Origin of the sequence: Nocardia sp. NPDC057668 (assembly GCF_042799795.1) — a bacterium.
In the GTDB taxonomy this organism is placed as follows: domain Bacteria; phylum Actinomycetota; class Actinomycetes; order Mycobacteriales; family Mycobacteriaceae; genus Nocardia.
The window spans coordinates 1-55,624 of the sequence record NZ_JBHVIC010000001.1 but is presented as its reverse complement, the minus strand read 5'-3'; the positions used below and the strand labels follow the sequence as shown (position 1 = coordinate 55,624).

Genomic DNA, 55,624 nt, shown 5'->3' with positions numbered 1-55,624 from the left:
TTCTGGCCGGAGGCGAAGTCGCCGGTCCAGTCCAGATCACCGGATTTGAACAGCGGCGGCGAGCCTTCGGGCGCGGTCAGCGGCTGTTCGGGTTGCGGCAGGTGCCGCGTCGCCTGCCACACCTGCCCGGGCGGCTGATCGCCCGCCGCCACGTACATGACCGTCGCCCGGGCGCGCACCTGATCCTGCTGAATGATGGCGGCGTCGATGACGCGCACCCGGCGGCCGTCGCGCACCACCTCGCTGTACATGCGGATCGGCTCGTTCAGCACCGGGCGGAACAGGTCGACGGTGAAGCGTGCGGGAATGAAATCGTCTCCGGGACAATGCCATTCCAGTTCGCGGGCGAGCAGACCACACACCGCTGTGCCGCCGAGCTGGTTCGGCGACCACGGACTGATAGACATCTCGGTCGCCACATAGTGATCATCGACCAAAGTGAAAAATGCGACCACGCGTCCCGAACCCTTCTCGCCATCAAGATCTCTTGCATTAGAGCATGTTTCACAATTCACCGAACACCGGGCCGGGCTATACCGGAGGTATGGACTCCGTTCACGCGCCGCGGAACGCCTTGTCCCCGACCCGCTCGGGATCGGTGATGTGCGCCAGGAACAGCCGCGCGGCGGGGGTCGGGGTCCTGGTGGTCACCGCGTGCCAGGGCCGGGTGAGCGGGGTGCCCTCGATGTCCAGCACCTCGAGCCTGCCCTCACTCAGGTCCGACTCGATGGCGTCGGTGTGGATGAGCGTGATACCGAGCCCTTCTCGGGCCGCGGCCAGCGCGGCGCCGTGCGTGCCCAGGGTCAGGGTGGGCGGGCGGATCTGGAGCCGGTCGAACAGCGCGAGCGTGGTGTCGCGGGTGCCCGAGCCCGCGCCGCGCAGTAGCCAGGTGGCCTCGGTGACGTCGGGCCAGCGGCCGGGCGCGCCGACCACCACCAGCTGGCAGGGGCGGCGGGCGCGGGTGACGAGCGTGCCGTCGCGGGGCGGGCGACCGGCGACCACGAGATCGGTTTCGTGGTGGTTCAATTCGAGAAACAATACATCGCGCGGCTGGATCGAGAGGCCGAGTTCGATATCGGGATAGCGATTGCGAAACGACGCCAGCAGGCGCAGCAGCACGTACTCGCCGGCCGTGGCGACCACCCCGATTCGGAGCCGGCCGGTTTCGGCCTCGCGCACCGCGGCATGCGCCTCCTTCATCAGGCCCAGAATGCTGCGGCAATAATCCGCGTACACCCGCCCGGCCTCGGTCAACGCGATTCCGCGGCCGGATTTCGCGATCAGTTTCGCGTCCAGTTGTTTCTCGATGTGCGCCACCGCGGCCGACGCGGCCGCCTCGGTGATGTGCAGCTGCGCGGCGGCCCGGCGGATGCTGCTGTGCCGGGCGACGGCGAGAAAGGTTTCCATGCGGACCGCACTCACCGTACCCATCTTCAGACGGTAGCAAACTTGACGAAATGGTTGAGCGAGACGAGGAACAATCGCATTGTCCGTCCGGAAATCGGCCGTCATCCTTGGAATCGGAAGCGCCCCAGCACCGTTCGCAGGAGGAAACGATGGCCGGAACTGACGATCAGAACGGTGAACGCGGTCGCTGGGATCCGGGTGTGAACACCTATGCGTCCATGGGTTATTACGCACCGGACTATCAGCCCAAGGATACCGACATCCTCGCGGTCTTCCGGGTCACCCCGCAGCCCGGGGTGGATCCGATCGAGGCGTGCGCGGCCGTCGCGGGCGAATCCTCCACGGCCACCTGGACCGTGGTGTGGACCGACCGGCTCACCGCGCACGACCGCTACCAGGCCAAGTGCTACCGGGTGGAGGACGTGCCGGGCCGGCCGGGGGAGTACTTCGGCTACGTCGCCTACGATCTGGATCTCTTCGAAGAGGGGTCGATCACCAATCTCACCTCGTCGGTCATCGGCAATGTCTTCGGATTCAAACCGCTGCAGGCCCTGCGGCTCGAAGATATGCGTATTCCGGTGGCGTATGTCAAGACCTTTCAGGGCGCTCCGCACGGAATCGTTATGGAGCGCGAGTATCTGAATAAGTACGGCCGGCCGCTGCTCGGCGCGACGGTGAAACCGAAATTGGGTCTTTCCGCGCGAAACTACGGTCGCGTGGTGTACGAAGCCTGCAAGGGCGGGCTCGATTTCACCAAGGACGACGAGAACATCAACTCGCAGCCGTTCATGCGCTGGCGCGATCGCTTCCTGTTCGCCATGGAGGGCGTCAATCGCGCGACCGCCGAAACGGGCGAGCTCAAAGGCCATTACATGAATGTCACCGCGGCCGACATGGAGGACATGTACGAACGCGCGGAGTTTGCCAAGTCCATCGGCAGCATGATCATCATGATGGATCTGACGGTCGGCTACACCGCCATGCAGTCCATGTCCAAGTGGGCGCGGCGCAACGGCATGCTGCTGCATCTGCACCGGGCCGGGCACTCCACCTTCACCCGGCAGAAGACGCACGGCGTCAGCTTCCGGGTGCTGGCCAAGTGGTGCCGGCTCATCGGGGTCGATCACGTGCACGCCGGCACCGTCATCGGCAAGCTCGAGGGCGACCCGTACACGGTCAAGGGCTTCTACGACACGTTGCGCGACAACCACGTTCCCGCGAATCCGCGCAACGGCATCTTCTTCGACCAGGACTGGGCCAGCCTGCCGGGCGTCATGCCGGTGGCCTCGGGCGGCATCCACGCCGGGCAGATGCATCAGCTGCTGGACCTGTTCGGTGACGACGTGGTGCTGCAGTTCGGCGGCGGCACCATCGGCCACCCGATGGGCATCGCGGCGGGCGCGGAAGCCAATCGTGTTGCGCTGGAAGCGGTCGTGAAGCTCCGCAACGAGGGCCGCGATCTGCTGAAGGAGGGCCCCGAAGCGCTGCGCCGGGCCGCCGAGACCTGCAAGCCGCTCGAGGCGGCGCTGCAGGTCTGGGGTGACGTGACCTTCGAGTACACCTCCACCGATGCCCCCGACGCCGTACCCACCAGCTCACGCTGACGCCGAAAGACGAGGAACCGCAATGCAACTGCGTCACGGCACGTTTTCTCACCTGCCCGACTTCACCGACGCCGAGATCGCCGCGCAGGTGCGCTACGCCCTGCTCAACAATTGGCCGGTCTCCATCGAATACACCGACGATCCGCACCCGCGCAATGTGTACTGGGAGATGTGGGGTCTGCCGCTGTTCGATCTCGACGAGCCCGACGGCGTACTCGCCGAGATCAATACCTGCCGAGCCACGTTCCCGCGGCACTACATTCGCGTCACCGCCTATGACGCCACGTACGGCCGCCAGACCACCGCACTGAGCTTTTTGGTGCAGCGCCCGGCCCACGAACCCGGCTTCCGGCTCGATCGCACCGACGCCAGCGACCGGCGCCAGCGGTACAGCTACCACGCGTACGCGCTGGACGACAGGCCCGGCGAACGCTACAGCGGCTGAACCGTTTTCCGAGCGAGAGGTTCGAAGTGAGCAAGGAGTATCCCGTGGCGCCGAGCGCCCGGCAACCTGCGGCCGGGCCCGCGGCGAACGGGTTTCAGATGCATCGGCCCGGGGCCACGAGCCCCGCGCCGGTGCGCGGTGCGGCCGCCGACGGCCCCCGACCCGAGGACACGGCGGCCGACCACCCGCTCGCCGAGGACGCCCTGCTCGATCTGTCCGCCGATATGGCGGGCAAGGACGTCGAGGACACCCTGACCAGGCTCGACGCCGAACTGATCGGCCTGGCCAACGTCAAGCGCCGGGTGCGGGAGATCGCGGCGCTGCTGCTGATCGACCGCGCCCGTCAGCGCTTCGGCCTGCAGGCCACCCGCCCGACCATGCACATGAGCTTCACCGGCGGGCCGGGCACGGGCAAGACCACGGTGGCGCTGCGCATGGCGCAGATGCTGCACGCCCTGGGCTACATCCGTAAACCCAAGGTGCACACCGTGACCCGCGACGATCTGGTCGGCCAGTTCATCGGTCACACCGCGCCCAAGACCAAGGAGGCCCTGGCCAAGGCCGCCGGGGGCGTGCTGTTCATCGACGAGGCGTACTACCTGTTCCGGCCGGAGAACGAACGCGATTACGGGCAGGAGGTCATCGAAATCCTGCTGCAGGAGATGGAGAACGAGCGCACCAGCCTCGTGGTGATCTTCGCCGGCTACCCGGATCGCATGGAGGTCTTCTTCTCCGCCAACCCCGGCCTGTCCTCGCGGGTGGCCCACCACATCGAGTTCCCCGACTACACCCACGACGAGCTCCTGCGCATCGCCCAGCTCATGGTGACGCAGGAGAATTTCAGCCTCGACGACGCCGGGGTGGAGGCGTTCTCGCGCTATCTCGAACTGCGCATGACCCGCCCGCGCTTCGCCAACGCCCGCAGCGTGCGCAATGCCATCGACCGCTGCCGGCTGCGCCAGGCCAAACGCCTGGTGGAGCTGCACCGGCCGCTGAGCCGCACCGACCTGATCACGCTGACCGACAACGACGTCTACGGCAGCAGCGTGTTCACGGAAACCTCCGTATCGGAGGGCGCCCCCCAGTGAGGAAATGAGCAGGCGTATGCCCGAAGGATTGAAGACTCTCACCCGGTACACCATCGAGTCCGAGCATCGCCATCCCGGATCGTCCGGGGAATTCTCGGCGCTGGTGAACGTGCTGGCCACCGCGACCAAGATGATCGCCAACCAGGTGACCAGGGGCGCCATCGTGGGGTCGCTGGGCGGCACGGGCGCGGACAAGGCGCCGCGCGCGGTGCATCGCCAGCTCGACGCGATCGCGCACGACATCATGGTGGGAGAGAGTCAGTGGACCGGGCCGCTGTCGGCGCTGGTCTCCGAGCAGATGAGCGGGTTCCACGCGGTGCCGACCGAGTATCGGCGGGGGAAGTATCTGCTGGCCTTCGATCCGCTCGATGGATCGAGCAACATCGACGTGAACCTGCCCGTCGGAACGATTTTCAGCGTGCTGCGCGCGCCGGAGGACGGACGTGCGGCCACCGGCGAGGACTTCCTGCAACCGGGGGTGCAGCAGGTCTGCGCGGGATTCACGCTCTACGGGCCGGCGACGATGCTGGTGCTCACCACCGGGAACGGGGTGGACGGATTCACCCTCGATCGTGAGGTCGGGGCGTTCGTGCTCACCCATCCGGGCATGCGAATACCCGAGGACACTTCGGGTTTCGCGATCAACGCGGCCAACGAGCGGTTCTGGCAGCGACCGGTGCGGCGGTACGTGCACGAATGCCTACAGGGGCAGGACGGACCGCGCGGACGCGATTTCAACATGCGGTGGGTGGCCTCGCTGGTCGCGGACACCTTCCACATTCTGACCCGCGGGGGCATGTATCTGTACCCGCGCGACACCCGCCATCCGGATCGTCCGGGGCGGGTGTCGCTGTTGTACGGGGCCAATCCGATCGCGTTCATCGTCGAACAGGCGGGCGGGGCGGCGACCACCGGGCACGAACGGGTGCTGGACGTGAAGCCGGGGGAGCTGCACGAACGAGTGCCGTTCATCTTCGGCTCGCGCAACGAGGTCGAGCGGATCGTGCGCTATCACGCCGAACCCGATGGCGGGCCGAGCTTCGACGCCTCGCTGTTCGGGTCGCGGTCGCTGTTCCGGTCGGCCGGGCGCTGAGGCGTCGCGAAATCAGTTGTCCGGCAATCGAGGAGGTGCCATGTCGGTCAAACATCCGGTGGTCGCGATCACCGGGTCGTCCGGTGCGGGAACGACCAGCGTCACGCGGACCTTCCAGGAGATATTCCGGCGCGAGGGAATCAACGCGGCCATCGTGGAGGGAGATTCGTTCCACCGCTTCAACCGCAACGAGATGCAGCTGGCCATGGCCGAGGCCGAAGCCAGCCGCAATCTGACGTTCTCGCATTTCGGGCCGGAGGCGAATCTGCTGGGGGAGCTCGAGATGCTGTTCCGCGACTACGGCGAGACCGGGGTCGGGAATGTGCGGCGGTATCTGCACAACGACCGCGAGGCAAAGCCGTTCGGGCAGCCGGCGGGCACGTTCACGCCCTGGGAGGAGCTCTCGCCGGGCAGTGATCTGCTGTTCTACGAGGGTTTGCACGGGGCGGCGGTGACCGACGGCATCGACGTGGGCAACTACACGGATCTGCTGGTCGGGGTGGTGCCGATCGTGAATCTGGAGTGGATTCAGAAGGTGCACCGCGACAAGAACGAACGCGGGTATTCGAGCGAGGCCATCATCGATACGATCCTGCGGCGCATGCCCGACTACGTGAAGCACATCTGCCCGCAGTTCTCGCGGACGTATGTGAATTTTCAGCGGGTGCCGACGGTGGATACCTCGAATCCTTTTACCGCGCGCACGATTCCGACCGCGGACGAGAGTTTCGTGGTGATCCGCTTCGCCGATCCGAAGGTGATCGACTTCCCGTATCTGCTGTCGATGCTGCACGATTCGTTCATGTCCCGGCCCAACAGCATCGTGGTGCCGGGCGGGAAGATGGACCTGGCCATGCAGTTGATCTTCACGCCGCTGATCCTGCGGCTGATGGACAAGCGGCCCAAGCGAATGCGGTGAAACGAATCCGGCGGCCGTCCCTGTTCGGGACGGCCGCCGGACCGTGTCGCGCTGGGATCAGACCGCGGCCGGAACATCCTTGGCCGCCTTGCGGACCTGGAACGAGCTGATGATCTCCATGATGCCGATGAAGATCAGCCACCAGCCCACCACCAGGGTCAGGGTCAGCAGCGAGGTGAACGGCGCCGCGATCAGCCAGCCGCCACCGATGACCAGCACGATGCCGAAGAAGATCGTCCAGCCGCGGCCCGGCATGCCGTCACCGGAGATGCCGGTGATCAGCGAGCTGACGCCGCGGAAGATCCAGCTGATGCCGATCCAGATGGCCAGCAGCAGGACCGCGGTGGCCTCGCCGCGTTCGGTCCAGTCGTGGAAGCACAGGAAGCCCAGGATCAGCGACAGGATCGCGCTGATGAAGGACAGGATTCTCATACCGGCGCTGAGGTGCAGACCGAAGGCCGCGATCAGCTGGAAAACGCCGGACAGGATCAGGTAGATGCCGAACAGCACGCCCGCGATGAGCAGCGTCTTGCCCGGCCAGGCAAGGATCAGAATTCCCAGCGCCACCGAGAGGATGCCGGTGACCAGGATCGACTGCCAGGCGCCCCGGGCCAGCGCGTGGACCGGCCCTTCAATAACTTCCTCTTTGCTGGTTGTCATATTCGGGACAATATGCCCAGTTCATCCTATTTGCGGTGAATTAGCGCGGTGTGGTGCACGGTTGTGACTTGGGTCAATCCACTTCCGCGTGCCGTTTGAGTTCGCGCTTGACCCAGCGGATATCGGCGCGCCAGGTATAGGCGGCCACCAATGCCGAACCGGCAACGGCGGTATCGAGCATGTATTCGCCCTGCACGGGCACGCTGATCAGGCCGCCGATGAGCGCGCCGAGCGCGAACGAGCCGTATTGCACGGCGTAGCCGAGCCACTCGCGCGGGCCGCCGTCCCCGGCCAGGTGTCGTTCCACGCCCTGCGCCAGCTTCACCAGCGTGCCGGTCACGTAACTGACCGGAATGGAGACCTCGCCGTTCTTCACGAACGAGGTGTTCAGCGCACCCATCGCGAAGGCCACGATCAGAATCGGAGTCAGGCCGATGCTGCGTTCGCCGATGAAATGCTCACTGACCGCGGCCACCAATAGCGCGGCGGTAGCCAGCACGGTCGCGCCGTGCGGGTGGTTCTCCCAGACGTGCCGACGGAACAGCGAGGCCACGAACACGCCGGTGACGAAGCAGGCGATGAGCAGTGCGGCGCCGACGGCCAGGGTGGCGTCACCGGAAAAGAAGCCGAGAATGGCGCGTTCGGTGTTACCGGTCATGAACGTGACGAAATATCCGGCCGAGTGCATGTACGCCGCCGCGCCGATGAAACCGGCCAGCGCGGACAGCACGGCGGACAGGCGCATCTCCAGATTCCAGAAGGGTGCGAGAGCTTCGCCGCGGCTCGAAGTCATGGCAAAAGGCTAGCAACCTTTTCCTGAGAACTTCCGGCGTGCGAAAGACGGCTGTGACCGCGCGCCGCACGTGGGGTACAGTGCTTATGTTAACCACAATTCACATCTGGTTGAGCAGTAGAGCGCTAGGAGTAGCCATGACTTCCGCCGTCATCGTCGACGTGGTCCGGACCCCGACCGGAAAGGGGAAAGCCGGTGGTGGACTGTCGGAAGTGCACCCGGCGACACTGCTGTCCGGGGTGCTGGAAGCGCTCGTCGCGCGTACCGGGATCGATCCGGCGGTTATCGATGATGTGATCGGCGGTTGCGTCACCCAGAGTGGCGAGCAGGCGTTCAACATCTCGCGCACGGCGGCATTGGCGGCCGGATTCCCGGAATCTGTGCCGGCCACCACAGTCGACCGGCAGTGTGGCTCGAGCCAGCAGGCCGCGCACTTCGCCGCCCAGGGCGTGCTCGCCGGGGCGTACGACGTGGCCGTCGCCTGCGGCGTGGAATCCATGTCGCGGGTGCCCATGTTCTCCAATGCCCAGGGGGCGGACGCGAATCGCGGTCCGCTGGCGCAGCGGTACCCGAACGGTCTGATCCAGCAGGGGATCGCGGCCGAGGTGATCGCCGCGCGCTGGAAGTTCGACCGGGGCGTGCTCGACGAATTCGCCGCGCGCTCACACCGGCTCGCGGCGGCCACCGCGGCGGCGGGCGGGTTCGACCACGAGATCGTCTCCGCCGGAACCATTTCCGCCGACGAGACGATCCGCCCGAGCACCTCGGCGGAGGGGCTGGCCGGATTGAAGCCGGCGTTCGCGGACGCGGAGTTCAAGGCCCGGTTCCCCGAGATCGAATGGTCGATCACCCCGGGCAACTCGTCCCCGCTCAGCGACGGCGCGTCCGCCGCGCTGATCATGAGCGAGCAGAAGGCGACCGAGCTCCGCCTGCGCCCGCGCGCCCGGTTCCATTCCTTCTCCGTGGTGGGCGATGATCCGCTGCTCATGCTGACGGCGGTCATTCCCGCCACCCGCAAGGTGCTGGCCCGCGCGGGGCTCACGATCGACGATATCGACGTGTACGAGGTGAACGAGGCGTTCGCGCCCGTGCCGCTGGTCTGGGCGCACGAGCTCGGCGCGGATCCGGCCAAGCTCAATCCGCGCGGCGGGGCCATCGCGCTGGGGCATCCGCTGGGAGCATCGGGCACCCGGATCCTCGCGACCATGCTGAATCACCTGGAGCAGACCGGTGGGCGCTACGGGCTCATGACGATGTGCGAGGCGGGCGGGCTGGCCAACGCCACCATCATCGAAAGGCTCTGAGCGCGACTCGCCCTGGGCCGCGAGCCCGGCCGACGCAGGCGGGCGCTGTGTAGGCGCGCTCTCGCAGCGTCCGGCCGGGCTGATCAACCGGCTCTTATCATCCGGCTCGGAAACCACTGCACGACAGTGGTTTCCGAGCTTTTCCAATTCGGCCGCGTAGCTGGATTCCGGTCGGGTCGGGTGTGGTGGGTGCCGAAGCGGGCACCCACCATCGACGCGAACGACGGTGGAGGATGCGGTTCGAACCGGGTGTCCGGCGCGGGAAGTCGGTGATTGCTCGTAGCGTGGTGCGGGTCATGAGTCGGGTGGAAGGTGGTTGAGCGTGGTCGCGGTGACCCGGGGACAGGTATTCGCGTGGCGGATGCGGCGGCAGTTCATCGGTGCGGACGCAGCGGTCGATGCCGTCGCGGTCGCCGAGCGGCTCGGTGGCGTGCAGGCGCAGGTGGCGTCCGCGGCGGAAATGGCCGTGGCGCTGCGCGGTAGCGCGGGGGAGCCGGGCGGGGTCGGGGCCGGACTGCGGGCGGGGTCGCTGGTCAAGACCTGGGCGATGCGGGGGACATTGCATGCGCTGACACCGGATTTCGCGGCGGGGGCGCTGTCGCTGATGGCGTCGGCTCGCACCTGGGAGAAGGGGTCCTGGGTCAAGACCTTCGGTGCGACACCGGACGACGTGGCCGCCTTGGTGGTCGCGGTCGGGGAGATCCTTGGGGATGCGGTGCTCACGCGGGAGGAGTTGGTGTCGGTCATTGTCGCCGAACGCCGATTCCAGCCGCTCGAGGAGCACTTGCGTTCGGGGTGGGGCGCCCTGCTCAAACCACTCGCCTGGCAGGGGGCACTGTGCCATGGGCCCGCGGACGGCACCACCGTGACCTTCACCCATCCGGCGCGGCTGATTTCGGGGTGGAAGGGCATCCCCGATCCGGATTCGGCCGCGCCCGACGTCATCCGGACCTACCTGGGCGCGTACGGTCCCGCGACGCCCGAAGCGTTCGATGCCTGGCTGAGCCGGGGCAGCATCCGCAAGCCGGTGCTTCGGCGCTGGTTCGCCGAGCTGGGTGACGAGCTCACCGAAGTCGAGGTGGAGGGGCGGCGCGGGTATCTGCGCACCGAGCATGTCGACGAGTTGGTCGCGATCGAGCCGGAGGCATCGGTCCGGTTGCTCGGGTCATTCGACCAATACGTGCTGGGTCCGGGGACCAACGACACCGCGCTGCTTCCGGCCGAACATCGCGCGAAGGTCAGCCGGGCCGCGGGCTGGATTTCGCCGCTGGTGCTGGTGGATGGGCGCATCGCCGGTACATGGGCCGTCGCCGAGGGGGATGTGGTCGTGAGCATGTTCGACGGCGCCGCGCCGTCCGCGCGCGAGTTGAAGCGCGAAGCGGCGCGGGTCGCCCGCGCCACGGGTGTTGCGGCGCTGACCGTGCGCGCCGAATGACCGACCGGGCGTGCCGAAGACTCGGCGCGTTCCGATCGCGACGAATGCAAGTCGCGGGGTGTTAACCCTGCTCGGGTAGCGTCGCGCCCGAGGGGGGCATGGTGGGTGGAATCGTTGTCATCGGGGGCGGTATCGCGGGGCTCGCGACCGCGCTCTTCCTGGCGCGGCGCGGGCACCCGGTGACGGTGCTGGAACGGGAAAGCCGAAGCGCCGGCGCCGATCTGGAAGCGGACTTTCTGGAGTGGCATCGGCCCGGCGTGCCGCAGGCCGTACAACCGCACAACCTGCACGCGCCCGTGCGCGCCCTGCTGCGGTCCGAAGCGCCCGACGTGTACGCGACCATGCTCGCCCTGGGAGCCGAGGAATGGAACGACTTCGAGCAGCTCGCCGCGGTGCCACCGCAGCCGGGCGATTCCGAACTGGTCACCCTGCGGGCGCGGCGCATCGTGGTGGAGCGCGCGCTGGCGGGCGCGGTCCGGGATCAGCCGGAAATCACAATGGCACAGGGTGATCCGGCGACCGGTCTCACGCTCGATCGTTCCGGACCGGTGCCGCGGGTCACCGGTGTGCGCCGCGGTTCCGGCGTACTCCCCGCCGATCTCGTCATCGACGCGGCGGGCCGGCGTTCCCCGGTTCCCCGCTGGCTGACCGCCGCGGGCACCCGCCCCGCGGTCATCGACAGCCACCCCACCCGCATCGCCTACTTCTGCCGCTGGCACCGGCTCCGTCCCGGCGCGCCGCGCAGACCATCCTCCACAGCCACCGGCGGAGCCACACCCTTCGCCCTGGGCGGCGTATTCCCCAGCGACAACGGGGTTTTCGCAACCCACCTGGTGGTCTCGACCACGGATCCGACCCGGGCGGCGCTGCGTGACCCGGCGGTCTTCGAGTCCCTGTCGCGCACTTTCCCCGGCAGTGCGGACTGGCTCGCCCTCCCGCACGATCCGATCAGTCCCGTACTGGCGATGGCGGGCCTGGACAACCGGCGCACCGCCCTGGTCGACGACCACGGCCCGATCGTTACCGGCCTGCTCCCCGTCGGCGACAGCGCGATCCACACCAATCCCACTCTCGGCCTGGGCATTCCCTTCGCGCTTCGAGCCGCGGTCTGGATCGCCACCCACGCCGGCCACGCCGCCGACGGCACACTCACCCTCGATCACCACCGCTGGATGACCGAGACCCTCGGCCCCTGGTTCGACCATCAGGTGCGCGGCGACAAGACCACCGAAAACAACCTGGCCCTCCCGCCCGGCCCGGCCGGATCCCCCCGCGCCGAGTTCTCCCCACTCGCCGCGCTGCCGTGGTGCGCGCTCGACGATCCCCACGTCCTGCGCGCCCGGCTGCGGGTCCGCCACCTGCTCGACCGCCCCGACAGTCTCCTGACCAATCTGGATGTCGCACACCGGGTTGCGCTCTGGCTCCTGGACCACCCGGATTTCGTGCCGCCGTCCCAAGGCCCGGGTCGCGCCCGGTGGGAGGAACTGACCGCCACGGCCACGTTCGGCCGCCAACCGAACCGCCGTTGACGACCTCGAACCACCGACCCGCCGCTGCGTCCGACTAGCGGTCCGGCCCGACGCTTCCGTCACGAACGGACTGACGCCACCGCCGGACTCCTGGTGACCAGCCGGCGTCACCACACCGATCGAACTCTTCCGGAGTTCAACCTCCGACCGGACATACGCCCGCGGCCAATTCCGCTTGCACGAGGCTTCCCTGATCGGTACTGATAGCGAGATGATCGGCTGGAGTTGCTGTCCCGGTTGCGGTTTGGCGATGCCGGCGGAACGCGACGACGTCGCGCGCGGCCTGGACGCGTCGCCCGCGTGCGCTGCCGTCTTCGCCGAAGGTTCCGCGCCTGATCCCGGGCGGGAGCCGGGCTAGCGGGCGGGGTTCGGGAGGAGGTCCGGGGTGCGGGCGCCGGGGCCGAGGGTTGGGCGGATGTCCCGGGGGGTCAGGGGGGCCGCGCAGTGGGAGCAGGTGGGGGTGACCGTCATCTTGTGGCCGCAGGTCTTGTGGATCGCCTCGACGGGGGGACCGTCGGGGGCCGACCAGGTGTCGCCCCATTCGCGCATCGCGTTGACGACCGTCCAGAGGGTGCGGCCCTTTTCCGTCAGTTTGTAGTCGTGGCGGGGCGGGTTCTCCTGGTAGGGCTCGCGGGTCAGGACGCCCTGGTCGACCAGGTGTTCCAGGCGCTGAGTCAGGACGTTGCGGGCTATGCCCAGGCGGGAGCGGAAGTCGTCGAAGCGGGTCACGCCGAAGAGCGCGTCTCGGACTATGAGCAGGGTCCACCAGTCGCCCACGACCTCCAGGCATTGGGCGATGGAGCAGTTCATGTCCTCGAAGCTCGTTCGGCGCATGGGGACAGCATAGTCGGTTGCTTCAAAGAACTCACTGGCCTATGGTTCGTTGCATGATGCAACTCACTGGCCCGCCGGGCCGTCTGCTCGATGGGGAGAGATCGTGAACAACGCTGTGGAACAACAGGATCGGCAGGCGAAGCAGGGCAGGACCGTGCTCGGCATCGTGGCCATCGGCGTGCTGCTGTCGAGCCTGGACCTGTTCATCGTCAACGTGGCATTGCCGGAAATCGCGGTGGACTTCGCCGGGGCGGAGATCTCCGGGCTGTCCTGGGTACTGAACGCCTACGCCATCGTCTTCGCCGCGCTGCTGGTGCCCGCGGGCAGGCTGGGGGGACCGGAACGGGAACAAGAACGTCTTCCTGCTCGGGCTCGGCATCTTCGTGCTCGGCTCGGCGCTGTGCGCGGTGGCCTGGAATACCGGTGCGCTCGTGGGCTTTCGAGTACTCCAGGCGGTGGGCGGCGCCCTGCTGACCCCCGCCTCACTCGGACTCGTCCTGGCCGCGACCCCGCCCGAACGCCGGGCCGCGGCGGTCCGGCTGTGGGTGGCCTTCGGCGGCCTCGGCGCCGCGCTCGGGCCCGTGCTGGGTGGATTGCTGGTCGAAGTGCAGTGGCGCTGGGTGTTCCTGGTGAACGTGCCCATCGGCATCGCCGCGCTGATCGTCGGATGGCGACTGCTGCCCAACCCCGCGGGTACGGGCGGCCGGCTCCCCGACGGGTTCGGCGCCCTCGCGCTGGTCGGATCGGTCGCCGCGCTGATTCTCGCGCTGGTCAAGGGCGAGGACTGGGGCTGGGCGTCGCCAACGACGATCGGCGGGTTCGTGGCGGCGGTCGTGCTGGCGATCGCATTCGCGATCTCCTCGCGCAGGCATCACAGCCCGGTGCTCGATCCCGCGCTCCTGCGCCTGCCGAACTTCGGTCTCATGATCGGCAATTCACTGCTGTTCAACGTCGCCTTCGCGGGCATGCTGCTCTCGGCGGTGCTGTGGGCCCAGAACGTCTGGGGCTGGTCGGCGTTGCAGTCCGGCCTTGCCATCGCGCCCGGCCCCCTGGTGGTGCCCCCGGTGGCGATACTGGCCGGGCGACTCATCGCACGCTGGGGCGCGGGCCCGGTCATCGCCGCCGGCGGCGTGACGTTCGCGGCCGGAATCCTGTGGTGGACAGCGGCGGTCACGCTGGAACCGAACTTCGCGGGCGGGCTGCTCGGCGGCATGGTGCTGACCGGTGTCGGGGTCGGACTCACACTCCCGACCAGCTTCGCCGCGGGCACCGCGGGGCTCCCGCCGCAGCGCTTCGCCACCGGTTCCGCCGTCCTGAGCATGGCCCGCCAGATCGGATTGGCCATCGGCGTCGCGGTTTTCGTCGCGGTGGTGGGCGCGCCCGAGGGCACGGACGCGACACTGCAGGCCTTCCAGCACGGCTGGTACGTCGTCGCGGGCGCGGCGGTGGCGGCGGGGCTGATCGGTCTCGCGGCCCGGCTGCCGCGACCCACCGATGCTCTGGCACAACCGGTTTCGACGGTCGCCGCGAAGGGCTGACACGACACCGAGCAGTAGTGCGCCGTCATCCCCGCGGGGGTGGCGGCGCACCCGCGCATCCGCCCGGGGAGGGGTAAATCCAGCGGCTCTCTCAGGGCAGGGATCAGGGGTTCTCCGGATTCCGCCGAGGCCGCCGGTTTCCTACCGTCGAAGCATGCGATCTCTCTGGGCGATTCCGGTGCTGGCGTTGGTGGCGGGATGCTCGACCGTGGCCACCGACAGTCCGCCCACCGCCCTGACCACCACCCCGTCGGTGGTCGCGGCGAGCCGCGTCGAGCAGATCCGCGCCGACATCGACGCCCTCGTGCGCACCGGGCTCGCCGGCGCCATCGCCACCCTCACCGAGAACGGCCAGACCCTCACCCTCACCGCCGGGGTCGCCGATCGCGCCACCGGCGAGCCGATTCCGCTGTCGCCGCACCAGGAGGTCCGGGTCGGCAGCATCTCGAAAACCTTCGTGGCCGCGATCGTCCTGCAACTGGCCGCGGAGGGCCGTGTGCGACTGGACGAGCCGATCGACACCTACCTGCCCGGTCTGCTGACCGGCAACGGCATCGACGCCCGCGCCATCACCGTGCGGCAGATACTCCAGCATCGCAGCGGCCTCCCGGAATTCGCGGACGCGCCGGAGATCGACGAATACCGCGCCGGCGTCGAGGGACGCGTCTTCACCCCGGCGGAGGAGATCCGGATCGCGCTCCGCAATCCCGCGCGGTTCGCCCCGGGCGCGCGGTTCGAGTACACGAACACCAACTACACCGTGGCCGCCATGCTGATCGAGAAGGTCACCGGCCGCGCCTACACCGACGAGCTGACCGGACGCATCACCGTGCCGACCCAGTTGACCGGCACCTACCTGCCGAACCCGGGCGAGCTGGACATCCGCGGCCCGCACCCGCACGGCTACGCGACCATCGACGGGGTGCGCACCGACGTGACCCGGTCCGAGCCGTCCGTACCGTGGGCGGCCGGCGCGCTCGTATCGACCGGGGCCGATCTCAATCGCTTCTATCTCGATCTGCTGGCGGGGAAGGTCGTGGCTCCCGCGCAGCTGGAGCAGATGCTCGCGGGCGAGCCGCAGGAACCGGGCGGCTCGATGTGGTACGGCCTCGGCATAGGCGGCACCGAACTCGACTGCGGCGCGCAGTATTTCGGCCACACCGGCGGCATCGCCGGCTATGTCACCGTCGCCGGCGCCTCCCGCGACGGCCGGGCGGTGACCATCACCCTGACCGAATCCCCGGAGCGGGAACCGGATGTGCAGGCTCTGGTCAGTCACGCCCTGTGCCCGTAAGGTACTACTAGATGTAGTAGACAACGCGAGTTCGACGACAACTGCGCGAAACAGGGGGCGGGGCAATGACATACGAACAGGTCTGCGTGGTCGGCGGCGGTCCGGCGGGAATGATGGCGGGCCTGCTGCTCGCCCGGGCGGGGGTGCGGGTCACCGTCGTGGAGAAGCACGCGGACTTCCTGCGCGACTTCCGCGGCGACACCGTGCACCCCTCGACCCTGCGACTGCTGGACGAGCTCGGACTGGGGGAGCGCTTCGCCCGGCTCCCGCATCGCAAACTCGAGCAGATGCGCATGCGCATCGCGGGCGACACCCTCGTGGTCGCGGATTTCCGCCGCCTGCCCGGCCGTCACCGCTACATAGCCATGGTGCCGCAGTGGGATTTCCTGGACCTGCTCGCCGAGGCGGCATCGGCCGAACCCACCTTCACCCTGCGCATGGCCACCGAATTCACCGGCCTGCGCGTCGAATCCGGCCGCATCACCGGCGCACACCTGCGAAACCCCGACGGCAGCACCGAAACCCTGGACACCGCGCTGGTGCTGGCCTGCGACGGGCGCGATTCCGCCGCCCGCGCCGCCGCCGGACTCCGGCAGGACATGTTCGAGGTCCCCATGGACGTGTGGTGGCTGCGCGTGCCCACCGCCGCCGACACCGCCGGAGCAGCACAGGTTTTCGCGCGCTTCGACGCCGGGCGCGCGGCGGTGACCCTGGATCGCGGCGACTACTACCAGACCTCCTACCTCATCCCGAAGGGCTCCGACGCCGAGCTGCGCGCCCGCGACATCCGGTGGCTGCGCGACGAACTGGCGGACCTCTTCGACTGGACCCCCGAGGCCCTGGCGGCCGTGCGCTCCTGGGACGACATCAAGCTCCTCGAGGTGACCATGGGCCGGCTGCCGACCTGGCACGCCCCCGGTCTGCTCTGCCTGGGCGACGCCGCGCACACCATGTCCCCGGTCGGCGGGGTCGGGGTGAACCTGGCCATCCAGGACGCGGTGGCCGCCGCCCGCATCCTGGCAGCCCCGCTGCTCTCCGGCCGTCTCACCTCCGCCGACCTGGCCAAAGTGCAACGCCGCCGCCACTTTCCGACAGCCATGACCCAGAAATCCCAGCTGAACGAACACGAACTCCTGCTCGAACCCGCCCTGGACGGCACCCTCACCGGCGCACCCACCCCGCTGCGCGTCATCGATCGGTTCCCGGTGCTGGCCGGAATCTCCGCCTACATCGGCGGCGTCGGACTCCGGCCCGAAAGGGCGCCCGCCTTCGCCCGGGCGTGATCGCCGCACCGCATCCCTCCCGCCGATAGGGTGCGGGGATGCGGACCGAACGAGAGCAGCGGCTGATCGACACCGTGGCCTGGGTGTTGATCCGGGACGGGCGAATTCTGTGCGGGCGGCCCGCCGGGAAGGACGAGTTCTATATCCCCGGCGGGAAAAGGGAAGGGGCCGAGACGGATCTGGAGACCCTCGTCCGGGAGATCCGCGAGGAGCTGACCGTCGAGGTGCTGCCCGGAACCGTGGCGCACGCGGGCACCTACGAAGCCCCGATCCCCGGCGCGCTGGTCCGCATGGCCTGCTATACGGCCGACTACACGGGCACGATCGCGGTCAGCAGCGAGATCGAGGAGATCGACTGGTTCGACTACTCGGACCGGCCCCGGGTGCCCCCGGTCGACCAGCTCCTGTTCGACGATCTGGTGGCCGCGGGGCTGCTGAATCGCTGAAAACAGAATCCGGTTACTAGAACATGTTGTTGACAGGTACCGGTGGGTAGTCATCGAGAGACTGGTCTGAATGTAGAACATGTTCTAGTGTGATGGGCAGAACATTCCAGTGCCGGGAAGTTAGAGGAGCCCCCACCACATGCGTACCGAGATCTGCGATCGCCTGGGCATCGATGTCCCCATCTTCGCGTTCACCCATTGCCGCGATGTGGCCGCCGCGGTCAGCAATGCCGGCGGGCTCGGCGTGCTCGGCGCGGTCGGTTTCACCGCCGAGCAGCTCGAGGTCGAACTGGCCTGGCTCGATGAGCATGTACAGGGCGTCTACGGCGTGGACCTGGTCATCCCGTCGAAGTACGAGGGCAAGGGCGTCGAGAACCTGACCCCCGAGGAGTTGGAAGCCCAACTCGCCAAGCTCGTTCCGCAGGGCCACCGCGATTTCGCGCAGAAGATCCTCGAGGACCACAACGTTCCGCAGCTGCCCGAGGGCGAGCGGCACAACCAGCTGCTGGGCTGGACCGCCACCACGGTCGCCCCGCAGATCGAGGTCATTCTCAAGCACCCCAAGGCCAAGCTGGTCGCCAACGCGCTGGGCACCCCGCCCGATGACGTCATCAAGACCATCCAGGATTCCGGCCGCCTGATCGGCGCGCTGTGCGGCTCGGTCAAGCACGCCATGAACCACAAGAACGCGGGCCTGGACTTCGTGGTCATGCAGGGCACCGAGGGCGGCGGCCACTGCGGCGAGATCGCCTCGATGGTGCTGTGGCCGCAGGTCGTGGACGCCATCGGCGACATGCCCGCGCTGGCCGCGGGCGGCATCGGCAACGGCCGTCAGGTCGCCGCCGCGCTGGCCATGGGCGCGCAGGGCGCGTGGACCGGCTCGCTGTGGCTGACCGTGGAGGAGGCCAACGTGCCGCCCGCCCAGATGCAGACCTACATCGACGCCACCAGCTCGGACACCGTGCGCTCGCGGTCCTGGACGGGCAAGCCCTGCCGCATGCTCAAGAACGACTGGACCGAGGCGTGGGACCGCGAGGACACCCCGGCTCCGCTCGGCATGCCGCTGCAGATGATGGTCGCCCTCGACGGCGTCAAGCGCGGCCACCGCTACCCCGAGGCCGCCAAGGACGTGAACTTCAACCCGGTCGGCCAGGTCGTCGGCCAGATGAACAAGGTCGAGCGGTCGACCGAGGTCGTGCAGCGCCTGATCCAGGAGTACCTGGATTCGTGCGAGCGGCTGAACAAGCTCAACAACGCCTGACATAGCTCACGCACGAACGGCCCGGTCGCCTTGCGCGACCGGGCCGTTCGCGTTCCGACGCCCGACAGCGGAACACCGCCCCCGACGCGGCCGCGTCTCAGCAGGGCGGGTAGACGGACCCCACGAACTTGCCCGTCAGCACGCAGACCAGGGTCCACGCCGCGTCGCGCGCAAGGGTTCCCGACGAACTGAACGAACCGCTGTCGTCGATCTGCCGCACGGACGCGGGTTCGGCCGGAACGGCGGCCTGCGCGGTGACCGTCACCGCGCCCGACGCGCCGACCAATGCGGCCGACACGGCGAGGGTTCCGAGCAATTTCTTCGAATACATGCATCACTCCGTTGATCTCGACCCCGACCCGGCCCAGTATTGAATGGTGTCGTCCGCTCCGGCAGCCCCGATTCCCGTGGGCCCGCCTGTGAGTCCCGTCTCTGAACCGACCGTCCGGCTTGCTCTTTCGGGCCGTCGATTGCAACGGTGGTCGAGATGTCTCCGCAGAAGCCGTCGCGCACACGCGAACACGCCCCACCCGCGGCCGGGGCCGGATGAATACGTCGGTAGCAGAGCAATGTTGGGACGCCCATGATCTGATCGGCATGAGCGACAAGGATGTTGTCGACAGTAGTGGAGTGTTGCGTTGAAAATAGCGTTGTTTGCGATGTCGCCGGGTTCGCGGCGCGGGCGGTCCGGCGTGGTCCCGGCCTGCCTGGCGGTAGTGCTGGCCGTGGCCGTCGCGGCCTGCGGGCAGAGCAAGACATCGGACGGGCAGGGTAACCCGTCCACCGGACCGGTGGCGGTCGGCTCGGAGGTCAAGGCCGCGGTCGACAAACTGGTTGTCGCGGCGGAACTCCCGATGACCGGCTACACCCGCGAGAAGTTCCCGCACTGGGACACCAAGGCGGTCGAGCACGGGTTCGGGACCGAATTCGCGCAGTACGCCAAATGCACGACCCGCGAAGTGATGATGCTGCGCGACGCCACCGGCGATGTCACCCTCGATCCCAAGACCTGCGATCTGAAGGTCGGCAAGGGCGGCGGCTGGCAGGACTCCTACGGCGTCATGGACGCCAAGACCGGGCAGCTCAAGCCGTACAAGTTCATCACCGATCCGGCCGGCGTGGATGCCGAGCACATCGTGCCGTTGGCCGAGGCCTGGCGTTCGGGCGCCTCGAAGCTGGACGAGGACACCCGCCGCAATATCGCCAACGACGCGGTCAATCTGATCGCGTCCGACCCGTCCGCGAACAGGTCGAAGGGTGATCAGGACGTGGCCAATTATCTGCCGCCGGGAGCTTTCCGGTGTGGCTATATCGATCACTACGTGAAGATAAAGATAAAATATGCCTTGGCTGTAGATAACGACGAGCTCAAAGCGCTGCGCACCGCAGTCGACGACTGCGTCAAACAAGGAGGGTTCAGATAATCGACGTCATCGAGATTCTCGCCGAAGCCGCCATCATGACCCGCGAGGAAGGGACGGTGTCGGGAGAGCTTGATGTCGCAGTCGACGACACCGGAACAGCGCTGGTCCGCTACCGCGATACCGAAACCTGGTACACGATCGGCAATCTGGAGGACCGGCCGCCATTGAAATGGTCGTCGGTCGCCGATCTGGTTGCCGCTATCGAAGCAGGTCAGGGTACCCGCGACGCCGCCGGAAACACCATTCCATTCGAAGCCTGACCGGATTTCGATCCGGCGCGGCCGTTCATCGAATATCGAACGGCCGCAATAGAACAGCCGTGGGGTGCGGACCGATCAACCGGTCCGCACCCCACGGTCGCATGTACGCCCCGATCAGTCGCGCACGCCGGCCCGCAGCGATTCCGCGCGCAGCTTGACGCCCGCGGTCATACCGCCGAAACCCTTGCGCAGGGCGTTGCCGAGCAGGCCGCCGACCACCGGGCTCAGCGGGCCCTGCAGTTCGAAATGGGATTCATAACGGGTCCGGCCGTCGCCCAGCGGGGTCAGAATGTGCTGCCGATGACTGCTCAGCAGGCCCAGGGGAGCGGGCTTCATCTTGTAACTGAATTCTTTACCCGGGGTATTGGAGAAGATGTATTCGCGCTGGTTGCGCGGCGGGCCGACGAGTCGCACCTTCATATCGATCGGCGTACCGGGCTCGAGGGTGGTCGTGCATTCGGGGACGAAGGGGTTCCACTCGCCGTAGTTGTCCACATCGGTCAGGACCTGCCAGACCAGTTCGGCGGGTGCGTCGATGTCCACGCTGTTATCGATGACGAAGGCCATGGCGGCCACAATACTGAAACGCGTTCTATCCGGTGTGACATCCCCCCGCATCGCGGCGCCCGCTACCGTCGAATCATGACGCTCGCCGATCGTTATCCCTTGCTGCACACCCCTGCCCGCTGGGAATGGGGCGGCCTGGACGTGCAATTCTCGACCGATCTCCCGGCCGACGAACTGGTGACCAATATTCACGTCGTCTGCTTCGTCGGCGCGGAGATCGTGCTGTGCCGCGATGCCCGCGACTTCTGGATGGTGCCCGGCGGCACGCGCGAGGCCGGTGAATCCGTGCGCGCCTGCGTGGTGCGCGAACTACACGAGGAGGCCGGGGCCGAACTCGCGGGACCGCTGCACTGGATCGGCGCGCATCACGGGGTCACCGACCATCCCGAGCCGTACCGGCCGTGGCAGCCGCATCCGCACAAGGCGTGGCTGTGGTGCACCGCCGACGTGGCGCTGACCGGCGAGCCGACCAATCCGGAAGACGGGGAACAGATTCTGGAGGTGCGGACCTTCCCGCTCGCGCAGGCGGCCCGCCTGGCGGGCACCGACGGGGACCACATGTCCGAGCTCGTCACCCTCGCGGCCGAGCTGCACCTGGCCCGGCAGCGGTAGCCGAGCGGGTCACGCGCCGGGAAGCGCCTGCGCCACCAGCAGATTCACCGCGCGGGTGATCCGGGGCGTATCGGCGGTGATCGTCCAGTCCTGGATGAGCCCGCGCATGCCGGAGACCAGCAGGGTGGCCGCGGCTTCGGGATCCTCGTGGGCGGGCGCGATGCGATGCAGGGCCTCGGCGAGCGACTTGATCACCGCTGTCACCGCGTCGTCGGCGTAGGGCCGGAAAGGACTGTGCGGGACCGCCGCCGCGGCCAGGACCTGCAACAACACCCGCAGCGACACCGCGCCGGCGCCGGAGGTGTTCACCGCGAACGATTGCGCGAGCCGGGTCCGCAGCACCCGCGGATCGCTCACCTCGCCGAACATGGCCGGGATGTCGGGCCGCTGCGTCTCCAGGGCCGCCACCAGCATCTGCTCCTTCGTGCCGAAGTAGTGGATGAGCATGCGCGAGCTGGTGCCGAGGTAGTCGGCGAGCGGTCGCAGGGAGAGTTCGGCGAGGCCGCGTTCGGCGATGTAGTCGATGACGCCGGACAGCAGTTCGGCGCGACGGGCGTGATCGAGGGGGCGCGGCACGGGTTGACTGTAGCGGACGGTACAGGTATCCATGTCGGCATGGGTGTAACAGTTGGTACAGAAACTCGGGGCGTGGTGGTCACCGCGATGGCGGCCGCGACCAGCCTGGGCGCGGATCTCGCGTCCACCTGGGATCGGCTCGTGGCGGGGGAGAGCGGAATAGCGCCGCTGACAGACGATTTCGTGACCGAGTACACCTTGCCCGTGCGGATCGGCGGGCGACTGACCGAACACCCCGGGACCCGGCTCACCCGGATCGAGCAGCGGCGCATGTCCTTCGTGCAGCAGTTGGCGCTGGTGCTGGCCCGGCGGGTCTGGCAGGAGGCCGGCGCGCCGGAGGTGGATCCCGAACGGCTGGCGGTCGCGGTCGGAACCGGGCTCGGCGGCGGCGAAGCGCTCGTGCACGCGGTCGACGTCATGCGGGCGGGCGGGTATCGCAAGGTGCCGCCGATGACCGTGCCCATGGTCATGCCGAACGGGTCGGCGGCCACGGTCGGGCTCGAGGTCGGCGCGAAAGGCGGGGTGTACGCGCCGGTTTCGGCGTGCGCGTCCGGCGCGGAGGCGATCGCGCACGGCTGGCGGCTCATCGCCACCGGCGAGGCCGACGTGGTCGTGGCCGGTGGCGTGGAGGGCCGCATCGAGGCGGTGCCCATCGCGAGTTTCGCCATGATGCGGGCCACCAGCACCCGCAACGACGAACCCGCCCGCGCCTCACGGCCTTTCGACCGGACCCGGGACGGATTCGTGTTCGGCGAGGGCGGGGCGCTGCTGGTGCTCGAATCCGAAGCACACGCCCGGGCCCGCGGCGCGCGCGTGCACGGGCGGGTACTGGGGGCGGGCATCACCTCGGACGGCTATCACATCACCGGCACCGCGCCCGACGGCGACGGCGCGGCCCGGGCCATGCGCAAGGCGATCGCCACCGCCGGACTGAGCGCGGCCGACATCGGTCACATCAACGCGCACGCGACCTCGACACCCGTCGGCGACGCCTCCGAGGCCGCGGCGATCATGAAAGTCGCCCCGCACGCGGCGATCTACGCGCCCAAGTCAGCGCTCGGGCATTCCATCGGGGCGGTCGGGGCGCTGGAGGCGATTCTCACCCTGCGCACGCTCGAGTACGGAATCATCCCGCCCACACTCAATTTCGAGGAGGGCGACCCCGGCACGACACTGGATGTCGTCGCCGGGGCCGCCCGGGTGCACAGCGCCGACCGCGCGCTGAGCAATTCCTTCGGGTTCGGCGGGCACAACGTGACGCTGGCGCTGGGCCGCGCCTGAGAGCCCGCCTCACATTCGAGACGGGAGCACGCTCGGAAGAGCCGGCGATCAGCCGACCGGGACCGTGCTCGCCCTGCGAGCCTCCACCGCGAGGCGGGTCTCCTCGGTCACCAGATCCATGTTGATCTGCGCGCCCGCGAAGGCGCCCGCCGCGGCCGCACCGCCGACCTGCGCCGACAGGTCGGTGACATTGCCCGCGGCCCAGACGCCCGGCACCTCGGTGCGCCCCATCGGATCGGCGGGGACCTGATCGCCCATGGCCGGGCCCATCGGGTGCGGGACGGCGTGCAGACCCAGCGACGCGAGGAAGTCCGCGCGGGCGATCATCCGCGCGCCCAGGGCCACCACCTCGCGCTCGATCACCGTGCCGTCGGCCAGCCGGACGCCGGTGATCCGATCACCGTCGGACTCGACCGCGACAACCTCGCCCGGGACGACCCGGACGCCGCGGGCGGCAAGCTGTTCGGCCTGTTCCGCGGTGGGCTCGGGCTGGGTGTGGGTGAACAGCACGACGTCATCGGTCCACTGACCCCACAGCAGCGCCTGGTGCACCGCCATGGGAGTCGCGCCCACGATGCCGATGGCCCGGTCGCGCACTTCCCAGCCGTGGCAGTACGGGCAGTGCACGACGCCGCGGCCCCACTGCTCGCGCACGCCGGCGATGTCGGGCAGATCGTCGACGAGCCCGGTCGTCACCAGCAGCCGGCGGGCGCGCACGGTGCGGCCGTCGGCGAGGGACACGATGAATCCGTCGCCGTCCCTGACGGCACCGGTGACTTCACCGTCGACCACGTGCCCGCCGTACTGACGCACCTCGGCCCGGCCGCGTTCGACCAATTCCAAGGGCGACATGCCTTCTCGGGCGAACAGCCCGTGTACCCCCTCGGCGGGGGCGTTGCGCGGTGCGCCCGCGTCGATCACCACGACCGAACGGCGAGCCCGCCCGAGCATGAGCGCGCCGTTCAGACCCGCCGCGCCGCCACCGATAACCACCACGTCATAGCTGTCGTTCAGCTGCAAGGTCACCATGACCACCTCCTGGTATCGAGGATGTGACAACCACCGCCGAACTGGCAAACAATTTTGCCGATATGGCAAAATGGCCGGATGGATCAGGATCTGGATCGTGCCCTCGACGCGGTCGGCCCCCGGCTCCGGGACCTGCGCCGGCAGCGCGAAACCACCCTCGCCGAACTCTCGACCGTCACCGGGATCTCGGTGAGCACCCTGTCCCGGCTCGAATCCGGTGCGCGCAGGCCGACTTTGGAGCAGCTGCTGCCGCTGGCCCGCGCGCACGGCGTCACCCTCGACGAATTGGTCGACGCACCGCCCACCGGGGATCCGCGGGTGCACATGCGGCCGGTCACCAACCACGGTATGACGATGCTGCCGTTGACCCGCCGGGCGGGTGGCATCCAGGCGTTCAAGATCATCATCCCGGGCGATGACCGCCGCCGCGAACCGAACCCGCAGATCCACGAGGGCTACGAATGGCTCTACATCCTCAACGGCCGCCTGCGCCTGGTCCTGGGTGATCAGGATCTGATCATGTCGCCCGGCGAGGCGGCCGAGTTCGACACCCGCGTGCCGCACTGGTTCGGGCCGGCGGGCCGGGAATCGGTCGAGTTCCTCAGCCTCTTCGGCAAGCAGGGCGAGCGCGCCCACCTGCGCGCCCGCCCGAAGTCTCAGGGCTGAGACCCGCGAATTCGGTTCGAGCGGGGGCGGTCTCGGTCCCGCCGGCCGATTCGCCCGACCGGCGGGGCCGGTGACCTCAGCGGGTTCGGTCCACCGGCAGCGCGGCCAGGACGGCTGCCACCAGGGAGATGGCCGCGCAGAGGGCGAAGAGGGTATGGAAGGCGGCGAGGCCGTCGGTGGAGTTGGCGGCGAAGACCGCGGCCAGCATCGCGATGCCGAGTGCGCCACCGGACTGCCGGGCGGTCAGGTTCATGCCGACGCCCGCGGCGAACCGCTCGGGCGGCAGTGAGCGGGCGGCCGCGGTGCCGAGGACGGTGATCACCAGGCCGATGCCGCCGCCGCCGAGGAGGCCGGCCGGAATCCAGGCCGTCCACAGCGCGGGCGTGCCGTTCCAGGCGTCGGTGCTCATGAAGTAGGTCGAGGCCGCGAACATGAGGGCGCCGATCACGCCCGCCCAGCGCTGCCACGACTCGGGGGCGCGTCCGGCGGCGACCGCGGTGATCATGGACGCGATCGCGCCGATCGTCATGGCGCCGGCCGACTCCAGCACCGAGTAGTTCCAGACCTGATCGAGCCACAGCGGCCCGGCCAGCAACCACGCGAACATGGTGGCGCCGAACACGAAAGCGGTCGCGTTCACCAGCGCGTAGCGATGGCTGCGCCACAGTCCCACGGCGATGGCCGGGCGCGGATGCCGCCGCGAGCGCCACAGGGCAATGGCGAGCAGCGCCGCGCCGCCGAGGCCGCAGGCCAGGGTGCGCCACGAATCCCAGCCCCACTGCTGACCCTCGGTCACCGCGGCGACGAGCGCCCCGATCCCGAGCGCGGTGGCGGCGGTCCCTACCAGGTCGGGCAGGCCGTCCCGCCGGTGTTCTTCCCCCGCGGCCAGACGGAATCCGGCGGCGACGAGCAGGGCCACGATCGGCACGTTGATCACGAATACCGAACGCCAGCCGAACCATTCGACCAGCGCGCCACCCACCGCGGGACCCACGGTCGCGGCGAATCCGCCGGCCGCGGTCCACGCCGCCATGGCGATGCCGATGCGCTCGGGCGCGGTGACGCCCAGGACCAGCGCCAGGCCCGCGGGTATCAGGAACGCCGCGGTCATGCCCTGCAGGAAGCGGCCCGCGATCAGCCATTCGGCATTCGGTGCGAGTGCGCACAGCAGGGAGGTGACGGCGAATCCGGCCAGCGCGTACAGGAACACACGCCCGCGCCCGAGGGCGTCGGCCAGCTGCCCGGCGGGGGTCAGCAGCGCGGCGAAGGCCACGGCGTATCCGCTGACGACCCAGGTCAGCGAAGTCGGTGCGGTGGTGGGGAAGTCGCGCGTGATGGCGGGAAACGCGATGTTGACCACCGACAGATCCAGGAAGGCGACGAATGCCGCCCCGCACGCGACGAGCAGTGCGCGCCGGGCGGCACGCTGTGCGGCCGGGGTCGGCGAGTCACCTTGGGCAGGTATGGGATTCGGCATCGCCGGGCCGGAAGGATCGGGGGAGCGCGGCGGCTCCTGTTCGAGGCGCGGATCAAGTGGCGTGGAGTCGGGCGGGGGCACGGACGTAGGCCGTGCGGATACGTCGGTCATGTCGGAGCTTTCGAGAGCGAGCGGGCTGAAGATCTAAACAACACGAACGGTCGTGCGTATTGTTGAAGCTACGGCCGGTCGCTCGTTTTCGCAACAGCCGTCCCGGGCCGGAGCAGAGTCACCCGCCCGGGAATCGGTCGCGTCCGTTTCCGCCCACCGAGCCTCGAAGCCTCCGCGACAACCCGCCCCGCCCGCACGCCCCGTTCGCAGAAACGCCCGAATCGGATTCACGCCCGTACCTGCGACCTGGACCCCTGCGGCATCCCGCTTGCCGTTCCCGATGCCGTCAGAACTCCGGCACCGCAAGCGCCCGATCCCGTACGCGGCGCCGGGTTATCGTGAGTCCGGCGGCGACGCCGCAATACCGATCGATACCTATTTCGCCACAGCAATTTTCAATATCCCATCGAACGCGTCCCGCGATACGAATTCATATCGACACATTGCAGATGAACCGCCGCGCCGTGTGTCGATCACCGCCATTTCCACCGGCCGGTTAGCGTCCGGGAATGGATTCGGTCGTCGAGCGAATAATGAACATCGCGCCGGTGTGGATGCACGTCATCACGGCGGCCCTGGTGTTCGCCGAGGAGTCGATGATCTTCGGGCTGCTGCTGCCCGGCGACACGGCCGCGCTGCTGGTGGGAGCCGCTTCCAGCCGCAATCACGCGATGCTGCCGGTCACCCTCGGACTCGTCGTCGCCGCGGCCATCGCCGGCGCCAGCGTCGGCTACGGTTTCGGCCGGCACTACGGCACCAGAATGCTGCACTGGCCGGTTTTCGACCGCTATCGCGAAAAGCTAGACGACACCGGCAGATTCCTCGAAAGACACGGCGACAACGCCATTCTCTTCGGCCGATTCAGCGCTTTCTTCCGGACCATGCTGCCGCATCTGGTCGGCATGTCTCCCATCTCTTTTCGCCGCTTCCTGGTCGTCACCACCGTCGGGGCGATGCTGTGGGGATCGGCGATGGTGGCGGCGGGCTACTTTCTCGGTCGTTCGGTGACGGTCATCGCGCGCCGCGTGGACTCCGGGCTGGCGATCGTCGTCGCGGTGGTCGCGGTCCTCGCGATCGCGTACTGGCAGTGGCGGCATCGCCGCGCCGCGGCCCAGCCGTCTCCGGCCTGAGTTCGCACGACCCCGCCCAGGACCGAACAACCCGGGAGCGTCACCGTGATCGAGTTCCTGTTCTTGGCTGTCATCGCGATCCTCGCCATCGCCGCGTCGGCGGTGCTCGGGCCGAAACTGGGGGTGGCCGCCCCGCTCGTGCTCGTCGCGGTGGGGGTCGCGGCCAGTTTCCTGCCGGTGTTCGCGGACACCCACATCGATCCGGAGTGGATTCTGCAGGGTGTGCTGCCGCCGCTGCTGTATTCGTCAGCGGTGTCCATGCCCGCCATGAACTTCCGGCGCGACTTCGGTGCGATCGGCGGACTCTCGGTGCTGCTGGTGGTGGCCAGCGCGCTGCTGCTCGGGGTGTTCTTCATGCTGGTGATCCCGGATCTGGGCTTCGCCTGGGGCGTGGCGCTGGGCGCGATCATCAGCCCGACCGACGCGGTCGCCACCTCGATCATCAAGAAGACCCCGGTGTCCAAGCGGGTCGTGACGATCCTGGACGGGGAGAGCCTGCTCAACGACGCGACCGCGCTGGTGCTGCTGCGCACCGCCATCGTCGCGACCGCGGCGGGCTTCGCGTTCTGGGGCGCGCTGGGGACCTTCGTCTATTCGGTGGTGGTCGCGGTCGTCGTGGGCGTCGCGGTCGGCCGGGTAGATCTCGCGATTCGGCGTCGGGTCACCGATCCGACGGTCAACACCGTGCTCTCGTTCACGGTGCCGTTCGTGGCGTCGGTGCCCGCCGAACTGCTCGGCGGCTCGGGCCTGGTGGCCGCGGTGGTGGCGGGACTGATCACCGGAATCAGTGCGCCGCGGGTGCTTTCGCCCGAGACCAGGCTCTCGGACACCCAGAATTGGCGTGCGGTCGAACTGGTGCTCGAGGGCGCGGTGTTCCTGACCATGGGCGTGCAGATCAAGGAGATCGTCACGCACGTGCAGGACGATCACGCCGGGGTCGCGGCGACCCTGCTCATCGCGCTCGGCGCCCTGGCGCTGACCCTGGTGATCCGGGCCGCGTACGTCGCGCCGCTGCTGGGCCTGCTCGAGCGGTGGTCACGCCGCAACGAGAAGTTGCAGCCGATCCTGCAGGACTGGCAGGAACGGCTCGAGACACCAGAGGGCAAGGACCAGGCGTTCGGGAAGATGCATCACTTCCGGCGGCGGCGGGGTTCGCCCCGCGATCTCGAACGCTTCTCACTGCGCGTGACCCGCGGGCTCGCCGACATCGACTACCTCATGCGCGAACAGCTCGGCTGGCGGGAAGGCGTCGCGGTGGTGTGGGCGGGCATGCGCGGCGCGGTCACCGTGGCCGCCGCCCAAACGCTGCCCGAGGACGCCCCGTACCGATCGACGCTGGTGCTGATCGCCTTCGCGGTGGCGATCCTGTCCCTGCTCGTGCAGGGCGGCACCATCGGACCGCTGCTCGATCGGCTGGGCACCAAGGCGGATGACGCCGAGGCCGCCGAGCAGACCGCGGCCCAGACCGCCGAGATCATGAAGCTGCTGCGCACCAGCGCCGAAACCGTCCCGCCCGTACCTAAATTCGGCGATCAACCCCCGAGCAAGGAAGCCTTCGTCGCGGCCAAGCGGCAGCGACTGGCGGTACTGGCCGCGCAGCGCACGGCCCTGCTCGACGCCCGCGACAACGGCACCTTCGACGCGGACATCCTGTCCGAGGCGCTGGCGGATCTGGACGCGACCCACATCGCGACGCAGATGCACGGTGAGTTCGCGCGCTGAGCCAGCGCGCGGCGCGACGGCCGCCCGCAGAGTTCGAGTTCAGGGCAGGGTGTCGGTCTGGATCCGCGGATCGAGTTTGCGCAGGGTGTCGGGCCGGTCGGTCAGGCAGGGCCAATCGCGGCTCACCGCTTCGATGGTCGCGTGCCCGGCCGGAATCAGGGCGTCGGCGTCGGGGCGATCGGCCAGCGCGGCGCCGAGGTGATCACTCGCGCCGCGATCCAGCGGCTGGATGACGGTGTTCGGCAGATCCAGCAGAACCGTGAGGATATCGAGGCGGCCCGGCGCGATGAGCGCCCGCGCCGCCGCCAGCGCGGTGGCCGGAATGATGATGGTGTGGCCCGCGTCGGCGGTGGCCCACACCACCGATTGCACGTAGGCCACGCGATGCGCCCAAGCCGTCAGGGCGGCCGTGTCGAAGACGACGCCGCCCAGCGTGGAACCCGCGGAGGTCATGCCGCGCCGGCGTGGTCGCCGGTGACATCCTCCTCCGATAAGGGGGGCAGGCCCTGCACGGCCCGCGCCTTGTTGATCAGATCCAGGGGTGGGCGCCCGCCGAAGACCTGCTCGATGCGGGCCAGGGACTGGGCACGATCGACTCGAACTTTCACCGATTCCGCGACGAAGGCCGAAATGGATTCGATCCGGCCCTTGCTGCGCCACTCATCCAGCGTGGCGGCGACCTCTTCGGGCATCGTCACGGTGATCTTGCGGGTGCGACGCTCTCTCGCCATACCGAAAGAGTACTTGGGTATGCGCGTGGAGTGCGACATGGCAGCACGTGAATCTCATCTACCAGGACCTTCGGCAGGTGTCCGTGTCGTCCTATTCGGATTCCGGTGATCCGAAACCTGCCGGTCACGCGCCGATCCGGGTTCGATACGGTTGGCGTGTGCCCGAGTCGAGCGGGCCGAGTCGACATCCCCCAGCTCAGAGGACAGACATAGATGGATGAGAGTTCGATCGCGTGGGTCGACGGTGCCCTGGTCACCATCGATCAGCGCGCGCTGCCGCAGGAGCTGCGGGAGCTGCGGATCACGACGGTCGACGACCTCATCGACGCGATCAAATCCCTCGCGATCCGCGGCGCGCCCGCCATCGGAGTGTCCGGTGCGTTCGGCGTGGTGATCGCCGCGCTGGCGGCGACCGCGGACGGTGTCGTGGACACCGCGCGCGTCGAGGCCGAGGCCGCGCGGATCGCCGATGCCAGACCGACGGCGGTCAATCTCGCCTGGGGCGTCAAGCGCGCGCTGGCCCAGCTGTCCGACGGCGTGCAGGCCGTGCTCGACGAAGCGCTCGAGATGCTGGCCGAGGACGGCCGGGTCAATCTCGCCGCCGCCACGCACGCCGCCGATCTGGTGCAGCGACTGTGCGGGACCGATCGCCCGCTGCGCGTGCTCACCCACTGCAACACCGGCCGCCTGGCCACCACCGCGGTCGGCACGGCCATCGGCGCGCTGCGCGTGCTGCACGAGCGCGGCGCGCTCGCCGAGGTCATCGTCGACGAGACCCGCCCGCTGTTGCAGGGCTCTCGCCTGACCGCGTGGGAGATGGCGGAAGCCGGTATCCCGCACCGGCTCACCATCGATTCGGCCGCCGCCTGGGCCATGGCCACCGAGGGCGTGGACGCGGTGCTGGTCGGCGCGGATCGCATCACCGCCGACGGCTCGGTCGCGAACAAGATCGGCACCTACATGCTGGCGATCGCGGCCCAGCGGCACGGCATTCCGTTCATCGTGGTCGCCCCCGAATCCACGCGTGACCTCGACACCGCCTCCGGCGCGGACATCGTGGTCGAGCAGCGCGCCGCCGCCGAGGTCACCGGATTCGGCGGTGTCACAACGGCTCCCGCGGGCACCGCCACCTTCAACCCGGCCTTCGACGTCACCCCGCCCGACCTGGTCACCGCCGTGGTCACCGAGAACGGCGTGCTGGGCGAGAGCGCCGAGCCCGAGGGTGTGTTCACCGCCGCGCAGGTCGTGGCCGAACTGGCCGAGCAGCTGCGCGGGATCGGCGCGCCCGAGGAGAGCCTGAGCGCGAAGCTCGACGCCCGCTGGGTCGCGGACTACGACCACCCGGACAACAGCGACGACATCGGCGAGATATTCGCCGTGCCCGCCGGGGAATCCGGCCCGTGGGCCAGCAGCCACGGCATCGCCGCCATCGCGCGCGGCCTGTACGTCAACGGCTGGATGCCGGGCACCGCGGGCAACATCTCGGTGCGCCAGGCCGAGCACGCGGTGGTCACCGCCAGCGGACTGTCCAAAGGCGAACTGACCGAGGACGATACGGTGACCGTGCACCTCGCCGATTCCCGGCCGGTGCACGCCGGCGCTCGAAAGCCGTCCGCGGAGACCAGCATTCACACCGCGGTGTACCGCACCACCGAGGCGCTGGCCGTGGTGCACGTGCACCCGCCGCACGCGACCGCGCTCTCGATCATCGCATCGGCCGCCATTCCGCAGCCGGTGCGCTTCGCAGGGTACGAGCTGATCAAGGGCCTGGGCGGCGGCCGCCCGGACCTCATCGACATCCCGGTCTTCCCGAATCACGCGGATGTTCCGCTGATCGGCGCGGATATCGAGAAGTACCTGCTCGAGCATCCGGACGCGCCGCCGGTGCTGTTCATCGCCGGGCACGGCGTCACCGCCTGGGGCGCGAGCCTGGCGCAGGCGCGCGATCGCGTCGAATGCCTCGAAGCCATGTGTGAATTGACCACGTTGACCGGACGCCGTGAGATCTCGGTGCGCGAGAATTAGTTCCGAGGAGGAACCGCAATGACATTGCTACAGATCATGTCCGACACCGACGCCGCCGAAGTCAAGCTCCGCACCGATGACGACGCGGTCATCGCCGCCGAGCTCGGCAAGCGCGGCATCATCTTCGAGCGCTGGCCGCTGCTCGAGATCACCGGCGCCACCCCGACCGCGGACATCGAGGCCGAGTACGCCGCGCGCATCGCCGAACTCAATGCCGACGGGCGCTACAAGTTCATCGACGTGGCCCGCATCCACCCCGACGCCGACGACCCGGAGTGGCCGGCCAAGGCCGCGGGCGCGCGCGGCAAGTTCCTGGACGAGCATCGGCACGCCGAGGACGAGGTCCGCTTCTTCGCCGCCGGGCAGGGGTGCTTCTACCTGCACCTGGGCGAGGAGGTGCTGGCGACGGTCTGCACCGCGGGCGATCTGGTGTCCGTGCCGGCGGGCACGCTGCACTGGTTCGACATGGGCACCGAGCCCGAGTTCGTGGCCGTGCGCTTCTTCGAGGAAGAGGACGGCTGGATCGGCGACTTCACCGGCGACAAGATTTCCGGCGGCTTCCCGACCCTCGACGAATTGCTGACCTCGTGAGCGCGACCCGATCCATCGAGGCCATCGTCGTCGATATCGAGGGCACCACCAGCCCGACCAGCTCGGTGCGCGAGGAGCTGTACGGCTACACCCGCACCCGGCTGCCGGGCTGGCTGGCCGAGAACACCGGCGGCGCAGCCGATCCCGTGCTCGCGGGCGCCCGCGCCCAGGCCGGGCGGCCCGAGGCCGATGTCGCGCAGGTGGCGGCCATCCTCATCGACTGGCTCAACACCGACGTGAAGGCCGAATCGCTCAAGACCGCCCAGGGCATCATCTGCGCCGAGGGCTTTCGCTCCGGCGCGCTGTTCGGGGAGTTCTTCCCCGATGTGCCCGCGGCGCTGCGGGAGTGGCACGCGGCCGGGTTCGCGCTGTACGTGTACTCCTCGGGATCGGTGCGCAATCAGCGGGATTGGTTCGAGTTCGCCCGGCCCGGCGATCTCTCCCCGCTCATCAGCGGCCATTTCGATCTGAGCACGGCCGGGCCCAAGCGCGAGGCCGCCTCGTACGAGAAGATCGCCGGCGCCATCGGCGTTCCGGCGCAGCGCATTCTGTTCCTGTCCGATCATCCCGACGAGCTGGACGCGGCGGTGGCGGCGGGCTGGTCCGCCGTCGGCGTGGCCCGGCCGGGGGAGCCGAACGGCCCCCGCCCGCCGCATCGCTGGATCGACGATTTCGCCGAGGTGCAGCCGAGCTGAGCCCCTCGGGTCCGATCCGGCGGCCCGAGTCGATCACAACGCGAATCGCGCCCGCCCCCGAAGCCGGGGCGGGCGCGACGCGTTCGCGCGCGGGGCGGCGACTACCGGTCAGGGCGTGATCAATTGCCCGCCGGGGGCCGCGGCCGCCTTGTTGATCAGGTACTCGACCAGGGTCATGAGCACGTTCTTCGCGGAGGCGCGGTCACGGGCGTCGCACAGCAGCACCGGGATCCGCTCGTCGAGGTCGAGCGCGTCCCGCACTTCGACGGGCGTGTAGAGCGGCGCGCCTTCGAAGCAGTTCACCGCCACGGTGAAGGCCACGCCGCGGCGTTCGAAGAAGTCGATCGCCGCGAACGAGCCCTCGAGCCGCCGGGTGTCGGCGAGCACCACCGCGCCCAGGGCGCCGCGGGCCAATTCGTCCCACAGGAACCAGAATCGGTCCTGTCCGGGCGTGCCGAACAGGTACAGCACCAGACTCGGGTCGATGGTGATGCGACCGAAGTCCAGGGCCACCGTGGTGGTGGTCTTGCCTTCCACGCCGCGCAGATCATCGACGCCCGCGGAGAGCTCGGTGATCAGTTCTTCGGTACGCAGCGGCGCGATCTCGCTGATCGCGCCGACCATGGTCGTCTTGCCGACGCCGAAGCCACCCGCGATGAGGATCTTCACCGAGGCGGCCAGGGGCCGGGAATTGTCAAAGCTTTCGGATGCCATCGAGAACAGCTCGCAGAATGTTGAGGTCGCCGGGAGCCGCCTCCGCGGAGACCGGCGCGCGGAATTTGAGGATGCCGTCGGTGATGAGGTCGCCGACGAGGATCTTGGTCACAGCCAGAGGCAATCTGATGGCGGCCGATACCTCGGCCACCGACAGTGGAAGCCTGCACAGCCGAACGATGTCGGTGTACTCCGGCTCGACTCGGCGCAACGGCGGAGCGGTATTGGGTACCACCACCACCGTCAGCATGTCGAGATCGTGCCCCGCGCCCATGGTTCGACCGCCGGTCCTGGCGTAGGGGCGTACCAACGGACCTGCAGCTTCGTCGAACCAGTGATCCCCCGGCCTGGCCATCATGACAGCCTGGGGTTGACCTGTCCGGCCAGGTGGTGGCGCGGTGTCGTGGACAGGTAGTTGCCGACACGCTGCACTGTCAGGTTCATCTCGTAGGCGACCATGCCGAGGTTCGCCTGTTCGGTGGCCTGCAGGGCGAGGCAGGCGTGACTGCCGGCGGCGGTCACGAACAGTACGGCGCGATCGAGTTCGATGACCGCCTGGCGCACGCCACCACCGTCGAAACGGCTGCCCGCGCTGCGTGCGAGGCCGTACAGGGTGGAGGACATGGCGCCGAAGTGTTCGGCGTCCTCGCGGCTCATGGCGGAGGAACGGCCGAGCAGCAGGCCGTCGGTGGAGTGCACCACCGCGTGCCGGACGCCCGCGAGCCGATCCACCAGATCATCGAGTAGCCAGTTGAGATCACCAGCGTTTGAGGTGGTCACCGTCGCCTTCCTGTCGGTCCTGGAATGGATTGAACGTCGGCTCGACCACACCGGGATCGGCCCGGCGGCCCTGCCTGGTTCCGTTTTCGATGGCGGAGAAAAGGTCTCGGGCCTGCTCGGCCGTGCGGGTGGGCTGAGATTCCGTCTCGGTGGACGGGGTCTCCTGCGCCAATTCCGGTGCGAGACTTGCCTGCCGGCGCCTACGCGGTAGCGCGGGCCGGACGTCCGAGCCAGTGTACTGGGAGCGATCACGTTCGCGAGGGCGGTAGGCCGAATCCGAATCCGGCTGCGGCCGCACCGCATTGGGCTCGGCGAAGGGTTCGAACGGCCGGGGCGGGGTCTCGAAGGACAGCTGCTGCTCGGGAACGCGGTGCTCGGGGGCGAATTCGGGAGCCGGAGCGGGCTCGAGTTCGCGGGGCGGTTCCACCAGGCGGGCGCTCTCCACGTGCTTGACCGGCTCGAGCTGCTGGGAGGTGTCGAATTGCCTGGGGACCACCGGGATCTCACCGGTGCGCGCCGACACGGTGAGCGCGGAGGGCACGAGCACGATGGCGCGCACGCCGCCGTAGTCGGATTCGGTCAGGCGCACCGAGATGCCGTTGCGGACCGCCAGCTGGGCGACCACGAACATGCCGAGCCGGGAATCCTCGGACAGCGTGTTCACGCCGAAATCCGGGGGATTGCGCAGCATCTCGTTGACCCGGGCCATATCGGCCTCGGGCATGCCCATGCCCTGGTCCACGATCTCGATGGCGATGCCCTTGCCGACCACGTTGCCGCGCACCTCGACCTGGGACTGCGGCGGCGAGAAGTGCGCGGCGTTGTCGACGAGTTCGGCGAGCAGGTGCACGATGTCGGCGACGGCGCTGCCGGCGACGGCGACATCGGGCAGGCGGGCGATCTTGACGCGGGTGTAGTCCAGCGCCTCGCCCACGCCACTGCGCACCACCTCGACCAGCGCGACCGGATTGCGCCACTGCCGACCCGGCTGACCGCCCGCGAGAATGATGAGGTTCTCGGCGTTGCGGCGTTCGCGGGTGGCGAGGTGATCGAGGCGGAAGTAGATCTCCAGCAGGGTGGGATCCTCCTGCTTGGACTCGGCGTCGTCCAGGATCTCGAGCTGGCGGTGCACCACGACCTGGCTGCGGTGCGCGATGTTGAGGAAGACCGCCTTCACGCCCTCGCGGGTGCGGGCCTCGGTGATGGCGGCCGCGACCGCGGCGTTGTGCGCGTGGCTGAACGCCTTGGCCACCTGGCCGATTTCGTCGTGGCCGAAGTCCAGTTCGGTGGTTTCGGCCGAGACCTCGACCGCCTTGCCCTCGCGCAGTTGGCGCATGATCTCGGGCAGGCCCTCGTCGGCCAGGGCGAAGGTCTCGTTGCGAAGCCGCTTGAGCCGTCCGATGATTCGGTTGGCCAGCAGCAGCGCCACCAGGAAGGCCGAGATCGAGACCGCGAGCATGGCGCCGCCGGCGATGGCGGAGTTGCGCGCGCTGCTGTCCGCGGCGTCGGCGGCCATGCCCAGGGCCTGCTTGCTCTCGGCGTCCCACAGTTCGATCAGCGTCTTGTTGACCTGGGTGACAGCGGCGCGCCACTCCTCGGGCGTGAACGTCAGCGGCGCTACGGAGTTGGTGCTGCCGGTCCGTGCGGGCGCGGAGGTCAGCGGATCGAGCGCGCGCGCCAGCAGCACGTTCTCCATCATGATCAGCCGCTGCCACTCGGGGCTGCCGACCACGGCCTGAATCGCGGCGTTGCCCTGACTGCCGTCATCGCCCGCGAGCAGGCCGACATTGACGCGATAGGCGCCGACCACGCGAGAGAACTCGATCGCCAGCTCGGGTGCCAGCGTGCCCTGGTTGAGCAGCACCTCGGCCAGCGAGGCCGAGCGCGAGAGCATTTCGGAGACGGACACGATTTCCAGCGTCTCGCCGGTCTCGGTGGCGACCTCTGGGGTGGGCGCGGAGTTCTGTACCGCCTTGGTGCCTACGGAGATCAGGTCGAGCAGGTGGCCGTAGAACTGGTAGGCGTCGGCGAGCGGGAGGGCGTTGCCGTCGATCTGAGTGCGGATCGCGGCCAGGGTCCGGGTCAGCGTGCGGAAGCCGCCGACGTCACCCTTGACGGCGTCGGGTCCGAGCTCCTCCATGTCCTTGGTGGTGGCGCCCATGCCGATGAGCGCGTCGTCCAGGCGCATGCGGGCGGCGGTGAGATCGAGCGGATTCGTTTCGTTTCCGGCCAATTGGGCCAGGGTGAGCTGGCGTTCCAACTGCACCGAGGTGACGAGTTCCTTGGTGAGGGGAGTGGCCGCGGTGAGTGCGTCCGCCCATTCTCGCGCGTTCTTTCCCTCTACCACCAAATATCCCGCGCCACCCACACCGATTCCGAGCAGCGCGAGGCTGGGAACCAGTGCGATGGCGAGAACACGGGTCCGGACCCCGAGCCTCGCTCTGAACATCGGCACAACGTAACGGACGGGTGTGATCCACTGCGCACCGGTCCCGTTGAACGGGAACATGATTGACTGTCTATGTTATGTGTGATTCAGCATAACTGCCTCAGTGGGCAACCTGCGTGATGAGATATTCGGTGAGCGTGGTGAGCACCTGCTTGCACGAATCCCGATCGCGCGCATCGCACATGACGATGGGTACGCCGGGGCCCAGATCCAGCGCGTCGCGCACCTCGTCGATCCCGTAGCGCGGGGCGTCGTCGAAGCAGTTCACCCCGATGGCGAACCCCACCCCGCGCCGCTCGAAGAAATCGATGGCCGCGAAGGAGTTTTCGAGCCGGCGGGTGTCGGCCAGGATCACCGCCCCGAGCGCACCGCGCGCCAGTTCGTCCCACAGGAACCAGAAGCGGTCCTGTCCGGGCGTGCCGAACAGGTACAGCACCAGCCCGGCGTCGATGGTGATGCGCCCGAAGTCCAGGGCGACCGTGGTGGTGGATTTGGCCTCCACCCCGGTCAGATCGTCCACGCCCGCCGATCGTTCGGTGATGATCTCCTCGGTGCGCAGCGGCGGAATCTCGCTGATGGCCGCGACCATGGTGGTCTTGCCCACCCCGAAACCACCCGCGACGAGTATCTTCACCGATTGCGCGAGCGGCTGCGCGGCCGGTTCGCCGGTCCGCGCGGGCCCCATGTCGACCATGGGCCTCAGCCGATTTCGCCGCGGCGCGCGGTGGTCGAGAGGAACGTCCCGACGCGCTGCACGGTCAGGTTCATCTCGTAGGCGACCATGCCCAGATTGGCTTGGGCCCCGGTTTGCAGGGCCAGGCAGGCATTGCTGCCCGCGGCGGTCACGAACAGCACCGCGTGTTCGAGTTCGATGACGGCCTGGCGGACCTCGCCGCCGTCGAAACGATGTCCGGCACTGCGCGAGAGCCCGTACAACGTGCAGGACATGGCCGCAAAGTGCTCGGCGTCCTCGCGGGTCATCAGTGCCGAACGGCCCAGCAGCAGGCCGTCGGTCGAGTGGACCACGGCGTGGCGCACCCCGGCGAGCTTGTCGACGAGATCGTCGAGCAGCCAGCCGAGGTCACCGGCGGGGGAAGTAGTCACCGTCGCCTTCCTGAAGATGTCGAAGTGGTGGGAGTGGACCGGGATCGGCACGCCGGCCCTGCCGGGTGCCGTTCTCGATGGCGGAGAACAGATCCCGGGACTGCTCGGCGGTGCGTTCGGGAGCCGGGGGAGCGATGGCGGACGACGGGTCGTACGCCGGTGCGGGGTCGTGCGCCAGTTCGGGAGCGAGATGCTCCTGACGGCGCCGCCGGGGTAGCTCGGGGCGGATGTCGGGCACGCCCGGCGGCGGGTTCGTGGTGAGCGCGGGGAGCGTGGTCAGGGTGGGGTACTCCGAGCCGTCCGGATTCGGCGCGGCCACGCGCGTTTCGGACCAGCGCCGCACCGGCAGTTGCCCGGAGCTGTAGTCGGGGCCGGGCGTCGGACCGGCGATCAGCGCGTCCGGCACGAGCACGATGGCGCGGACCCCGCCGTAGTCCGATTCGGACAGGCGCACCGAGATGCCGTGCCGGGCGGCCAGTTGCGAGACGACGAACAGCCCGAGCCGGGCGTCCTCGGACAGCAGGGTGAGCCCGAAGTCGGCGGTGCGGGCCGGGTTCGCCAGGCGCGTGTTCACCTGCGCCAGTTCCGGATCCGTGATGCCCATGCCCTGGTCGATGATCTCGAGCGCCACCCCGCGACCGACCGGAGCGCCGGTGATCCGCACGTGGGACTGCGGCGGGGAGAACGAGGTGGCGTTGTCGATGAGCTCGGCGAGCAGGTGGATGAGGTCGCCGACCGCGACGCCGGTCAGGAACACCTCGGGCAGGCGGCCGGTGCGGACCCGCTTGTACTCGACGGTCTCACCCACCGCGCTGCGCACGACCTCCATGAGCGGCACCGGGTTTCGCCACTGCCGTCCGGGCCGCCCGCCGGCGAGGATGACCAGGTTCTCGGCATTGCGGCGTTCGCGGGTGGCGAGGTGATCGAGGCGGAAGAAGATGTCCAACAGGGTTGGATCCTCCTGCTCGGACTCGGCCTCGTCCAGGATCTCGAGCTGACGGTGCACCACGACCTGGCTGCGGTGCGCGATGTTGAGGAACACGGCCTTGACGCCCTCGCGGGTGCGCGATTCGGTGATCGCGGCGCTGACGGCGGCGGCGTGCGCGTGCTGGAAGGCGTCGGCGACCTGGCCGATCTCGTCGCCGCCGAAACTCAGCGCGGGCGTGTGCGTCTCGGGGTCGAGGGTCTCCCCGGCGGCGAGCCTGCGCATGGTCTCGGCGAGGTGATCGTCGGCCAGGGCCAGGGTCTGGTCGCGAAGCCGGCGCAGCCGCCCGATGATGCGGTTGGCCAGCAGCAGCGCCACCAGAATGGCCGCCAGCGCGACGGTGAGCATGGCCGCGCCTGCCCACAGGGAATTGCGGGTGGTGACGTCCGCGGCGTCGCCGGCCAGCCGCTGTGCCCGGGTGTTCTGGGACTGCCACAGTTCGGCCAGGGCCAGGGTGACCCGTTCGGCGTCGGCCTGCCACGCGCCGGCCGTGAGGGGCAGCACGGCCTGCGGGGCGGCGCCGGTCCGGGGCAGGGCGCGCTGTGCGAGGGCGGTTTCCATCGTGCCCAGCAGCCGCCAGGCGTCGGTGTCCAGGAGTGCGCGCGCCGCCGCGGCCTGATCGGCGTCCGAATCGGCGAGCAGCCCGTCCACGCGCGTGCGGTAGAAGCCGATGAGCCGGACGTACTCGGCGCCCAGGTCCGGGGTCAGGCCGCCGCCGCCGTCGGTGAGGGCCGCGCCCAGGGCGGTGGCCCGGCTCATGGCTTCCAAACCCTGGAGCACCTCGCGTGATTCGGCGAGTTCGAGCGCGGTGGCCGGATCGGGCGCCGATTCCTGGGCGATGCGCACCCCGGCCTGCACGAGTTCGGGCATGCGGTTGTAGAAGGCGTAGGCCTCGGCGACGGGGATGATGCCCGCGTCGACGCCCGCGCGCAGGGTGACCAGGCCCGCGCCCAGGGCGGCGAAGGCGTCCACGCTCGCGCCCATGGCGTCGGGGCCGAGTTCGGCGAGTCGCGATTGCGCGGGTGCGAGCAGCCGCAGGGCGTTGTCCAGGCGCAGGCGGGCGGTGGTCAGGGCGCGCACGTCGGAATCGGCGCCGGCGATCTGCCAGAGCGTGATTCGGCGTTCCTCCTGGAGCGCCTCGATGAGCTCGCGGGTGGGCGCGATGCCCTCGCGCAGTTCGCGCGCCCAGTCGCGGGCGTCGGTGGAGCGATCGACCAGCGCACCCGCGGCGCCCACGCCGAGCAGCACCAGCGCCAGACTCGGAACCAGGGCGATCGCCAAAATCCGGGTGCGGACCCCGGGCCGCCAACTGCGCATTGCCCGAATGTAGCCATCGAATACCCGGCCTGCCCGTACGAGTCCTTTTGGGCGGGATGGGATTTGACTATCGGACCGGCCGTCCGGTATATCCCCGCGCGGGGATCGAGTGCGGAGCTGTGCTCGAATCCGTTGCGACAGAATCTTTTTCAACCACGGTCTACCCAAAGCTGGGTCACCACCTGTGATGCACGTTTATTTTCCGTTGACCAGACAATAGCCGTGCATCACGGCGCGAGTGAGCGGTTTGCCTCACCCCATTCGAACAGACTCCGCGTGCCGGACGAGTTCGGTGATGTGATCAGCGAATACGGGCCACAATTCCCGCGGCAGATTGTGTGACATCCCGTCGAAGACCACCAATTTCGCGCCCGGAATCGCCTCGGCAATGGCCCGGCCACCGCTCACGTCGAAGATGCGATCATCCGCGCCGTGCAGCACCAGGGTCGGAATGTCGAGCTCGGCCAGCCGCGCCGTGCGATCACCGGAGACCAGCACCGCCACCATCTGGCGCATCATGCCCTCGAAATCGACGCCGCGATCGAAGGTCCGGCCCGCCCGCTCGGCCACGGCCGCGGCGTCGAAAACGAAACCGGGGGAAGCCGACGCACGCGCCGAGCGCACCTGCCAGTCGATGTAGCCCGCGCGGTCGTCCGGCTGCGGCCCGGCGTCGCCGAACGCGCCCGGGCTCGTGCGCCCGACCTCGGGGTTTCCGGTGGTGGACATGATGGTGGTCAGCGAACGCACCCGCGCACCCGCCTCGATGGCGATGGTCTGCGCGATCATGCCGCCCATGGACGCGCCCACCACGTGGACGCTGCCCAGGTCGATCGCGTCGAGCAGCCCGACCGCGTCGCCGGCCATATCGGACAGGTCGTAGACCGCGCCGGAGAGATCACCGGCCATGGCCGCCCGGATATCGGTGGGCGGCGCGGCGGTGAAGTGCGTGGAACGTCCCACATCGCGATTGTCGAATCGAATGACATGCAGTCCGCGCGCGACCAATTCGTCGCAGAACCCCTCGGGCCAATTGATCATCTGCGCCCCGCCGCCCATGATCAGCAGCACCGGCGGATCCCCCGGATCGCCGAATCGCTCATAGGCCATATCGATCTTCGAAGGCCCCACGCCCACGGCTAGTTCCTCGGCCACGATTACCCCATCTCCTCGGTGTCGACCTGCGAGTATGGACCGTTGCCCGGGGCTTGCGGCAAGCCCCGGCGTGCGATATATGTTCCAGTGGGGGAATTACCGGAGTCGTCGTCGATCCGGCACTCGTGCATTCGAATCGGTTCTCACTCGGATACGGCGAAAGCCGGCGCGCGGACCCCTCGCTCGCGCGCCGGCTTCACCGTCACCTGTTCTCTGCTGCCCGGACGGTCGTCGACAGGGCGCGGGCGTCCCGCGTGCGGGAACACCCCCTGCGGCGCCCGTGACCGCCGTGAAACCCGATGTCGCACCGGGCAACCGCGTCACACACCCGCGATTCCCGTGCGCCGTGGCCGGTCACCACGGCGAGCGGGAACCGCGACGTCCGAGTCGGCGTCGACGTGTCCGGTCCGGCTACCCTCATCCTGTAGGCCGGGTCGGACAGGTCGCGGTCGGCGACGCCGCCGAGCGGGGTGGTGCGCGGTCGAGCGGTGCGGAGCATCGGAACAATCCCTTCCGAACGTCGAATTCGACGGGTGTAATTCGGGGGTACTGCTGGGGGATTGTTCGTCGGCGGAGGCCGGGGAGTTACACATCAATTTTCAAGTCGGTACAAATGCGACAAATTGGGTGTAATTCCGGGCCGTATCAGTGTGTGGCGGTTGCCGGTTCGCTCGCGGCGGGAGTCGCCTCGGGCTCGGCGGCAGCGGCGGTCCCGGCTCCGGTCTCCGCCTCGGCCGCGCGCCGCGCCAGGTTGTCCTGGACCTCGGCTTCCCACGCCTGGTTGGCCTTGCTGGTGTCGACCTCGAATTCCAAGCGCTGCACGGCCTTCGGATCCACATCGGCCACGTCGACGTAGAACTGCTCGTACCAGCGGCGCAGGTGGTAGACCGGTCCGTCGTCCTCGCACAGCAGGGGATTGTCGATCTTGGACTTGTGCTTCCAGATCTCCACGTCCTGCAGGAATCCGGCGCTGATGCCCTCTTCCATCGTCGTGACCAGCATCTCGGCCGCGTCGGCGGGCAGGCCCTCGGGCTTGTGCAGGGACATGCCCCACTGCAGTACGAACGAGTCGTTGGAGACCGGGTAGTGGCAGTTGATCAGCACGCTCTCGATCTCGAAGCCGCCGAAGCTGTTCTTGAGGGGGTTGACCATGTACGAGGGGCCGAAGTAGGACGCCTCCGAGATCAGCAGCGAATCGCCGTAGTCGGCCGCGAAGCCGATGTCGGTGCGCGGCTTGGTCTTCAGCAGCTGGGTGGCGACGTGGCCCTCGAACACGTTCTTGAACGAGACCGGGAAGGCGTAGTGGATGTAGAAGAAGTGCGCCATGTCGACGATGTTGTCGACGATCTCACGGCAGTGCGCGCCCTCGATGAGCAGCGAGTTCCACGTCCACGGCGTCCACTCCTCGTTGAACGCCCCGTCCCGGTCGTAGGGGCCCTCGATCACCGGGATGGTCACCTCCGGCGGCGGCTGGTTGCCCTCGTGGTCGTGCCAGACGAACAGCTGCCCGTTGCGCTCGAGCGTGGTCCAGGTCCTCGTGCGCGCCAGGGGCGGCACCCGGCGCGCGTACGGAATATCCGCGCATTTGCCCGAGCCGTTCCAGCGCCAATCGTGGAACGGGCAGGCGATGTTGTCGCCCTTGATCGTGCCCTTGGACAGGTCCGCCCCCATGTGGCGGCAGTACCCGTCCAGCACCTGCAGCTGACCCGTGCTGTCCGCCCACACCACCAGCTTGGTCCCGAACGCCTGCACCGAATGCGGTTCCCCGTCCCGGAACGCCGCCGTCAGGCCCAAACAGTGCCAGCCGCGCGCGAAGCGGTCCGGCGCCGTACCCACGTCGATCTCGCGAACCCTGTGCGGCTGCCTCGGAGGAGTCGTGGCCATAGTAGAAATTCCCTCCCTGCTACTTCACACACTGAACCGATCAAGCTTTGACGGTGTGCCCGACCGGCGCAAATCGCGAAAACGGTTGGGAGACAAAACTCTCAGTTATCTCGTGGCGGCCATTACTCGGCGGTGAATCGGCAGGGCAAGCGGTGCAGCGCGTTTCGGGCGAACTCGATCAGCTTCAGCGGCCGGTGAGTTCGGCGACGAGCGGTGCGAGCCGCCCGGCCTCGGCGGCGCCGAAGATGAAGTAGGAGAAGCCCATTTCCTCGCGTCGCCGCTGGATCTCCTCGGCCGCGGCCACCGGATCGGCGGGCAGGACGGTCACCGCGTCGACAGCGCGCAGGGCCGCCGGATCGGTGTCGGGCGGGCCCATGTGCGCGGCGACGGCGTCGCCGACCACCGGAACGGCCAGCGCCAGTTCGATGTCCGGCCTGTCGCGGAAGTCCGCGGCGAGCCGCGCGACCTCGCCCCGGGGCTGCGGGCCGAGCGCGAAGGTGACCGTGTCGGCGATCTCGGCCGCCAACGCCCGCGCCTTCGGGCCCAGCACCGCCATGGTGACCGGGGTGTGCAGACCGGGGCCGTCGAGCTCGCGCAGGGCCGCGACGGTCGCGCCGATCTCCGCCAGGCGTTCGGCCGGCCTCACGACGGGCAGGCCCTTGTCGCGCAACTCGTCCTCGATGCCCGGCCTGCCAGTGCCGATGCCGAATTCGAAGCGGCCCTCGGTGAGTAGCGACAGGGAATGCGCCTCCCACGCGGTCATCCAGGGCGGCCGGAACGGCGAGGCGTAGACCCACGCGCCCACGCGAAGGCCGGTGTCGGCCGCGACGGTCGCCAGCATGGGGGCGGGCGCGGGCTGGGTCAGCGGGAAGTCGGGCACGAGGAACGTCGAGTACCCGAGATCGGCGATGCGGCGCGCACTGTCGCGCCAGGTCGCCACGTCACCCATGAGCGGGGCCACGACCCCGAATCGGAACGGCTTCACCACGATCACACTCCTGTCTGTCGGTGCTTACGGGAACAACGACGCCGCGCGCGGTGGAAATTCGTCGGCCCGGTGCCGCCGGGCCGCGAGTCCGGCCGGATCACCGAGTACGTACGGGGTCTCCCGCCGCACCCGCGCCGCCGGGGTGCGATCGGTCGGATGATTCTGTCGCGCCGTCCGTGCCGGCACTACGGTCCGCGCCGGATCGAACCATCGTTCAGAACGCCGCTGACCCTACGAGGGCGGCCACCAGCTGGTCGGCGAATTCGGCCGCGTCGGTCCGCATTCCGTTGTGTGCGCCCGGGAACTCGGTGGCGCGCAGGCCGAGGCGCGCGGCTATCTCCGCGGCGGGGCGGCAGGGGAGCGCGGGGGCGGTCTCCCGGCCAACGGCCAGGGTCAAGCGGTCGCGGTGGGCGGTCAGCGCTTCGTAATCCGGTAGGTAGGAGGTGAATTCGCGGAGTTCGTGCTCGATCATGAGTGGGCCGTTGGCGGCCAGGCGGGTCCACATCTCGGCGGCGCGGGGCGGCAGCTCGGCGGCGACCGGGGCGGGTTTCATCGCGTTGCCTATTCCGGCGAGGAACCGGGCGGAGGCGGCGGCGAGCCCTTCGGCGTGGAACAGGGTGACGACCTCGTCGATCATGGCCCGGTGTGCGGCGGCGTCGGGCAGCACCGCGAAGCACGGTGGTTCGTGCGCGACCAGGTGCCGGACTCGATCGGGATGGCGGGCGAGCAGGTCCAGGCCGACGATCGCCCCGGCGCTGCCACCGACGACGAACACCGGATCGCCGGTGAGGTGGGTGATCAGCCGGTGGGCGTCCGCGCTCTGGACCTCGACCCGCTGGGTGACCTGGGGGCCGTCGAGCACGCTGCGGGAGTACCCGCGCGGATCGAGGGAGACCACCGTGAAGTGCTTCTCGAGTACCTCGGCGAGCGGGTCCACGGTGCCGGCGTCTCCGCCGCCGCCGGGCAGGAACAGCAGCAGCGGTCCCGCACCGCGGATTTCGTGGTAGAGCGTCGCGCCGGGGACGCGCAGGGTATCGGATTTCATTGCGGTTTCTCCTGATCGGGCCACCGCGACAGCAGGTGGTGCAGGGCATCGAGAATGCGAGACCACGAGGCGTCGGGCTCGCGTGAATGGTTGAAGCCACCGCCGAGTTCGAGGGTGGCGTAACCGTGAAAAGTGCTGCGCAGCAGGCGACCCGCGTCGATGAACGCATCGCCGTCCAGGTCGTAACCGCGCAGCATCGCGGCGGTCAGCTCGACGTTGCGGACGTAACCGGGTGCGTCCGCAACGTCGGCGAGGTCCATGGGCCCCTGGGTGGCGGCGTAGCGGCCGGGATGCTCGAGCGCGTAGTCGCGATAGGCGTCGGCGAACGCGACGAGCGCGTCGCGCCCCGCCCGGCCCGCGACCGCGGCGCCGATGCGGTCGGCCATCTCCGCGGCCGCCGCCAGCGCGACCCGGACACGCAGATCCTTCAGGTTCCGCACGTGCGCGTACAGGCTCGGGTCCCTGACCCCGAATCGCTTGGCCACCGCCGCCAAGGTCACGTTGTCGAACCCGATCTCGTCCGCGAGTTCGGCGGCCGCCGCGGTGATGCGGTCGGCGGTGAGCCCTGCGCGTGGGGACATCGGAACCTCTTCCTATGGGTATTAGGACAAAACCTAAGATACATAGGTTCAGCGACTGTAGCCACCTCGACCCGGTTCCATTCCGCGTCCGCTGCCGTGGAAAGTATGGGCGTTTGCACCCCGCGCGAGTTGCCTACTGTTAGCCCTTTCCACAGGAAGGCAACCTCTCGATGAAACACCGGATCGCATTCGCGTCCACCGCACTCGCAGTCCCGCTCTTCCTCGGCGCGGCCGCCAATGCCCAAGCCGCACCGGCGATTCCGGCGGACGCGATCGCCGACTCGGGCTCCGCGCTGCTGAACACCGACCTGGCCGCCGAGCTCGGCACCGGCTCGGGCCGACTGGCCCGCGCGCTCGCCGACGCCGGCTCGGGCCGCGCGGCGACCACCGCCGAGATCGCCGGATCGGGCTCGGCCGACCTGGCCTCCACCGGCTCCGGAATCGGCAACGACGTCCTGACCTCCGGCTCGGCCCAGGCGCTCCTGGGCCCGAACAGCGCCTGGTCGAATTTCTGGATGCTGGTCGGCAATTCCGGGTCCGGCAAGGGCTGGCTGCAGGGCGCGGGCTCATCGGGCTTGCTGCCGCGCGGGTAACCCCTTCGCGCCGTACATGTTCGGCGCCCGGTCCACGCGGCGAGCGCGGACCGGGCGCCATTGTCGCCCTGGCGCCTCGATTCGCCCGGCCACACGCTCCGGCATCGACATTTCCGGACGGAAAGCCGCTGCGAGCGGGGCGGATCACAGACTCGGGAGTCGGGTGAATCACATACGGGTAGATTGCGTGTATCTGTTGGTTACCCGTAAGTAGGAGGCGACGATGCCCGTGCCGTCACCCGCAGTCTTCGAGCGTTTGCGGACGTTCGCGGCGGTGGACACCACCGAGGACCGCGACACCCGTGCGATCACCGAGGTGTTCACCGGGAACACCCTCGGCAGTGTGCCGGTCGGCAACGCCGATGACGTGACGGCCGCGGTAGGCAAAGCCCGTGCCGCGCAGGCGGAATGGGCGGCACGGCCAGCCAAGGAACGGGCCGCCGTCTTCGAGCGGTACCGGGCGCTGGTGGTGGAGAACCGCGAGTACCTGATGGACGTCGTGCAGGCCGAGACCGGCAAGGCGCGATGGGCCGCTCAGGAAGAGATCATGGGCTTGATCTTCGCGGCCCGGTACTTCGCCCGCGTCGCGCCGGGACTGCTGGACGCGCACAAGGTCGCGGGCGCGTTCCCACTGCTGAACCGGGCGTCGGTGCGCGCGGTGCCCAAGGGCGTGGTCGGGGTGATCGCACCCTGGAACTACCCGATGCTGCTCTCGATCGGCGATTCGATTCCGGCGCTGCTGGCCGGCAACGGCGTCGTGGTCAAGCCGGACAGCCAGACCCCGTACTCCTCGCTCGCCAATGCCGAACTGCTGGCCCGCGCCGGACTGCCGCGCGATCTGTTCGCCGTGGTGACCGGGCCGGGCACGGTGGTCGGCACGGCCATCGTCGACCAGTGCGACTACCTCATGTTCACCGGTTCCTCCGCGACCGGGCGCACCCTGGCCGAACAGTGCGGTCGTCGCCTCATCGGCTTCTCCGCCGAGCTGGGCGGCAAGAACCCCATGATCGTGACCAGCGGGGCGAACATCGACAGGGCCGCCAAAGCCGCCGTGCGTGCGTGCTTCTCCAACGCGGGCCAGCTGTGCATCTCGATCGAGCGCCTGTACGTGGATCGCTCGGTCGCGTCCGAATTCACCGAGAAGTTCGTGGCCGCGGTCAAGAACACCACCATCGGCGCCTCGTACGACTTCTCCAACTCGGTCGGCAGCCTCATCTCCGAAGCGCAGCTCGAGACGGTGTCCAAGCATGTGGCCGACGCGGTCTCCAAGGGGGCGAAGGTGCTCGTGGGCGGTAACGCCCGCCCCGATCTCGGCCCGCTGTTCTACGAGCCGACCGTGCTGACCGAGGTCACCGACGCCATGGAGTGCGGCCGCAACGAAACCTTCGGCCCGCTGGTCTCCATCTACCCGGTCGAGAACGTGGAAGAGGCCATCGCGCGCGCCAACGACACCGAATACGGCCTCAACGCCAGCGTCTGGGCGGGCAGCAAGTCCGAGGGCGAGCAGATCGCGGCCCGCATCCACGCGGGCACGGTCAACGTGGACGAGGGGTACGCCCCGGCGTGGGGCAGCACCGGCGCGCCCATGGGCGGCATGGGCATCTCCGGCGTCGGCCGCCGCCACGGTCCCGACGGCCTCCTGAAGTTCACCGAGTCCCAGACCGTGGTGGTGACGCGCTTCCTGAATCTCGATGCGCCGCCGCTGGTTTCGCAGGAGAAGTGGCAGCCGCTGCTGATGGGTATCGCCCGCGCGATCCGGTTCCTGCCCGGCCGCTGACGGTTCCGCGACCGCCCCGCCCGTGCGCAGGCTGGGGCGGTCGAAGGAAGCGGCTTCTCCATGTTCGGGCTGATGTTCTTCCCCGACCGCGCCCGGGGATTCGCCGAACTCGCCCGGGTACTGCGCCCCGGCGGCATCGCGGTGGTGTCGAGCTGGGCTCCGGGCGACGAATCCACGCTCATGACCCTGCTCTTCGATGCCTTCCGAGGCGAGATCCCGGGATTCCCGCCCTTGCAGCGCAATCCGTCTAGTCTGGAGAATCCCGAGGTGTTCGCCGCCGAGTTGCGAGCCGCGGGCTTCGGCGACATCACCGTGCAGTCGCACACCGCGGAGTTCACGTACGAGAGCGCGGATCACCTCTGGCACAGCATGACCCACGGCAACGCCCCGCTGCGCCTGACGCGCGCCCGGACCCCGGAGCAGGTCTGGCGGGCGCAGGAGACGACCATGCGCGCGTATCTGCACGAGCACTATCGGCCCGGCTCACCCCTGCACACCACGGCCTGGCTGGGTTCCGGGCGCGTCCCGGCCTGACATTCAGCCGACGACGGGTCCGCGGGCGATTCTTGCGCCCGGCCGTTCGTGGCGGCCGAGCGTGACAACTCGCCCGCGCGGTCGTCCACGTCATACCCATGCGCTCGCACCGGACGGTGTGGCATGTACCGCACAGCGCGAGCTGGCTACCCCACAGCACTCCATTCTTGCCTAAGGTAAGGCTCCCCTAATTAGAGGAGTGGTGGGCAAGTGATCGAGGGAAACCGCGTCCTGCCGAGTCGCCGTGGCGTACTCGGGGGTCTGGCCGGGGCAGCGGCCTGTGCGGCGTTCGGCTGGACCCCGGCATTCCGGGTACCGGCCGCGCGAGCGGAGGGTGTGACCCCACCGGCATTGCCGGGCGGCGTCGAGGTGTATCGGCAGGCGTACGAGAACTGGTCCGGTGAGGTTTTCATCGACCGGATGTGGACCTGCGCGCCCACGCACGCGGATCAGGTGGTGGCACTGGCGAACTGGGCCCGCGCGCACGGCTGGACCGTGCGCGCCAGTGGTCAGCGGCATAACTGGTCGCCGCTGACCGCGCTGGCGCACGAAGCCGAGCGCGTACTGCTGGTGGACACCACGCGGCATTTCACGCGCGTCACCGTCACGCCGGGCACGCCGGCGAGCGTCACCGCGCAGACCGGCGTGCACATGGAAGTACTCATGACCGCACTGGAATCCGCGGGACTCGGCTTCGCCGCCACACCCGCGCCGGGCGACATCACCCTGGGTGGCGTGCTGGCCATCGGCGGGCACGGCACCGGTATCCCGGCAGCCGGTGAAACCCGGGCCGCGGGGCACACTTTCGGGTCGATCAGCAACCTCGTCGTGGCGCTCACCGCCGTCGTCTGGGACGAATCCGCGGACAGTTACACCCTGCGCACCTTCGAGCGCGACGATCCGGCGATCGCCCCGCTACTGGTCAATCTGGGCCGCACTTTCCTGATCGACGCGAGACTGCGCACCGGCGAGAACACGCGCCTGCGATGCCGGAGCCTGACCGACATCGACGTCGACACCCTGTTCGCACCGCCGGACACAGCGGGCGAGCAGTCGTTCGGAGCATGGGTCGAACGCACCGGGCGAGCGGAGGCCATCTGGTTCCCGTACACGAGCACGCCGTGGCTCAAGGTATGGGAAGTGTGCCCCGAACAGCCCGCCGGCGCGCGAATGGTCAACGGGCCGTTCAACTATCCGTTCTGCGACACCATCCCCGATCCCATCACCGACCTCATGTGCCGCATCGAAGCCGGTGCGTACGGACTCACCCCGGCCATGTGCCGGATGCACATGGACATGGTCGAGATGGGCCTGACCGCCACCGCATCGCGCGACCTGTGGGGCTGGTCCAAGAACACCCTGCTGTACGTGCGGCCCACGACGCTGAAGGTGACCGCCAACGGCTACGCCATCCTCACGCGGCGTGCGGATGTGCAGCGAGTCGTCAGCGAGTTCTACGCGTACTTCCGCGACGGACTGAACCGATACGCGGCCGAGGGCAGCTATCCGATGAACGGGCCGTTGGAGATTCGCGTGACCGGACTCGACGACCCCGGCGACGCGGGAGTGCCCGGCGCACTCACCCCGGCACTGTCGGCCATTCGGCCCCGCCCCGATCACCCGGAGTGGGAAGTAGCCATCTGGCTCGACATCCTCACCATTCCCGGTACTCCCGGCAGCATCCGCTTCTACCGCGAAACCGAACGGTGGGTCCTGGCCAACTACTCGGGCGACTACGCCCAGGTCCGCCCGGAATGGTCCAAGGGCTGGGGTTACAGCGACACCGGCGCCTGGGCCGATCGCGACGTGCTCGACACGATCGTCCCCGACGCCTATCGCGCCGGTTTGCCAGCCGGAAACACCTGGGACACCGCTGTTTCCACCCTGGATCAGCACGACCCGCATCGGGTGTTCGCCAACGGGTTCCTCGCCGGCCTGTTGCACGACTGACCCGAACGCCGCACGTTTGAGACCTCCTCGCCGAGGCATTACGTCGTCACAGAGACGAACTCGACGAGGAGGATCAGATGTCGGGTGCAGGAATGACGGTGCTCATCGTGCTGGTGGTGCTCGCGGTACTGGTCGCCATCGGGTTGGCCGTACGACCGTGGTTGCGGCGCAGGCGATTACAGGATCGATTCGGTCCGGAATACGACCGGGCCGTACAGGAATCGGAGAGTCGCCGAGCTGCCGAACAGGAGCTCACCGAACGCGAGAAGCGGCACAGCCAACTGCAATTGCGCGAACTGAGCGAGGACGAGAAGGCGCGCTACGGCCAGCAGTGGGCGCACGTGCAGGAACAGTTCATCGACGATCCGGTGCGCTCACTCGACAACGCCGATCGACTGCTCGTATCGGTCATGTCCGACCGCGGCTACCCGACCGAGGACTTCCAGCAGCAGCTGGCCGATCTCTCCGTCCGGCACGCCGCACCGCTCGAGCAATTCCGCACCGCGCACGAAATCGCGGGGCGAGCCGCCAGCGGGCAGGCCTCGACCGAGGACATGCGCGCCGCGATCGTGCACTACCGCGAACTTTTCGTCGATGTGCTGGACGGCAATCGCGCCGGTCAGACCGCACCCAACAAGTAAGGCGAGAACCATGAGCATTTTCGAATCCGACCGCGCGAAGAAGGCCAAGGCCGCGGGCATCGACGCCGAACAGGCCCCGCGCGAGGCCAAGCGCCAGGAGGCCGAACGCGCCACCGCCGAACAGCACGATCCCGCCCAGGAACGCCTGCGCGAGGACGCGAGTCACGCGCAGCCCGGCGGCGATCGGCCGTTCCCCGACGCCGAGCCCGCGAACACCGTGACCGGCAACGAACTTCGCGACGCGGGGCCGAGCGCGCACAAGCCGGGTTCGGACGCGGCCGCACAGCCCGGGGGCGCGCACCAGCCCACCGCGAGCGGCGTGCACGCGCAGCCGGGCGGCGACGTCCAGCCGTCGGGTCCCAGCGCCCACGCTCCCGGCGCGAACAAGGAAGCTGACGCACTCGCGCATCAGCCCGCCGCGCAACACCCGGGCTCGGACCGCAAGCCCGGCGCGGGCGACGCCCATCGTCCCGGCAACGGGGGCAACGCGATCCCCGGCAGCCCGGACGCGGGCAAGCTGCGCGAGCAGTGGCGTGAAGTACAGACCATGTTCGTGGACGACCCGCGCGACGCGGTGACCCGCGCCGACGACCTCGTCTCCGGCGCCCTGCAGCGCCTCACCGACGGCTACGCCCAGCGCCTGCAGCAGCTCGAAACCCGCTGGTCCAGCGGGGGAGAGGTCGACACCGAAGAACTGCGGCAGGCCCTGCGCGGCTATCGCGACCTGTTCGATCAGCTGCTGACGACCGCATCCGCGGGCGGAGCGACGAACATATAGGACTTCTCCTCGACCCGCCGGCTGATCCGCCAGACACCGGCGACGCGGGTGAAGGAATCCAGATACCAGAGCCCGCACAGCATGAGCCGCTGATGACCGTCCGCACCATCCACCACCATCGGGTTGTGGCACATGGTGCGGGCGGTCGCACTGTCTCCATCGACCCGAATCGAGGAATTGCTCACCAGATGCTGGAACGCGGTGAAATTCGGCATGACGGAGGCGAGAAATTGCTTGGTGGAAGCCAGATCACCGGCGGGACCGCCCATCGCGGTGTAGTCGATATGAGCATCAGCGGTGAAGAGCTCGTCCAGCAGATCCCACTGGTGGGTGTCCACCGCGTGGGAGTAGCGCACCATGACATCCGCTATTTCCAGTCGGTCCGATATCTCCTGCAGGGACAGCATGGGGGCCTCCGAATCGTGCCGTAACTCTTCCGATCGGTGGGCAGCGTACGACGAGGCAGCCCATCGATCTTGTGCTTTGCGAAAGATATAGCCGCAGGGATCGGCGAACTTCGCCGCTTTGCGAGGGCGGCACACCCCGCCGACGCGCCGCCCGAGACGGTTCGACTGCGGATTGCAGCCGAGTCGATACCCGCGCGCGAGGGTCGTTGCCGAACTGAAACCTGCAGGCGGCCCCGCGTTTTCCGCAGGTGGTGAGAGTATGGGGCTTCTTCCATGCATGGCCGCCCCGTTCACCGAAGGGTGGCTGCGGGGGCCGTGTCCGAGTGAGCGGGGCCGAACATGCGAGCGTCGAAACCGAACAGTTCCACCGTGGGACAACGCCGCGAGACCAAACGCCGCTGGGGACTTTCCCGTCCCGCGGTGGCCACCCTGACCGGCCACACCGACGTGCGGCCGCGCACAACGGATTCCGCGCAATCCGCTGTCGAGCGAATAGCCCGGAGACAACTCGCCGACGCCCGCCGGGCCATCGACCCGGTCCTGCGAGCCGCGGTGGGCGGACTTGCCGAACCGCTGGATCAGATGGCGGGCTATCACTTCGGCTGGTGCGATCCCGAGGGCATCGAGATCACCGACGGCGTGCAGGGCAAAGCACTGCGGCCCGCGCTGACTTTCGCAGCTGCGGCAGCGTGCGGCGGATCGATCGACGATTCGGTGCATGCCGCAGCGGCAGTGGAACTACTGCACAACTTCTCGCTCGTACACGATGACGTGATGGACGGAGATCCATTCCGGCATGGGCGCCAGACGATTTGGCGACTGTGGGGCGAAACCAACGCCACGCTACTCGGCGATGCCATGCAAGCCCTGGCTCTCGGCGTGCTGTCGGATGGCGTGCCCGAGCCGGTTACAGCGGAAGCGGTCATTCGATTAGCGCGAGCCACGATGACACTGTGCCGGGGGCAGTACGAGGATTGCGCATTCGCTGAGCGGTCCAGTATCAGTGTGGCCGAGTATCTGCAGATGGCATCGGGGAAAACCGGTGCATTGCTCGGGTGTGCCTGTGCACTCGGAGCCCTGTGCGCCGGAGCGGATCATCGCGTCGTATCGGCCATGCATACATTCGGGTGTGAAATCGGGCTGGTATTCCAGCTGGTCGACGATGTGATCGACATCTGGGGGGATCCCGCGGTGACGGGGAAACCCGCGCACAGCGATCTCATCAGTCGTAAGCAATCATTCCCGGTGGTCAGTGCCTTGGCCTCGGATACATCGGCCGGGCGTGAGCTTGCTCGGATCTATCAAGCGCGCCAGCCTATTACAGCGGCTCGAGCGGCTCGGGCCGCCGTGCTTGTCGAGGAAGCTGGTGGGCGGCGCGAGACTCTGGAGCGCATCTCGGGAGCGCTCGGGGCCGCGCTGGATGTTTTGCCTACCGATCTCGCCACGGGGGATCTCACGGCGCTGGCGCATCTTGTGGCGCATCGGGATCGGTGAAGTGGACGGGTCAGCGCCGTCCCTGGATTGGATGGCGCCGGCCGGTTTCGGGGGGGATCTAGGCGGGGGTGGCGTATGCGTGGCGGGGTATCGGGGTATCGGCGCGTTGAGTGGCTGGTTGCGTTGACGGACGACTGGATAACGAGATACCAGCGGAGTGCGGTTGGGGTGGGCGGGTTGCGGTTCCAGCCCTGCCGGGGCAGAGCAGCCTGGATAACGAGACACCCAGCGGGGTCCGGCCGGGGGTCGAGCTGCGGTTCCAGCCCCCTCGGGGAGAGCAGCCTCGATAACGAGAACCAGCGGAGTGCGGTGGGGAGAATCGGGCTGCGGTTCCAGCCCTCCCGAGGGAGAGCAGCCTGGATAACGGAGTAGCAGCGCGGCCCGGTTGGGAGCCTCGACGGCGGTACCACCCCTACCGGGCCGATAAACGTAATCCACCACCTGTGGGGGTACGAGCAACCCTCGAATGGATTACCGCTCACCACAATCACCCTCTGAGGCGGTACCAGCATTCAACGATGACGAGTCTTTGTCTGTAGGTCTCGAGAAGGTTCCCACGGCCATCCAGCCAGGCTGGAAGGATGAACAGGCTCCCAACCGGGGAGCCGAGGTCGGGTACGG

General features: G+C 68.7%; 55 protein-coding genes (1 of these 55 cut by a window edge). 30 read left to right on the top strand and 25 right to left on the bottom strand.

Annotated features, from left to right (window positions below):
* Positions 1–407, bottom strand: the 5' portion of a protein-coding gene (locus tag ACFVBH_RS00275) for an acyl-CoA thioesterase domain-containing protein (RefSeq protein ID WP_378998388.1). It extends 370 nt beyond the left edge of the window; 407 of the gene's 777 nt are visible here — the first part of the coding sequence; it begins with the start codon at positions 405–407; the stop codon falls past the left edge of the window.
* Between the two features lie 148 nt (positions 408–555).
* Positions 556–1,431 carry a LysR substrate-binding domain-containing protein gene (locus tag ACFVBH_RS00270; RefSeq protein WP_354989052.1) on the bottom strand — a complete coding sequence of 292 codons (876 nt, stop codon included), beginning with the start codon at positions 1,429–1,431 and terminating at the stop codon, positions 556–558.
* A 125-nt stretch (positions 1,432–1,556) separates the two neighbouring features.
* On the opposite strand from ACFVBH_RS00270, the gene ACFVBH_RS00265 reads away from it, so the two are divergent.
* Genes ACFVBH_RS00265 through ACFVBH_RS00245 form a run of 5 tightly spaced genes read left to right on the top strand, consistent with a single transcriptional unit; the run spans position 1,557 to position 6,556 of the window.
* A complete protein-coding gene (locus ACFVBH_RS00265; RefSeq protein WP_354989053.1) occupies positions 1,557–3,011 on the top strand; it encodes a form I ribulose bisphosphate carboxylase large subunit in 1,455 nt (484 codons plus the stop codon).
* A gap of 22 nt (positions 3,012–3,033) precedes the next feature.
* On the top strand, positions 3,034–3,456 hold the full coding sequence (locus ACFVBH_RS00260) for a ribulose bisphosphate carboxylase small subunit (protein WP_354989054.1): 423 nt from the start codon (positions 3,034–3,036) through the stop codon (positions 3,454–3,456).
* Between the two features lie 26 nt (positions 3,457–3,482).
* Positions 3,483–4,544 carry an AAA family ATPase gene (locus ACFVBH_RS00255; RefSeq protein WP_378998384.1) on the top strand — a complete coding sequence of 354 codons (1,062 nt, stop codon included), beginning with the start codon at positions 3,483–3,485 and terminating at the stop codon, positions 4,542–4,544.
* A 16-nt stretch (positions 4,545–4,560) separates the two neighbouring features.
* Entirely contained in the window at positions 4,561–5,637 is a 1,077-nt protein-coding gene (locus tag ACFVBH_RS00250; RefSeq protein ID WP_354989056.1) for a class 1 fructose-bisphosphatase, read from the top strand.
* 40 nt (positions 5,638–5,677) lie between these two features.
* Positions 5,678–6,556, top strand: coding sequence for a phosphoribulokinase (locus tag ACFVBH_RS00245; RefSeq protein WP_354989057.1), 879 nt, complete (start codon positions 5,678–5,680; stop codon positions 6,554–6,556).
* Positions 6,557–6,613: 57 nt separating this feature from the next.
* Here the strand turns inward: ACFVBH_RS00245 and ACFVBH_RS00240 are convergent, their stop codons facing one another.
* Positions 6,614–7,216, bottom strand: a complete 603-nt coding sequence (locus ACFVBH_RS00240; protein ID WP_354989058.1) for an HdeD family acid-resistance protein — start codon at positions 7,214–7,216, stop codon at positions 6,614–6,616.
* Between the two features lie 73 nt (positions 7,217–7,289).
* Complete coding sequence (locus ACFVBH_RS00235) at positions 7,290–8,009, bottom strand: YoaK family protein (protein ID WP_354989059.1); 720 nt, start codon at positions 8,007–8,009, stop codon at positions 7,290–7,292.
* Positions 8,010–8,146: 137 nt separating this feature from the next.
* Here ACFVBH_RS00235 and ACFVBH_RS00230 point away from each other — a divergent pair, with 137 nt between their 5' ends.
* From ACFVBH_RS00230 to ACFVBH_RS00220, 3 genes are all read left to right on the top strand, one after another.
* Positions 8,147–9,313: a thiolase family protein gene (locus ACFVBH_RS00230; RefSeq protein WP_378998381.1), complete on the top strand. Its 1,167-nt coding sequence runs from the start codon at positions 8,147–8,149 to the stop codon at positions 9,311–9,313.
* A gap of 322 nt (positions 9,314–9,635) precedes the next feature.
* Positions 9,636–10,748, top strand: coding sequence for a winged helix DNA-binding domain-containing protein (locus ACFVBH_RS00225; protein ID WP_378998379.1), 1,113 nt, complete (start codon positions 9,636–9,638; stop codon positions 10,746–10,748).
* A 101-nt stretch (positions 10,749–10,849) separates the two neighbouring features.
* Positions 10,850–12,277, top strand: coding sequence for an FAD-dependent oxidoreductase (locus tag ACFVBH_RS00220; RefSeq protein WP_378998377.1), 1,428 nt, complete (start codon positions 10,850–10,852; stop codon positions 12,275–12,277).
* 354 nt (positions 12,278–12,631) lie between these two features.
* Here ACFVBH_RS00220 and ACFVBH_RS00215 read toward each other — a convergent pair whose 3' ends face one another.
* Positions 12,632–13,111 (bottom strand): helix-turn-helix domain-containing protein, encoded by a 480-nt coding sequence (locus ACFVBH_RS00215; protein WP_354989064.1) that lies wholly within the window; start codon positions 13,109–13,111, stop codon positions 12,632–12,634.
* A 383-nt stretch (positions 13,112–13,494) separates the two neighbouring features.
* Between ACFVBH_RS00215 and ACFVBH_RS00210 the strand changes: the two genes are divergently transcribed.
* The 5 genes from ACFVBH_RS00210 (at position 13,495) to ACFVBH_RS00190 (ending at position 18,933) form a co-directional block, all read left to right on the top strand.
* Entirely contained in the window at positions 13,495–14,649 is a 1,155-nt protein-coding gene (locus ACFVBH_RS00210) for an MFS transporter (protein ID WP_378998375.1), read from the top strand.
* 154 nt (positions 14,650–14,803) lie between these two features.
* Positions 14,804–15,943: a serine hydrolase domain-containing protein gene (locus tag ACFVBH_RS00205; protein ID WP_378998373.1), complete on the top strand. Its 1,140-nt coding sequence runs from the start codon at positions 14,804–14,806 to the stop codon at positions 15,941–15,943.
* 65 nt (positions 15,944–16,008) lie between these two features.
* A complete protein-coding gene (locus tag ACFVBH_RS00200) occupies positions 16,009–17,226 on the top strand; it encodes an FAD-dependent oxidoreductase (protein ID WP_378998371.1) in 1,218 nt (405 codons plus the stop codon).
* Between the two features lie 38 nt (positions 17,227–17,264).
* A complete protein-coding gene (locus tag ACFVBH_RS00195; protein ID WP_354989068.1) occupies positions 17,265–17,672 on the top strand; it encodes an NUDIX domain-containing protein in 408 nt (135 codons plus the stop codon).
* A gap of 139 nt (positions 17,673–17,811) precedes the next feature.
* Positions 17,812–18,933, top strand: coding sequence for a nitronate monooxygenase family protein (locus tag ACFVBH_RS00190; RefSeq protein ID WP_354989069.1), 1,122 nt, complete (start codon positions 17,812–17,814; stop codon positions 18,931–18,933).
* Positions 18,934–19,030: 97 nt separating this feature from the next.
* On the opposite strand, the gene ACFVBH_RS00185 is transcribed toward ACFVBH_RS00190, so the two are convergent.
* Positions 19,031–19,264, bottom strand: a complete 234-nt coding sequence (locus ACFVBH_RS00185; protein WP_354991874.1) for a hypothetical protein — start codon at positions 19,262–19,264, stop codon at positions 19,031–19,033.
* A gap of 328 nt (positions 19,265–19,592) precedes the next feature.
* Here ACFVBH_RS00185 and ACFVBH_RS00180 point away from each other — a divergent pair, with 328 nt between their 5' ends.
* Positions 19,593–20,357, top strand: coding sequence for an HNH endonuclease family protein (locus tag ACFVBH_RS00180; protein ID WP_354991875.1), 765 nt, complete (start codon positions 19,593–19,595; stop codon positions 20,355–20,357).
* A gap of 35 nt (positions 20,358–20,392) precedes the next feature.
* Positions 20,393–20,617: a hypothetical protein gene (locus ACFVBH_RS00175; protein WP_354991876.1), complete on the top strand. Its 225-nt coding sequence runs from the start codon at positions 20,393–20,395 to the stop codon at positions 20,615–20,617.
* Positions 20,618–20,731: 114 nt separating this feature from the next.
* Here the strand turns inward: ACFVBH_RS00175 and ACFVBH_RS00170 are convergent, their stop codons facing one another.
* The gene (locus ACFVBH_RS00170) at positions 20,732–21,184 is read right to left on the bottom strand and encodes an SRPBCC domain-containing protein (protein ID WP_354988457.1); all 453 of its coding nucleotides are present in this window, start codon (positions 21,182–21,184) and stop codon (positions 20,732–20,734) included.
* Positions 21,185–21,259: 75 nt separating this feature from the next.
* Between ACFVBH_RS00170 and ACFVBH_RS00165 the strand changes: the two genes are divergently transcribed.
* Positions 21,260–21,796: an NUDIX hydrolase gene (locus ACFVBH_RS00165; RefSeq protein ID WP_378998366.1), complete on the top strand. Its 537-nt coding sequence runs from the start codon at positions 21,260–21,262 to the stop codon at positions 21,794–21,796.
* A gap of 9 nt (positions 21,797–21,805) precedes the next feature.
* Here the strand turns inward: ACFVBH_RS00165 and ACFVBH_RS00160 are convergent, their stop codons facing one another.
* Entirely contained in the window at positions 21,806–22,372 is a 567-nt protein-coding gene (locus ACFVBH_RS00160; protein ID WP_354988459.1) for a TetR/AcrR family transcriptional regulator, read from the bottom strand.
* A gap of 39 nt (positions 22,373–22,411) precedes the next feature.
* On the opposite strand from ACFVBH_RS00160, the gene ACFVBH_RS00155 reads away from it, so the two are divergent.
* Positions 22,412–23,653, top strand: a complete 1,242-nt coding sequence (locus ACFVBH_RS00155) for a KasA/KasB family beta-ketoacyl-ACP synthase (protein WP_378998364.1) — start codon at positions 22,412–22,414, stop codon at positions 23,651–23,653.
* Between the two features lie 48 nt (positions 23,654–23,701).
* On the opposite strand, the gene ACFVBH_RS00150 is transcribed toward ACFVBH_RS00155, so the two are convergent.
* Positions 23,702–24,682 (bottom strand): NAD(P)/FAD-dependent oxidoreductase, encoded by a 981-nt coding sequence (locus ACFVBH_RS00150; RefSeq protein ID WP_378998362.1) that lies wholly within the window; start codon positions 24,680–24,682, stop codon positions 23,702–23,704.
* Positions 24,683–24,760: 78 nt separating this feature from the next.
* On the opposite strand from ACFVBH_RS00150, the gene ACFVBH_RS00145 reads away from it, so the two are divergent.
* Positions 24,761–25,348 (top strand): helix-turn-helix domain-containing protein, encoded by a 588-nt coding sequence (locus ACFVBH_RS00145; protein ID WP_378998360.1) that lies wholly within the window; start codon positions 24,761–24,763, stop codon positions 25,346–25,348.
* A gap of 76 nt (positions 25,349–25,424) precedes the next feature.
* Here ACFVBH_RS00145 and ACFVBH_RS00140 read toward each other — a convergent pair whose 3' ends face one another.
* Positions 25,425–26,825: an MFS transporter gene (locus tag ACFVBH_RS00140; protein WP_378998357.1), complete on the bottom strand. Its 1,401-nt coding sequence runs from the start codon at positions 26,823–26,825 to the stop codon at positions 25,425–25,427.
* A gap of 620 nt (positions 26,826–27,445) precedes the next feature.
* On the opposite strand from ACFVBH_RS00140, the gene ACFVBH_RS00135 reads away from it, so the two are divergent.
* Positions 27,446–28,066, top strand: a complete 621-nt coding sequence (locus ACFVBH_RS00135) for a DedA family protein (protein WP_378998355.1) — start codon at positions 27,446–27,448, stop codon at positions 28,064–28,066.
* 45 nt (positions 28,067–28,111) lie between these two features.
* Entirely contained in the window at positions 28,112–29,788 is a 1,677-nt protein-coding gene (locus ACFVBH_RS00130) for a cation:proton antiporter (protein ID WP_378998353.1), read from the top strand.
* A gap of 39 nt (positions 29,789–29,827) precedes the next feature.
* On the opposite strand, the gene ACFVBH_RS00125 is transcribed toward ACFVBH_RS00130, so the two are convergent.
* Positions 29,828–30,241, bottom strand: coding sequence for a hypothetical protein (locus ACFVBH_RS00125; RefSeq protein ID WP_354988466.1), 414 nt, complete (start codon positions 30,239–30,241; stop codon positions 29,828–29,830).
* Complete coding sequence (locus tag ACFVBH_RS00120) at positions 30,238–30,519, bottom strand: hypothetical protein (RefSeq protein WP_354988467.1); 282 nt, start codon at positions 30,517–30,519, stop codon at positions 30,238–30,240. The genes ACFVBH_RS00125 and ACFVBH_RS00120 overlap by 4 nt, the downstream gene beginning before the upstream one ends.
* 213 nt (positions 30,520–30,732) lie before the next feature.
* Here ACFVBH_RS00120 and mtnA point away from each other — a divergent pair, with 213 nt between their 5' ends.
* The 3 genes from mtnA to mtnC are packed head-to-tail and all read left to right on the top strand — an operon-like array spanning position 30,733 to position 33,830.
* Positions 30,733–32,544, top strand: a complete 1,812-nt coding sequence (gene mtnA, locus ACFVBH_RS00115; RefSeq protein ID WP_378998350.1) for an S-methyl-5-thioribose-1-phosphate isomerase — start codon at positions 30,733–30,735, stop codon at positions 32,542–32,544.
* Positions 32,545–32,562: 18 nt separating this feature from the next.
* Positions 32,563–33,135: an acireductone dioxygenase gene (locus ACFVBH_RS00110; protein ID WP_378998348.1), complete on the top strand. Its 573-nt coding sequence runs from the start codon at positions 32,563–32,565 to the stop codon at positions 33,133–33,135.
* Complete coding sequence (gene mtnC, locus ACFVBH_RS00105; RefSeq protein WP_378998346.1) at positions 33,132–33,830, top strand: acireductone synthase; 699 nt, start codon at positions 33,132–33,134, stop codon at positions 33,828–33,830. Before ACFVBH_RS00110 ends, mtnC begins: the two co-directional genes overlap by 4 nt.
* A 108-nt stretch (positions 33,831–33,938) precedes the next feature.
* Here the strand turns inward: mtnC and ACFVBH_RS00100 are convergent, their stop codons facing one another.
* From ACFVBH_RS00100 to ACFVBH_RS00045, 12 genes are all read right to left on the bottom strand, one after another.
* On the bottom strand, positions 33,939–34,544 hold the full coding sequence (locus tag ACFVBH_RS00100; RefSeq protein WP_354988471.1) for an ATP/GTP-binding protein: 606 nt from the start codon (positions 34,542–34,544) through the stop codon (positions 33,939–33,941).
* Complete coding sequence (locus ACFVBH_RS00095; protein ID WP_354988505.1) at positions 34,525–34,899, bottom strand: DUF742 domain-containing protein; 375 nt, start codon at positions 34,897–34,899, stop codon at positions 34,525–34,527. Before ACFVBH_RS00095 ends, ACFVBH_RS00100 begins: the two co-directional genes overlap by 20 nt.
* Positions 34,899–35,324, bottom strand: a complete 426-nt coding sequence (locus tag ACFVBH_RS00090) for a roadblock/LC7 domain-containing protein (protein WP_354988472.1) — start codon at positions 35,322–35,324, stop codon at positions 34,899–34,901. The genes ACFVBH_RS00095 and ACFVBH_RS00090 overlap by 1 nt, the downstream gene beginning before the upstream one ends.
* Positions 35,302–37,773, bottom strand: a complete 2,472-nt coding sequence (locus ACFVBH_RS00085; RefSeq protein WP_378998343.1) for a nitrate- and nitrite sensing domain-containing protein — start codon at positions 37,771–37,773, stop codon at positions 35,302–35,304. Before ACFVBH_RS00085 ends, ACFVBH_RS00090 begins: the two co-directional genes overlap by 23 nt.
* A 100-nt stretch (positions 37,774–37,873) precedes the next feature.
* The gene (locus ACFVBH_RS00080; protein WP_354988474.1) at positions 37,874–38,467 is read right to left on the bottom strand and encodes an ATP/GTP-binding protein; all 594 of its coding nucleotides are present in this window, start codon (positions 38,465–38,467) and stop codon (positions 37,874–37,876) included.
* 5 nt (positions 38,468–38,472) lie between these two features.
* Positions 38,473–38,877: a roadblock/LC7 domain-containing protein gene (locus ACFVBH_RS00075; RefSeq protein ID WP_354988475.1), complete on the bottom strand. Its 405-nt coding sequence runs from the start codon at positions 38,875–38,877 to the stop codon at positions 38,473–38,475.
* Positions 38,855–41,179 (bottom strand): nitrate- and nitrite sensing domain-containing protein, encoded by a 2,325-nt coding sequence (locus tag ACFVBH_RS00070; RefSeq protein WP_378998340.1) that lies wholly within the window; start codon positions 41,177–41,179, stop codon positions 38,855–38,857. The genes ACFVBH_RS00075 and ACFVBH_RS00070 overlap by 23 nt, the downstream gene beginning before the upstream one ends.
* A 252-nt stretch (positions 41,180–41,431) precedes the next feature.
* Positions 41,432–42,331, bottom strand: a complete 900-nt coding sequence (locus ACFVBH_RS00065; RefSeq protein WP_378998338.1) for an alpha/beta fold hydrolase — start codon at positions 42,329–42,331, stop codon at positions 41,432–41,434.
* 645 nt (positions 42,332–42,976) lie between these two features.
* Entirely contained in the window at positions 42,977–44,215 is a 1,239-nt protein-coding gene (locus tag ACFVBH_RS00060) for a Rieske 2Fe-2S domain-containing protein (RefSeq protein ID WP_378998336.1), read from the bottom strand.
* A gap of 184 nt (positions 44,216–44,399) precedes the next feature.
* Positions 44,400–45,203 carry an LLM class flavin-dependent oxidoreductase gene (locus ACFVBH_RS00055; protein ID WP_378998334.1) on the bottom strand — a complete coding sequence of 268 codons (804 nt, stop codon included), beginning with the start codon at positions 45,201–45,203 and terminating at the stop codon, positions 44,400–44,402.
* A gap of 214 nt (positions 45,204–45,417) precedes the next feature.
* Positions 45,418–46,248: an alpha/beta fold hydrolase gene (locus tag ACFVBH_RS00050; RefSeq protein WP_378998332.1), complete on the bottom strand. Its 831-nt coding sequence runs from the start codon at positions 46,246–46,248 to the stop codon at positions 45,418–45,420.
* Entirely contained in the window at positions 46,245–46,829 is a 585-nt protein-coding gene (locus ACFVBH_RS00045) for a TetR/AcrR family transcriptional regulator (protein ID WP_354988481.1), read from the bottom strand. Before ACFVBH_RS00045 ends, ACFVBH_RS00050 begins: the two co-directional genes overlap by 4 nt.
* A gap of 170 nt (positions 46,830–46,999) precedes the next feature.
* Between ACFVBH_RS00045 and ACFVBH_RS00040 the strand changes: the two genes are divergently transcribed.
* The 6 genes from ACFVBH_RS00040 to ACFVBH_RS00015 all read left to right on the top strand — a co-directional run bounded on the left by ACFVBH_RS00040 (position 47,000) and on the right by ACFVBH_RS00015 (position 53,102).
* Positions 47,000–47,422, top strand: a complete 423-nt coding sequence (locus ACFVBH_RS00040) for a hypothetical protein (protein ID WP_378998329.1) — start codon at positions 47,000–47,002, stop codon at positions 47,420–47,422.
* 223 nt (positions 47,423–47,645) lie between these two features.
* Complete coding sequence (locus ACFVBH_RS00035) at positions 47,646–49,199, top strand: succinic semialdehyde dehydrogenase (protein WP_378998327.1); 1,554 nt, start codon at positions 47,646–47,648, stop codon at positions 49,197–49,199.
* Between the two features lie 60 nt (positions 49,200–49,259).
* Complete coding sequence (locus ACFVBH_RS00030; protein WP_378998325.1) at positions 49,260–49,733, top strand: class I SAM-dependent methyltransferase; 474 nt, start codon at positions 49,260–49,262, stop codon at positions 49,731–49,733.
* A 210-nt stretch (positions 49,734–49,943) separates the two neighbouring features.
* Complete coding sequence (locus tag ACFVBH_RS00025; protein WP_378998323.1) at positions 49,944–51,683, top strand: cholesterol oxidase substrate-binding domain-containing protein; 1,740 nt, start codon at positions 49,944–49,946, stop codon at positions 51,681–51,683.
* Between the two features lie 77 nt (positions 51,684–51,760).
* Positions 51,761–52,324, top strand: a complete 564-nt coding sequence (locus ACFVBH_RS00020; RefSeq protein WP_354988485.1) for a hypothetical protein — start codon at positions 51,761–51,763, stop codon at positions 52,322–52,324.
* 10 nt (positions 52,325–52,334) lie between these two features.
* Positions 52,335–53,102 carry a hypothetical protein gene (locus ACFVBH_RS00015; protein ID WP_378998321.1) on the top strand — a complete coding sequence of 256 codons (768 nt, stop codon included), beginning with the start codon at positions 52,335–52,337 and terminating at the stop codon, positions 53,100–53,102.
* Here the strand turns inward: ACFVBH_RS00015 and ACFVBH_RS00010 are convergent.
* On the bottom strand, positions 53,057–53,509 hold the full coding sequence (locus ACFVBH_RS00010) for a nuclear transport factor 2 family protein (RefSeq protein WP_354988487.1): 453 nt from the start codon (positions 53,507–53,509) through the stop codon (positions 53,057–53,059). The two genes, ACFVBH_RS00015 and ACFVBH_RS00010, sit on opposite strands and share 46 nt — an antisense overlap.
* 420 nt (positions 53,510–53,929) lie before the next feature.
* Between ACFVBH_RS00010 and ACFVBH_RS00005 the strand changes: the two genes are divergently transcribed.
* On the top strand, positions 53,930–55,003 hold the full coding sequence (locus ACFVBH_RS00005; RefSeq protein WP_378998319.1) for a polyprenyl synthetase family protein: 1,074 nt from the start codon (positions 53,930–53,932) through the stop codon (positions 55,001–55,003).
* Positions 55,004–55,624 lie beyond the last annotated feature (621 nt).

Coding starts and splice junctions, on each gene's coding strand:
- ACFVBH_RS00175 (WP_354991876.1), top strand. CDS start 20,393: ATGACCCGCGAGGAAGGGACGGTGTCGGGAGAGCTTGATGTCGCAGTC.
- ACFVBH_RS00230 (WP_378998381.1), top strand. CDS start 8,147: ATGACTTCCGCCGTCATCGTCGACGTGGTCCGGACCCCGACCGGAAAG.
- ACFVBH_RS00050 (WP_378998332.1), bottom strand. CDS start 46,248: ATGAAATCCGATACCCTGCGCGTCCCCGGCGCGACGCTCTACCACGAA.
- ACFVBH_RS00240 (WP_354989058.1), bottom strand. CDS start 7,216: ATGACAACCAGCAAAGAGGAAGTTATTGAAGGGCCGGTCCACGCGCTG.
- ACFVBH_RS00080 (WP_354988474.1), bottom strand. CDS start 38,467: ATGGTCGACATGGGGCCCGCGCGGACCGGCGAACCGGCCGCGCAGCCG.
- ACFVBH_RS00110 (WP_378998348.1), top strand. CDS start 32,563: ATGACATTGCTACAGATCATGTCCGACACCGACGCCGCCGAAGTCAAG.
- ACFVBH_RS00095 (WP_354988505.1), bottom strand. CDS start 34,899: ATGGCCAGGCCGGGGGATCACTGGTTCGACGAAGCTGCAGGTCCGTTG.
- ACFVBH_RS00040 (WP_378998329.1), top strand. CDS start 47,000: ATGAAACACCGGATCGCATTCGCGTCCACCGCACTCGCAGTCCCGCTC.
- ACFVBH_RS00035 (WP_378998327.1), top strand. CDS start 47,646: ATGCCCGTGCCGTCACCCGCAGTCTTCGAGCGTTTGCGGACGTTCGCG.
- ACFVBH_RS00245 (WP_354989057.1), top strand. CDS start 5,678: ATGTCGGTCAAACATCCGGTGGTCGCGATCACCGGGTCGTCCGGTGCG.
- ACFVBH_RS00260 (WP_354989054.1), top strand. CDS start 3,034: ATGCAACTGCGTCACGGCACGTTTTCTCACCTGCCCGACTTCACCGAC.
- ACFVBH_RS00270 (WP_354989052.1), bottom strand. CDS start 1,431: ATGGGTACGGTGAGTGCGGTCCGCATGGAAACCTTTCTCGCCGTCGCC.
- ACFVBH_RS00180 (WP_354991875.1), top strand. CDS start 19,593: ATGTCGCCGGGTTCGCGGCGCGGGCGGTCCGGCGTGGTCCCGGCCTGC.
- ACFVBH_RS00020 (WP_354988485.1), top strand. CDS start 51,761: ATGTCGGGTGCAGGAATGACGGTGCTCATCGTGCTGGTGGTGCTCGCG.
- ACFVBH_RS00060 (WP_378998336.1), bottom strand. CDS start 44,215: ATGGCCACGACTCCTCCGAGGCAGCCGCACAGGGTTCGCGAGATCGAC.
- ACFVBH_RS00120 (WP_354988467.1), bottom strand. CDS start 30,519: ATGGCGAGAGAGCGTCGCACCCGCAAGATCACCGTGACGATGCCCGAA.
- ACFVBH_RS00015 (WP_378998321.1), top strand. CDS start 52,335: ATGAGCATTTTCGAATCCGACCGCGCGAAGAAGGCCAAGGCCGCGGGC.
- ACFVBH_RS00150 (WP_378998362.1), bottom strand. CDS start 24,682: ATGGTGACCTTGCAGCTGAACGACAGCTATGACGTGGTGGTTATCGGT.
- ACFVBH_RS00140 (WP_378998357.1), bottom strand. CDS start 26,825: ATGCCGAATCCCATACCTGCCCAAGGTGACTCGCCGACCCCGGCCGCA.
- mtnA (WP_378998350.1), top strand. CDS start 30,733: ATGGATGAGAGTTCGATCGCGTGGGTCGACGGTGCCCTGGTCACCATC.
- ACFVBH_RS00100 (WP_354988471.1), bottom strand. CDS start 34,544: ATGGCATCCGAAAGCTTTGACAATTCCCGGCCCCTGGCCGCCTCGGTG.
- ACFVBH_RS00030 (WP_378998325.1), top strand. CDS start 49,260: ATGTTCGGGCTGATGTTCTTCCCCGACCGCGCCCGGGGATTCGCCGAA.
- ACFVBH_RS00265 (WP_354989053.1), top strand. CDS start 1,557: ATGGCCGGAACTGACGATCAGAACGGTGAACGCGGTCGCTGGGATCCG.
- ACFVBH_RS00165 (WP_378998366.1), top strand. CDS start 21,260: ATGACGCTCGCCGATCGTTATCCCTTGCTGCACACCCCTGCCCGCTGG.
- ACFVBH_RS00250 (WP_354989056.1), top strand. CDS start 4,561: ATGCCCGAAGGATTGAAGACTCTCACCCGGTACACCATCGAGTCCGAG.
- ACFVBH_RS00145 (WP_378998360.1), top strand. CDS start 24,761: ATGGATCAGGATCTGGATCGTGCCCTCGACGCGGTCGGCCCCCGGCTC.
- ACFVBH_RS00045 (WP_354988481.1), bottom strand. CDS start 46,829: ATGTCCCCACGCGCAGGGCTCACCGCCGACCGCATCACCGCGGCGGCC.
- ACFVBH_RS00125 (WP_354988466.1), bottom strand. CDS start 30,241: ATGACCTCCGCGGGTTCCACGCTGGGCGGCGTCGTCTTCGACACGGCC.
- ACFVBH_RS00085 (WP_378998343.1), bottom strand. CDS start 37,773: ATGTTCAGAGCGAGGCTCGGGGTCCGGACCCGTGTTCTCGCCATCGCA.
- ACFVBH_RS00010 (WP_354988487.1), bottom strand. CDS start 53,509: ATGCTGTCCCTGCAGGAGATATCGGACCGACTGGAAATAGCGGATGTC.
- ACFVBH_RS00135 (WP_378998355.1), top strand. CDS start 27,446: ATGGATTCGGTCGTCGAGCGAATAATGAACATCGCGCCGGTGTGGATG.
- ACFVBH_RS00070 (WP_378998340.1), bottom strand. CDS start 41,179: ATGCGCAGTTGGCGGCCCGGGGTCCGCACCCGGATTTTGGCGATCGCC.
- ACFVBH_RS00195 (WP_354989068.1), top strand. CDS start 17,265: ATGCGGACCGAACGAGAGCAGCGGCTGATCGACACCGTGGCCTGGGTG.
- ACFVBH_RS00215 (WP_354989064.1), bottom strand. CDS start 13,111: ATGCGCCGAACGAGCTTCGAGGACATGAACTGCTCCATCGCCCAATGC.
- ACFVBH_RS00190 (WP_354989069.1), top strand. CDS start 17,812: ATGCGTACCGAGATCTGCGATCGCCTGGGCATCGATGTCCCCATCTTC.
- ACFVBH_RS00235 (WP_354989059.1), bottom strand. CDS start 8,009: ATGACTTCGAGCCGCGGCGAAGCTCTCGCACCCTTCTGGAATCTGGAG.
- ACFVBH_RS00200 (WP_378998371.1), top strand. CDS start 16,009: ATGACATACGAACAGGTCTGCGTGGTCGGCGGCGGTCCGGCGGGAATG.
- ACFVBH_RS00185 (WP_354991874.1), bottom strand. CDS start 19,264: ATGTATTCGAAGAAATTGCTCGGAACCCTCGCCGTGTCGGCCGCATTG.
- ACFVBH_RS00170 (WP_354988457.1), bottom strand. CDS start 21,184: ATGGCCTTCGTCATCGATAACAGCGTGGACATCGACGCACCCGCCGAA.
- ACFVBH_RS00205 (WP_378998373.1), top strand. CDS start 14,804: ATGCGATCTCTCTGGGCGATTCCGGTGCTGGCGTTGGTGGCGGGATGC.
- ACFVBH_RS00155 (WP_378998364.1), top strand. CDS start 22,412: ATGGGTGTAACAGTTGGTACAGAAACTCGGGGCGTGGTGGTCACCGCG.